The sequence below is a fragment of the Lactobacillus sp. B4015 genome, assembly GCF_026536055.1.
Classification (GTDB): Bacteria; Bacillota; Bacilli; order Lactobacillales; family Lactobacillaceae; genus Lactobacillus; species Lactobacillus panisapium.
Genome location: NZ_JAFNOY010000013.1, coordinates 1 through 57,372, shown reverse-complemented (window position 1 = coordinate 57,372; position 57,372 = coordinate 1). Strand labels below are relative to the sequence as shown.

Annotated in this window: 52 protein-coding genes, 27 tRNA genes, 2 pseudogenes and 1 riboswitch (1 of these 82 only partly in view); of the genes and pseudogenes, 11 read left to right on the top strand and 70 right to left on the bottom strand. The window is 36.7% G+C overall.

Annotation, left to right across the window (positions count from 1 at the left end):
- Positions 1-102, top strand: a pseudogene (locus tag J3U71_RS11225) (ISL3 family transposase); it begins 1,178 nt to the left of the window's first position.
- A gap of 628 nt (positions 103-730) precedes the next feature.
- Here the strand turns inward: J3U71_RS11225 and J3U71_RS11220 are convergent.
- From J3U71_RS11220 to J3U71_RS11200, 5 genes are all read right to left on the bottom strand, one after another.
- Complete coding sequence (locus J3U71_RS11220) at positions 731-1,267, bottom strand: ClbS/DfsB family four-helix bundle protein (RefSeq protein WP_267394351.1); 537 nt, start codon at positions 1,265-1,267, stop codon at positions 731-733.
- Positions 1,268-1,376: 109 nt separating this feature from the next.
- A complete protein-coding gene (locus J3U71_RS11215) occupies positions 1,377-2,030 on the bottom strand; it encodes an amino acid ABC transporter permease (RefSeq protein ID WP_220269281.1) in 654 nt (217 codons plus the stop codon).
- Positions 2,031-2,046: 16 nt separating this feature from the next.
- Positions 2,047-2,685, bottom strand: a complete 639-nt coding sequence (locus J3U71_RS11210; RefSeq protein ID WP_103751989.1) for an amino acid ABC transporter permease — start codon at positions 2,683-2,685, stop codon at positions 2,047-2,049.
- Positions 2,682-3,497 carry a transporter substrate-binding domain-containing protein gene (locus J3U71_RS11205; protein ID WP_220269280.1) on the bottom strand — a complete coding sequence of 272 codons (816 nt, stop codon included), beginning with the start codon at positions 3,495-3,497 and terminating at the stop codon, positions 2,682-2,684. The genes J3U71_RS11210 and J3U71_RS11205 overlap by 4 nt, the downstream gene beginning before the upstream one ends.
- A gap of 11 nt (positions 3,498-3,508) precedes the next feature.
- A complete protein-coding gene (locus J3U71_RS11200; protein WP_103751987.1) occupies positions 3,509-4,246 on the bottom strand; it encodes an amino acid ABC transporter ATP-binding protein in 738 nt (245 codons plus the stop codon).
- A 317-nt stretch (positions 4,247-4,563) separates the two neighbouring features.
- Between J3U71_RS11200 and J3U71_RS11195 the strand changes: the two genes are divergently transcribed.
- Positions 4,564-5,013, top strand: a complete 450-nt coding sequence (locus J3U71_RS11195; RefSeq protein WP_267394348.1) for a GAF domain-containing protein — start codon at positions 4,564-4,566, stop codon at positions 5,011-5,013.
- Between the two features lie 122 nt (positions 5,014-5,135).
- Here the strand turns inward: J3U71_RS11195 and J3U71_RS11190 are convergent, their stop codons facing one another.
- The 3 genes from J3U71_RS11190 to J3U71_RS11180 all read right to left on the bottom strand — a co-directional run bounded on the left by J3U71_RS11190 (position 5,136) and on the right by J3U71_RS11180 (position 10,926).
- Positions 5,136-7,805: a calcium-translocating P-type ATPase, PMCA-type gene (locus J3U71_RS11190; protein WP_267394346.1), complete on the bottom strand. Its 2,670-nt coding sequence runs from the start codon at positions 7,803-7,805 to the stop codon at positions 5,136-5,138.
- 245 nt (positions 7,806-8,050) lie between these two features.
- Complete coding sequence (locus J3U71_RS11185; protein WP_267394344.1) at positions 8,051-8,197, bottom strand: hypothetical protein; 147 nt, start codon at positions 8,195-8,197, stop codon at positions 8,051-8,053.
- 329 nt (positions 8,198-8,526) lie between these two features.
- On the bottom strand, positions 8,527-10,926 hold the full coding sequence (locus tag J3U71_RS11180; protein ID WP_267394342.1) for a phosphoketolase family protein: 2,400 nt from the start codon (positions 10,924-10,926) through the stop codon (positions 8,527-8,529).
- Between the two features lie 288 nt (positions 10,927-11,214).
- On the opposite strand from J3U71_RS11180, the gene J3U71_RS11175 reads away from it, so the two are divergent.
- Positions 11,215-11,979: a DeoR/GlpR family DNA-binding transcription regulator gene (locus tag J3U71_RS11175; RefSeq protein WP_267394340.1), complete on the top strand. Its 765-nt coding sequence runs from the start codon at positions 11,215-11,217 to the stop codon at positions 11,977-11,979.
- A 4-nt stretch (positions 11,980-11,983) separates the two neighbouring features.
- The gene (locus tag J3U71_RS11170; protein ID WP_267394338.1) at positions 11,984-12,355 is read left to right on the top strand and encodes a bacteriocin immunity protein; all 372 of its coding nucleotides are present in this window, start codon (positions 11,984-11,986) and stop codon (positions 12,353-12,355) included.
- 192 nt (positions 12,356-12,547) lie between these two features.
- On the opposite strand, the gene J3U71_RS11165 is transcribed toward J3U71_RS11170, so the two are convergent.
- The 7 genes from J3U71_RS11165 to J3U71_RS11135 form a co-directional block, all read right to left on the bottom strand.
- Positions 12,548-13,273, bottom strand: coding sequence for a GntR family transcriptional regulator (locus J3U71_RS11165; protein ID WP_220269276.1), 726 nt, complete (start codon positions 13,271-13,273; stop codon positions 12,548-12,550).
- A gap of 12 nt (positions 13,274-13,285) precedes the next feature.
- Positions 13,286-14,206, bottom strand: a complete 921-nt coding sequence (locus tag J3U71_RS11160) for a nucleoside hydrolase (protein ID WP_267394336.1) — start codon at positions 14,204-14,206, stop codon at positions 13,286-13,288.
- Positions 14,207-14,351: 145 nt separating this feature from the next.
- Positions 14,352-15,044 carry a ribose-5-phosphate isomerase RpiA gene (rpiA, locus tag J3U71_RS11155; RefSeq protein ID WP_267394334.1) on the bottom strand — a complete coding sequence of 231 codons (693 nt, stop codon included), beginning with the start codon at positions 15,042-15,044 and terminating at the stop codon, positions 14,352-14,354.
- Positions 15,045-15,170: 126 nt separating this feature from the next.
- Positions 15,171-15,641 (bottom strand): Dps family protein, encoded by a 471-nt coding sequence (locus J3U71_RS11150; RefSeq protein ID WP_103751975.1) that lies wholly within the window; start codon positions 15,639-15,641, stop codon positions 15,171-15,173.
- Between the two features lie 101 nt (positions 15,642-15,742).
- Positions 15,743-16,330, bottom strand: a complete 588-nt coding sequence (locus J3U71_RS11145) for a hypothetical protein (protein WP_267394332.1) — start codon at positions 16,328-16,330, stop codon at positions 15,743-15,745.
- Positions 16,331-16,483: 153 nt separating this feature from the next.
- Complete coding sequence (gene celB / locus J3U71_RS11140; RefSeq protein WP_267394330.1) at positions 16,484-17,839, bottom strand: PTS cellobiose transporter subunit IIC; 1,356 nt, start codon at positions 17,837-17,839, stop codon at positions 16,484-16,486.
- Positions 17,840-17,932: 93 nt separating this feature from the next.
- On the bottom strand, positions 17,933-18,430 hold the full coding sequence (locus J3U71_RS11135; RefSeq protein ID WP_267394328.1) for a PTS cellobiose transporter subunit IIA: 498 nt from the start codon (positions 18,428-18,430) through the stop codon (positions 17,933-17,935).
- A gap of 157 nt (positions 18,431-18,587) precedes the next feature.
- Between J3U71_RS11135 and J3U71_RS11130 the strand changes: the two genes are divergently transcribed.
- Positions 18,588-20,033 carry a 6-phospho-beta-glucosidase gene (locus tag J3U71_RS11130; protein WP_267394326.1) on the top strand — a complete coding sequence of 482 codons (1,446 nt, stop codon included), beginning with the start codon at positions 18,588-18,590 and terminating at the stop codon, positions 20,031-20,033.
- Positions 20,034-20,119: 86 nt separating this feature from the next.
- Here J3U71_RS11130 and J3U71_RS11125 read toward each other — a convergent pair whose 3' ends face one another.
- From J3U71_RS11125 to J3U71_RS11110, 4 genes are all read right to left on the bottom strand, one after another.
- Positions 20,120-20,479 carry a PTS lactose/cellobiose transporter subunit IIA gene (locus J3U71_RS11125; protein ID WP_103751970.1) on the bottom strand — a complete coding sequence of 120 codons (360 nt, stop codon included), beginning with the start codon at positions 20,477-20,479 and terminating at the stop codon, positions 20,120-20,122.
- A gap of 14 nt (positions 20,480-20,493) precedes the next feature.
- On the bottom strand, positions 20,494-20,829 hold the full coding sequence (locus tag J3U71_RS11120; protein ID WP_103751969.1) for a PTS sugar transporter subunit IIB: 336 nt from the start codon (positions 20,827-20,829) through the stop codon (positions 20,494-20,496).
- Positions 20,830-20,975: 146 nt separating this feature from the next.
- The gene (locus J3U71_RS11115; RefSeq protein WP_267394324.1) at positions 20,976-21,212 is read right to left on the bottom strand and encodes a hypothetical protein; all 237 of its coding nucleotides are present in this window, start codon (positions 21,210-21,212) and stop codon (positions 20,976-20,978) included.
- A gap of 119 nt (positions 21,213-21,331) precedes the next feature.
- On the bottom strand, positions 21,332-21,547 hold the full coding sequence (locus J3U71_RS11110) for a hypothetical protein (protein ID WP_103751967.1): 216 nt from the start codon (positions 21,545-21,547) through the stop codon (positions 21,332-21,334).
- 361 nt (positions 21,548-21,908) lie between these two features.
- Here J3U71_RS11110 and J3U71_RS11105 point away from each other — a divergent pair, with 361 nt between their 5' ends.
- The 3 genes from J3U71_RS11105 (at position 21,909) to J3U71_RS11095 (ending at position 24,776) form a co-directional block, all read left to right on the top strand.
- Positions 21,909-22,799, top strand: a complete 891-nt coding sequence (locus tag J3U71_RS11105; RefSeq protein WP_267394322.1) for a LysR family transcriptional regulator — start codon at positions 21,909-21,911, stop codon at positions 22,797-22,799.
- Positions 22,800-22,882: 83 nt separating this feature from the next.
- Entirely contained in the window at positions 22,883-23,824 is a 942-nt protein-coding gene (locus J3U71_RS11100; protein ID WP_267394320.1) for an NmrA family NAD(P)-binding protein, read from the top strand.
- 13 nt (positions 23,825-23,837) lie between these two features.
- Positions 23,838-24,776, top strand: a complete 939-nt coding sequence (locus J3U71_RS11095) for an NAD(P)H-binding protein (protein WP_220269266.1) — start codon at positions 23,838-23,840, stop codon at positions 24,774-24,776.
- Between the two features lie 371 nt (positions 24,777-25,147).
- Here J3U71_RS11095 and J3U71_RS11675 read toward each other — a convergent pair whose 3' ends face one another.
- Together J3U71_RS11675 and J3U71_RS11670 are read right to left on the bottom strand one after the other, a co-directional pair.
- Entirely contained in the window at positions 25,148-25,426 is a 279-nt protein-coding gene (locus J3U71_RS11675; protein ID WP_416381442.1) for a transposase, read from the bottom strand.
- 351 nt (positions 25,427-25,777) lie between these two features.
- A pseudogene (locus J3U71_RS11670) lies at positions 25,778-26,002 on the bottom strand (hypothetical protein); the annotation flags it as partial.
- Between the two features lie 736 nt (positions 26,003-26,738).
- On the opposite strand from J3U71_RS11670, the gene J3U71_RS11090 reads away from it, so the two are divergent.
- Positions 26,739-28,643, top strand: coding sequence for an alpha/beta hydrolase family protein (locus tag J3U71_RS11090; RefSeq protein WP_267394317.1), 1,905 nt, complete (start codon positions 26,739-26,741; stop codon positions 28,641-28,643).
- A gap of 277 nt (positions 28,644-28,920) precedes the next feature.
- Here the strand turns inward: J3U71_RS11090 and J3U71_RS11085 are convergent, their stop codons facing one another.
- The 8 genes from J3U71_RS11085 to J3U71_RS11050 form a co-directional block, all read right to left on the bottom strand.
- The gene (locus J3U71_RS11085) at positions 28,921-29,334 is read right to left on the bottom strand and encodes a PTS sugar transporter subunit IIA (RefSeq protein WP_220269263.1); all 414 of its coding nucleotides are present in this window, start codon (positions 29,332-29,334) and stop codon (positions 28,921-28,923) included.
- Positions 29,335-29,349: 15 nt separating this feature from the next.
- Entirely contained in the window at positions 29,350-30,345 is a 996-nt protein-coding gene (locus J3U71_RS11080; protein ID WP_267394313.1) for an SIS domain-containing protein, read from the bottom strand.
- Positions 30,338-31,000 (bottom strand): deoxyribose-phosphate aldolase, encoded by a 663-nt coding sequence (deoC, locus tag J3U71_RS11075; RefSeq protein WP_267394311.1) that lies wholly within the window; start codon positions 30,998-31,000, stop codon positions 30,338-30,340. The genes J3U71_RS11080 and deoC overlap by 8 nt, the downstream gene beginning before the upstream one ends.
- Positions 31,001-31,024: 24 nt before the next feature.
- Entirely contained in the window at positions 31,025-31,855 is an 831-nt protein-coding gene (locus J3U71_RS11070; protein ID WP_220269260.1) for a PTS system mannose/fructose/sorbose family transporter subunit IID, read from the bottom strand.
- Entirely contained in the window at positions 31,836-32,624 is a 789-nt protein-coding gene (locus tag J3U71_RS11065) for a PTS mannose/fructose/sorbose/N-acetylgalactosamine transporter subunit IIC (RefSeq protein WP_258562421.1), read from the bottom strand. The genes J3U71_RS11070 and J3U71_RS11065 overlap by 20 nt, the downstream gene beginning before the upstream one ends.
- Before the next feature lie 14 nt (positions 32,625-32,638).
- The gene (locus J3U71_RS11060; RefSeq protein WP_220269259.1) at positions 32,639-33,478 is read right to left on the bottom strand and encodes a sugar phosphate isomerase/epimerase family protein; all 840 of its coding nucleotides are present in this window, start codon (positions 33,476-33,478) and stop codon (positions 32,639-32,641) included.
- 8 nt (positions 33,479-33,486) lie between these two features.
- Positions 33,487-33,957 carry a PTS sugar transporter subunit IIB gene (locus J3U71_RS11055; protein WP_220269258.1) on the bottom strand — a complete coding sequence of 157 codons (471 nt, stop codon included), beginning with the start codon at positions 33,955-33,957 and terminating at the stop codon, positions 33,487-33,489.
- A gap of 156 nt (positions 33,958-34,113) precedes the next feature.
- The gene (locus tag J3U71_RS11050) at positions 34,114-36,843 is read right to left on the bottom strand and encodes a sigma 54-interacting transcriptional regulator (RefSeq protein ID WP_267394308.1); all 2,730 of its coding nucleotides are present in this window, start codon (positions 36,841-36,843) and stop codon (positions 34,114-34,116) included.
- Between the two features lie 937 nt (positions 36,844-37,780).
- Between J3U71_RS11050 and udk the strand changes: the two genes are divergently transcribed.
- Positions 37,781-38,422 (top strand): uridine kinase, encoded by a 642-nt coding sequence (gene udk / locus J3U71_RS11045; protein WP_103751957.1) that lies wholly within the window; start codon positions 37,781-37,783, stop codon positions 38,420-38,422.
- Between the two features lie 73 nt (positions 38,423-38,495).
- Here udk and J3U71_RS11040 read toward each other — a convergent pair whose 3' ends face one another.
- From J3U71_RS11040 to J3U71_RS11025, 4 genes are all read right to left on the bottom strand, one after another.
- Positions 38,496-38,984 carry a cupin domain-containing protein gene (locus tag J3U71_RS11040; protein ID WP_267394306.1) on the bottom strand — a complete coding sequence of 163 codons (489 nt, stop codon included), beginning with the start codon at positions 38,982-38,984 and terminating at the stop codon, positions 38,496-38,498.
- Positions 38,985-39,026: 42 nt separating this feature from the next.
- Positions 39,027-39,776, bottom strand: a complete 750-nt coding sequence (locus tag J3U71_RS11035) for a tyrosine-protein phosphatase (protein ID WP_267394305.1) — start codon at positions 39,774-39,776, stop codon at positions 39,027-39,029.
- Between the two features lie 163 nt (positions 39,777-39,939).
- A complete protein-coding gene (locus J3U71_RS11030) occupies positions 39,940-40,518 on the bottom strand; it encodes an ECF transporter S component (protein ID WP_103751954.1) in 579 nt (192 codons plus the stop codon).
- A 44-nt stretch (positions 40,519-40,562) separates the two neighbouring features.
- Positions 40,563-40,654: riboswitch (TPP riboswitch) on the bottom strand.
- A gap of 70 nt (positions 40,655-40,724) precedes the next feature.
- A complete protein-coding gene (locus tag J3U71_RS11025) occupies positions 40,725-41,807 on the bottom strand; it encodes a M42 family metallopeptidase (RefSeq protein WP_267394303.1) in 1,083 nt (360 codons plus the stop codon).
- A gap of 227 nt (positions 41,808-42,034) precedes the next feature.
- Between J3U71_RS11025 and hpt the strand changes: the two genes are divergently transcribed.
- Entirely contained in the window at positions 42,035-42,604 is a 570-nt protein-coding gene (gene hpt / locus J3U71_RS11020) for a hypoxanthine phosphoribosyltransferase (protein ID WP_267394301.1), read from the top strand.
- Positions 42,605-42,642: 38 nt separating this feature from the next.
- Here the strand turns inward: hpt and J3U71_RS11015 are convergent, their stop codons facing one another.
- The 37 genes from J3U71_RS11015 to J3U71_RS10835 form a co-directional block, all read right to left on the bottom strand.
- Positions 42,643-43,992, bottom strand: coding sequence for a hemolysin family protein (locus J3U71_RS11015; RefSeq protein WP_267394299.1), 1,350 nt, complete (start codon positions 43,990-43,992; stop codon positions 42,643-42,645).
- Between the two features lie 76 nt (positions 43,993-44,068).
- Complete coding sequence (locus J3U71_RS11010) at positions 44,069-44,725, bottom strand: nitroreductase (RefSeq protein WP_267394361.1); 657 nt, start codon at positions 44,723-44,725, stop codon at positions 44,069-44,071.
- A gap of 449 nt (positions 44,726-45,174) precedes the next feature.
- On the bottom strand, positions 45,175-45,633 hold the full coding sequence (smpB, locus tag J3U71_RS11005) for an SsrA-binding protein SmpB (protein ID WP_103751950.1): 459 nt from the start codon (positions 45,631-45,633) through the stop codon (positions 45,175-45,177).
- Positions 45,634-45,642: 9 nt separating this feature from the next.
- Complete coding sequence (rnr, locus tag J3U71_RS11000; protein WP_267394297.1) at positions 45,643-47,973, bottom strand: ribonuclease R; 2,331 nt, start codon at positions 47,971-47,973, stop codon at positions 45,643-45,645.
- A gap of 73 nt (positions 47,974-48,046) precedes the next feature.
- Positions 48,047-48,280, bottom strand: a complete 234-nt coding sequence (secG, locus tag J3U71_RS10995) for a preprotein translocase subunit SecG (RefSeq protein ID WP_103751948.1) — start codon at positions 48,278-48,280, stop codon at positions 48,047-48,049.
- 70 nt (positions 48,281-48,350) lie between these two features.
- Positions 48,351-50,414 carry an LTA synthase family protein gene (locus tag J3U71_RS10990; RefSeq protein ID WP_220269249.1) on the bottom strand — a complete coding sequence of 688 codons (2,064 nt, stop codon included), beginning with the start codon at positions 50,412-50,414 and terminating at the stop codon, positions 48,351-48,353.
- 69 nt (positions 50,415-50,483) lie between these two features.
- Positions 50,484-51,509 (bottom strand): lysylphosphatidylglycerol synthase transmembrane domain-containing protein, encoded by a 1,026-nt coding sequence (locus J3U71_RS10985; protein WP_220269248.1) that lies wholly within the window; start codon positions 51,507-51,509, stop codon positions 50,484-50,486.
- Entirely contained in the window at positions 51,509-52,552 is a 1,044-nt protein-coding gene (locus tag J3U71_RS10980; RefSeq protein ID WP_267394294.1) for a glycosyltransferase family 4 protein, read from the bottom strand. Before J3U71_RS10980 ends, J3U71_RS10985 begins: the two co-directional genes overlap by 1 nt.
- Positions 52,539-53,717, bottom strand: a complete 1,179-nt coding sequence (locus tag J3U71_RS10975; RefSeq protein ID WP_220232815.1) for a glycosyltransferase family 4 protein — start codon at positions 53,715-53,717, stop codon at positions 52,539-52,541. Before J3U71_RS10975 ends, J3U71_RS10980 begins: the two co-directional genes overlap by 14 nt.
- Before the next feature lie 121 nt (positions 53,718-53,838).
- A tRNA-Leu gene (locus J3U71_RS10970) sits at positions 53,839-53,923 on the bottom strand.
- Positions 53,924-53,956: 33 nt separating this feature from the next.
- A tRNA-Cys gene (locus J3U71_RS10965) sits at positions 53,957-54,027 on the bottom strand.
- A 21-nt stretch (positions 54,028-54,048) separates the two neighbouring features.
- Positions 54,049-54,120, bottom strand: a tRNA-Gln gene (locus J3U71_RS10960).
- A 7-nt stretch (positions 54,121-54,127) separates the two neighbouring features.
- Positions 54,128-54,200: transfer RNA gene (locus tag J3U71_RS10955), tRNA-His, on the bottom strand.
- Between the two features lie 11 nt (positions 54,201-54,211).
- Positions 54,212-54,282: transfer RNA gene (locus tag J3U71_RS10950), tRNA-Trp, on the bottom strand.
- 4 nt (positions 54,283-54,286) lie between these two features.
- A tRNA-Tyr gene (locus J3U71_RS10945) sits at positions 54,287-54,368 on the bottom strand.
- Between the two features lie 7 nt (positions 54,369-54,375).
- Positions 54,376-54,448 (bottom strand) — tRNA-Phe (locus J3U71_RS10940).
- Positions 54,449-54,454: 6 nt separating this feature from the next.
- A tRNA-Asp gene (locus tag J3U71_RS10935) sits at positions 54,455-54,528 on the bottom strand.
- 3 nt (positions 54,529-54,531) lie between these two features.
- Positions 54,532-54,605 (bottom strand) — tRNA-Met (locus J3U71_RS10930).
- A 9-nt stretch (positions 54,606-54,614) separates the two neighbouring features.
- Positions 54,615-54,701: transfer RNA gene (locus tag J3U71_RS10925), tRNA-Ser, on the bottom strand.
- A gap of 30 nt (positions 54,702-54,731) precedes the next feature.
- Positions 54,732-54,803 (bottom strand) — tRNA-Glu (locus tag J3U71_RS10920).
- A gap of 247 nt (positions 54,804-55,050) precedes the next feature.
- Complete coding sequence (locus tag J3U71_RS10915; protein WP_220269246.1) at positions 55,051-55,800, bottom strand: hypothetical protein; 750 nt, start codon at positions 55,798-55,800, stop codon at positions 55,051-55,053.
- Positions 55,801-55,873: 73 nt separating this feature from the next.
- Positions 55,874-55,963: transfer RNA gene (locus J3U71_RS10910), tRNA-Ser, on the bottom strand.
- 4 nt (positions 55,964-55,967) lie between these two features.
- Positions 55,968-56,041, bottom strand: a tRNA-Ile gene (locus J3U71_RS10905).
- Between the two features lie 3 nt (positions 56,042-56,044).
- Positions 56,045-56,115: transfer RNA gene (locus tag J3U71_RS10900), tRNA-Gly, on the bottom strand.
- 18 nt (positions 56,116-56,133) lie between these two features.
- Positions 56,134-56,206, bottom strand: a tRNA-Phe gene (locus J3U71_RS10895).
- A gap of 6 nt (positions 56,207-56,212) precedes the next feature.
- Positions 56,213-56,286, bottom strand: a tRNA-Asp gene (locus tag J3U71_RS10890).
- Between the two features lie 3 nt (positions 56,287-56,289).
- A tRNA-Met gene (locus tag J3U71_RS10885) sits at positions 56,290-56,363 on the bottom strand.
- A gap of 36 nt (positions 56,364-56,399) precedes the next feature.
- A tRNA-Ile gene (locus J3U71_RS10880) sits at positions 56,400-56,473 on the bottom strand.
- A 13-nt stretch (positions 56,474-56,486) separates the two neighbouring features.
- Positions 56,487-56,560, bottom strand: a tRNA-Met gene (locus J3U71_RS10875).
- A 32-nt stretch (positions 56,561-56,592) separates the two neighbouring features.
- Positions 56,593-56,666, bottom strand: a tRNA-Pro gene (locus tag J3U71_RS10870).
- A gap of 5 nt (positions 56,667-56,671) precedes the next feature.
- Positions 56,672-56,745 (bottom strand) — tRNA-Arg (locus tag J3U71_RS10865).
- Positions 56,746-56,753: 8 nt separating this feature from the next.
- Positions 56,754-56,839 (bottom strand) — tRNA-Leu (locus J3U71_RS10860).
- A 10-nt stretch (positions 56,840-56,849) separates the two neighbouring features.
- A tRNA-Gly gene (locus J3U71_RS10855) sits at positions 56,850-56,921 on the bottom strand.
- Between the two features lie 12 nt (positions 56,922-56,933).
- Positions 56,934-57,006, bottom strand: a tRNA-Thr gene (locus tag J3U71_RS10850).
- Between the two features lie 32 nt (positions 57,007-57,038).
- Positions 57,039-57,120, bottom strand: a tRNA-Leu gene (locus tag J3U71_RS10845).
- A 12-nt stretch (positions 57,121-57,132) separates the two neighbouring features.
- Positions 57,133-57,205, bottom strand: a tRNA-Lys gene (locus J3U71_RS10840).
- Between the two features lie 6 nt (positions 57,206-57,211).
- Positions 57,212-57,284, bottom strand: a tRNA-Val gene (locus J3U71_RS10835).
- Positions 57,285-57,372 lie beyond the last annotated feature (88 nt).

Sequence of the window (57,372 nt, the reverse complement as noted above, 5' to 3'; positions counted from 1 at the left end):
GCCTATGGCTATCGCAATTTTAATCATTTAGTTGCTCGGATTAAACTAGAAGAGCCCAAAGCTGTGGTTAAGAAAAGAGCACCAAGCTACTTAGTAGCCTGATACTCTTTCAAAATATTATAAAATTCTATCAACAGGATTTGACAAAGAGCCAATTTTCTTAACTTGCTTGTTATGTACAATAAATTTATTCCGTTCGTTCTGCTAATGTACTTCTAACGTGTTTATTAGACAACTTAAAATATTATTTTCAAATATTTATTAATTAAGTTCGACTTAGTCACCCTTGTACTCTAACAAATCAAGAAGCTAGTATAGCTTAATAAATTTTAACTAAAGACTAATTCTTAATACTACATATTAGCTAGCCTATATGTAGAAGTGGTAATTACCGCACAATAAATGTATTAAATCAAGATTGTCCATGATGACAGTAGAAATAAGATTAAAGTTTAACTTTAGTTCACTTTTAGCTGGACGTTTTACTATGCAATAAGCTTTAGCTTGCTATTTACAGTCCGTTACTAGACTTTGAAGATGAATTTTTAAAATTTTTTACCGACTGTTGTATTGATTTGTATTCTATAACTTAGGTACTTTTCTTTTTAATTCAGGAACTGATATTGGCTGTACACTTTTGTTCACAGATACTAATTTTGATTAACATTGCTATACTCACATATACAGTATCTACAAAGTTCATTAGTTAACATATTGCCAACGGTTTTTATTATTGTTTTAAAGACCTTTTGTACTTACGTAACTTCTTTAATGCCCATTCATAATGGCTAGAAGTATTCGAAATAAAATAGGTTCCCAAAGTATTATTCCCGGTCCAAGAAAAAACATTCTTGGTAAATAGTTGATCATTAGAAAAAGTCGCAAGTAATTTCATTACCTGCCGGTGACTTTTAGCCAGTAATTCTTCAGCTTCTTTTAAACTGGTTTTCTGGTGTTTCTGCCATATTTGTTGATTCATTTCACCATAATTACGCCAATTATAGCCATCTGGTAAAAAGTCCTGTGCTTTTCCTGCCTGATTATTTTCAATCCATTCCAATAGCAGTTTTTGCCACTCGTATAAGTGAATCAGCACATCGCGGATATTGCGATCCCGCTTCCAATGTTCACCCTTTAATTTATCAGTTTCAAAAGCAAAGTTGCCAGTCTGCGCCTTCTCGGGTAAAGAATCAATGAGGTCAACTATTTTCTCGTAAGCAGTATTGCTTGCCTCAATCAAATCAGCTTTACTAGTTGGTCTAGCCATTATTTTTCTCCTATTAAGACAATGCGCTACGTACCTCGAAAGTTGTCTAACTTTCGGGACTTATTACATATAATGAAATCTTTTTAAATTGATTAATTTTATCTTCAACTTAAGTCAAATGTTTCCCAATTACGTTACCAATGATTGACAGAGTAAAGCAAACAATAAAATAAAGTACTGCTAAAGCCGCAAACATCGGTAGAATATAATTGGCATTTTGACCATAAATAACTTGTGCGTGTTGCATCATTTCCGGCACCACAATGATTGTAGCCAATGATGTGTCTTTAATTAGTGAAACAAACTGACTAATAATAGTTGGTACCATGTTTTTATAAGCCTGTGGTAAAACAACATGCCAGAGAGCTTGAACAAAGGACATTCCAGTCGATCTAGCACCTTCCATTTGACCACTTGAGACTGATTGAATCCCTGACCTAACAATTTCTGCTAGCATACTCGATTCAAAAACTGTCATCGCAATAATGGCAGCAGGAATTGTTTCCGGTCTGAGACCAAAATTGGGCAAACCAAAGTAAGTAAAGAAGATGATTAAAAGCAAGGGTACATTGCGGATAATATCGATAATGAAACCAACAATCTTTGAAACATACTTGATTTTTGAATATCTAATAATGCCCAGAATTGAACCGAAGATGAAACTCAAAATAACCGAAATTACAGAAATATAAATCGTTACCCAGAGGCCCATCAATAAAAAGCGTACGTTTAGCCACGAAAAGGCGTTAATCCAATTTTGCATTTCACTGTCCCTCCCCTTAGGCTAATTTCTTCTCTAAATGCTGCATGTAGTAACTAAGCGGCAACGTGATAATTAAATATAAAACACCAACTACTAGATAGCTGTTGATAGTATCAAAAGTTGTTGAAGCAATCGAGTTTGCTTGGTACATCAAATCAAATCCAGCCACAAATGCCAGAACCGATGAATTTTTAACCAAGTTAACAAACTGATTTCCTAATGGTGGAATTACAATTTTAAATGCTTGCGGCAAAATAATATAACGCATTGCCTGCCAGTAAGTCATACCGGTAGAACGTGCCCCCTCCATCTGTCCGCCAGAGACAGATTGAATTCCTGAACGAATGGTTTCAGCAATAAATGCTGAAGTATAAAGCGTTAAGCCAATTGTTCCCGCCGTAAAGCCATTAATCTTAACCACATACATTGGAATAACTAAATAAAAGAACATGGTAATGACTAATAGCGGAATATTACGCAAAATTTCAACATACGCACGTCCAATAACGCGTGCTACTTTACTCGGAACTACTTCCATAATTGCGAAAATTGTTCCAATTATTAAACTGAAAAACAACGCAATTACACTGGAAAATACGGTCCAGCCTAACCCAACGAGCAGTTGGCCACTAAATTTTGTAAAAATGTTAATCATCGGCGATACAGCTCCTTATAATTAAATCCTGGAACGTCGCCAAACCACTTTTTAATCAAGCGATTGTATTCACCACTATGCTGCATTTCAAGAACTGCCTTATCAACAGCCTTAGTGAATCCGGTTTGTCCCTTATCAACTGCAACACCATAAGGTTCAATAGTAAACGTACCACCTCGAACTTCATATCCTGGGTTTTGAACTGCCAAACCAAACAAAATACCATTATCAGTTGTCAAAGCGTCACCTTGACCTGATTTCAATGCGTTCATTGCCTGCGCATAATCTTGCAGTTCGATTACTTTCGCTTTCGGCGCAGCCTTTTTAATGTTATCAACTGAATTAGAACCGACTACCCCGATAACGGTCTTACCATTTAAATCCTTAGTGCTTCTTATTTTTGAACTCTTGGGAACAAGTAGTGATTGCCCAGCATCAAAGTAAGACTTCGAAAAAGAAATTACTTTTTTCCGCTCAGGCGTAATGGACATCGTCGCAATCACCGCATCAATATTGCCATTTTTTAATAGTGGAATTCTCGATTGTGAAGTGGTGGTAACAAACTCAGCGCGCCCTTTAGGGCCGAGAATATGCTTAGTAATAGCCTTAGCCATATCAACGTCAAAGCCTTTTTGTTGACCATCACGAACGTCGATTAAACCAAATAGTCTAACATCACCTTTTACGCCCCAGGTAATTGTATTTGACTGTTTGACATTATCTAAAACTGATTGATTGCTCAAACTTTTGCCACAACCGGTCAGCATTAAGATACATGCTAATAAAGGAAATAGCCAAAACTTTTTTTTCATGATTGGCCTCCTTAGTGAGAGATAATTTTACTCAAAAATTGTTGTGCTCGAACCGTCTTAGGTTGCTTGAAAAAGCTTGTAGTATCATCGTCTTCAACAATTTGACCTTTATCCATAAAGATAACCCGATTGGCAACTTCTTTAGCAAAACCCATCTCATGAGTAACAATCAGGGAAGTCATTCCGCTCTCATTAGTTACCTTTTTAATAACTTGTAGAACGTCATCGATCATTTCAGGATCAAGTGCACTTGTTGGTTCATCATATAAAATAAGTTTAGGCTTCATTGCTAATGTTCGCGCAATTGCAACACGTTGCTTTTGACCACCAGAAATTTGTGATGGCATATTGTGTGCCCACTTTTCCAGACCGACCATTTCAAGCAATTCCATTGCTTGTTTTTTGTTCTCTTCTTCTGGAATGTGACTGACAATCCGTGGAGCTAACATAATATTTTCAAGAACATCTTTATTTTTGTATAAGTTAAAATGCTGGAAAACCATGCCAACATCTCTACGTAAAATATTTAAGTTAGTCTTGGGATCAGATAAATCGTGTCCGTTTACGATCAATTTACCTTCTTGAATTGATTCTAGGCCGTTTACGGTTCGAACTAAAGTACTCTTACCTGAGCCAGAAGGCCCAATTAGAACCACCGTTTCCCCTTCATCAATCTCTAAATTAATGTCGTGCAGTGCATGAAAATGGCCATAATATTTTTGCACGTCATGGAACTCTATCATCGACATTGTCATCGCCCCTTTCATAGTCATTGCAATAAAAATATATAAGTCATTGACTCTATTTTACTATAGCCGTTAAGATTTTTAAAAGTTAAGCACTATTTTTAATGAAAATTTATACAAAATTGTAATATAAATCTTACTAAACTTAAAGAGAAGATAAAGTTTACATAGACAATAATTGCTTGCTTTTATGCTTAATTCTTTTTGCCAATCAAATACGACTTGCTCAATATTATACACTTCCGGTAAAAATGTAAAAACTCTGTTAGCACTTTCAAAACTAAAAGCGTTAGTTTAAACTAGCATGAAAGGAGAAAAAGATGGATAAAGCAAATAATTATCAGATGCTACTTAAGCAGGCTCAGAGTCTGCTTAAAGACGAACACGACGTAATTGCCAATATGAGCAATCTTAGTGCCCTGCTCTACAATAATTTACCTGATGTCAGTTATGCCGGTTTTTACCGTTACCAAAACGACGAATTATTGTTAGGACCATTTCAGGGGCCAATTGCCTGTATGCATATTGCGCTGGGTAAAGGCGTTTGCGGAACAGCGGCTGCTAGCCATAAAATTCAAATAGTTCCTGATGTGCATCAATTTTCAGGACATATTGCCTGTGATTCAGCCACCAATTCAGAAATTGTCTTGCCAATTATGCAGGACCAGAAGCTAATTGCGGTTTTAGACCTTGATAGTAAAAAGTTCAATCGTTTCGACCAAACCGATGCCACTTATTTAGCCCAAATTGGCGCTTGTATCATCAATTAATCACTATTAAAAGCAATAAAAAAGCTGATCATCTACTTGAAGTGACCGCCATTTTTTCAATAAAATTGCGGAAACACAAATCAAAACAGATTGATCAGCTTTTTTATTTTAAACGTTGAAAATTACTTTTGCCCTGCTTGGCGCTGGCAGAATTTAACAATTTCAACAATGATAATCATGCAAATACCAGCTGCAAGAACAATGAGCCATTGTAAACCATTTAATTCCGTAACATCAAAGAATTTCGTCATAAATGGCAATTCAACAGCAGCCATTACCACCGCCGAAATAACGATTGCCCAGTTAAACCACTTATTACTAAAAGTATGTCTAGAAAAGATTGACTGGTGAATATATTTCGAATTAAAGGCATGGAACAGTTGAATTAATCCCAGGGTCAAAAACGCCATTGTTAGCGCATCTGCATGCTGCAAATTGGCATTATCCAAATGCGGACCAAAGTTTAACCCTAACTGGTAAGTTGTCAAAACTAGCAGTCCTTCCAGAATTCCCTGGTAAACAATCGAACTAGAAACGCCGCCACTAAAGAAGTTGGACTTTCGTCCACGCGGTGCCCGTTTCATTATGCCTTGTTCGACTGGCTCAAGGCCAAGAGCAATCGCTGGTAATGTATCGGTAACTAAGTTAATCCAAAGTAGCTGTACCGGTGCCAGAATATCCCAACCAAGCATTGTCATCATGAAGACGGTCAAAACCTCACCAACATTACAGCTCATTAGATATAGAATTGCTTTTTGAATATTGCTGAAAACTTTACGACCTTGCTTAACGGCTTCGACGATTGTGGCAAAATTATCGTCAGCCAAAATCATGTCACTAGCACCTTTTGAAACTTCAGTTCCAGTGATTCCCATGCCAATACCAATATCAGCCTGTTTTAAACTCGGCGCATCATTAACACCATCGCCAGTCATAGCTACGATTTTGCCACGAGCTTGCCAAGCTTTAACAATGCGAACCTTATGCTCAGGTGATACACGGGCATAAACACTGTAGTCTGGAACATGTTCTTGCAAGTAGTCATCACTGATTTCATCAAGTTGTGCACCTGTTACAACTCGTTCATCTTGGCCTGGCTTCAAGATTCCTAAACGCTCAGCAATTGCTTGCGCAGTAACTTGGAAGTCACCGGTAATCATTACCGTTCTGATTCCAGCTTCGTGAGCTTCAACGATTGCCTTCTTTGCTTCCGGACGTTCAGGGTCAATCATTCCAACTAAGCCAGCAAAAACTAGATCCTGTTCAACATTATCCGTTGTTGGCTTATCATATAACTGGTCAATATTTTTATAGGCTAATCCTAAGACACGCAAAGCATTTTTGGCCATTTTCTGGTTAGCTTCTAAAATTGCTTCTTTCAGCTGCGCTGAAATTGCAGTGATCTGACCGTTCCGCTCAATTTTGGTTACCCGTTTGAGCAATTGATCAGGAGCACCCTTTACAGCAACAAAATATTGCGCACCGTCTCGATTAACCGTACTCATTAATTTCCGCTCTGAATCAAACGGAACTTCCTGCAGTCGTTGATAATCGGTTAACATTTGGTGAACCGGAATCTTTTGATCTAGCGCATATTGAATAAGGGCTGTTTCAGTTGGATCACCAAGCAAACGGTCATTATCATCTAATTTGGAATCATTTGCTAAGACCATTGCCATCAATGCTGGAGTATTAGCAGCAATTGGCTGGGCAGCTTTATGATCCTGATTATCATAGTAAACTTGTTCAACTGTCATTTTATTTTGAGTTAAAGTTCCCGTTTTATCAGAACAAATAATATCAGTAGCGCCCAGTGTTTCAACTGCTGGCAATTTACGCACAATTGAATTGTGTTTAGCCATTACTTGAGTTCCTAGAGCCAAAATAATGGTTACAATTGCGGGCAAGCCTTCAGGAATGGCCGCAACCGCAAGTGAAACAGCAACTAAGAACATATCGATTGCTAATTTTTGTGTTGGTTCGGTTCCTTGCTTGGTGAAAAAGCCGACCACAAAGACAACTGCGCAAATGATTAAAATCATGATTGTCAGTGTCTTACCCAATTGATTAAGGTTACGCTTCAATGGCGTATCTGTTTCATCGGTATTGTTAAGCATTGTGGCAATCTTACCGACTTCGGTGTTCATCCCAATTTGGGTGACAATTCCTTCTCCACGACCATAAGTAACATTGGTGTTGGCAAAAGCCATGTTGTCTTGATCAGCAAGAGCCACCTTATCTTCAGCAATTAGCCCATTTTCTTTATCAACTGGAACAGATTCACCGGTTAAAGCCGACTCTTCAATCTTTAAGCTTTTAGTGACCGTTAAGCGTAAATCTGCTGGAACAACATCACCAGCTTCAAGCAAGACAATATCACCTTGCACTAGCTGTGTACTTGGAATTTCAACTACTTGCCCATTACGCCGCACATGCGCATTAGGTGTAGCCATTTTCTTTAAGGCATTAATGGCCTCTTCCGAACGAGCTTCTTGGAACACGCCCAAGACTGCATTCAAAATCACAACAATCATAATAATTGCTGCGTCTGTCCATTCTTGTGCAACAAAACCAGATAGTAATGCTGCTACAATCAAAACGATAATCATAAAGTCCTTAAACTGGGCGATGAATCGTTGAAACAGGCTCGTTTTCTTCTTACTTGCCAAACTATTTGGACCGTCTTTTTCTTGCAATTGCTTTACTTGTTCTGGGCTCAAACCCAGTTTGCAAGTTGTTGACAGTTCTTTTTCAACACTTTCTACTGACTGATTATAAAAACTCTGGGGCATTTTGACCTCCTAAATAATAAAAAAGAGACTTATATGCTTCTCCACACACAAGTCTCACTAATTAAGATAAGTCCAGAAGTATCTCTTCGGTTGTTGGGCTTATCGCAGGTATTGCTGTTACTCCCTTATGATGATTTTATTATAAATAAAATTGGCATTTTTAACAAGGTCAATGCAATTTAAAATGAATAAAACAGTCCGGCTAGCGCACCATTAATGATGCTGACCGCTGTTGCAACGAGGAATCAGCGCAATGCATGGCTAGCAATTGCTTCACCGTGTTCTTCATCAACCATCGTATGCATAATTCCCAAAGTTGTTCCCAAGTTAGGTAAATTGGCAAAGGAAATTAAAAAGACACTCACAATTGCCAATTTAAGACCCAGATTCATACTGCCAATCAAACGGTTAATTCATGTTTCGTCATAAATACTTTTTGATTCTTATCTCATAATTATCGCAATTACAGCTAATATTAATGCTTCATTGCATGTGATGGTTAAGTCCTTCCTTATTGATAATATCTTTTCCATTATTATGATGATGTATAAACCAATTGGCTTTATGATTCTGGGTTCAGGAATTGCTTTAATTACTGCGGCAGTCCTAACTTATTTCTGGGGATTCGAATCACAAAAACAAAAATAAAAATCAATTTACCAAAAAAAGACTAACGCGATGTTAGTCTTTTTTAACGATTTATTTTAGTTAATTTAACAATTTACTTTAACCCAGTCCATTGCCATTCAGTAACTTCTGGCATATCTTTACCATTATCACGAATGTATTGGTGATGCTTATTAAGCAAGCGATCCATCTCATCAACAAAAGCTGAACTCTTTTCAGCATACTGAGGAATGCTCAAAATGGCATCTTTTGCTAGGTGGAAACGATCAAGCTCGTTAACAACACGCATGTCAAATGGTGTAGTAATATCACCATTTTCTTCATAGCAGTGAATATGAACATTATTACGTCCACGACCAAACCAAATTGATTGCATCATTGCTTTGTAACCGTGCCATGCAAAGATTACTGGCACATCACTTGGGAATAATTGATCGAATTCTTCAGTTGAAATTGCATTTGGATTGTCTGCTGGATTCATCAACTTCATCACATCAACTACATTAATGTAGCGAATCTTCAAATCTGGGAAATTCTTATGCAATAAATCAATTGCGGCCAAGGATTCAATTGTTGGTTCAGTTTCAGTTGAAGCAAAAACAACATCAGGTTTGTCGTGACCATCTGTTGATGCCCAATCAATATATGATAAGCCATGATCAGCTAACCGTGCTGCCTCTTCTACTGAGAACCATTGTGGCCGAACTTGTTTAGAAGTTACCAGAATATTGATACATTCACGGTCACTAAATGCTTTGGCAGAAACGGCTAATAATGAGTTAGTATCTGCTGGCAGATATTCGTGAACTAAATCTGGCCGATTCTTCTCATACATATGAGTCAAAATACCTGGATCTTGGTGGGTGTAACCATTGTGATCTTGTTGGAATACAGTTGATGTAGCAACAAAGTTAAGTGAAGGGTAATCCTTACGCCAATATTGTTCCTTTGCCTTTCTCAACCACTTCATGTGTTGCGTTAGCATTGAGTCAACGACACGACCAAATGATTCGTAAGTAGCGAAGAACCCATGACGTCCAGATAAAACATAGCCTTCAAGCCAACCTTCATCTTGGTGCTCAGACAACTGCGAATCAATTAACCGACCACTTGGAGCCAAGTTTTCATCATTTGGTGTATGAACAGAACTTTCCCATTGCCGCTTTTGTTCATCAATAAACTTAAATAGCCGGTTAGACTTAGTTTCGTCAGGTCCAAAGCCGCGGAAGTTGTCTGGATTAAGTTCTGCAATTGCATTTAAGTATTTAGCCCATTCCGTCATATCTTCTGCTTCAACTGAACCAGGTTGGTCAAACTTAAGGGCAAACTTCCGGTAGTCAGGAAGACTTAAGCGCTTGGCATCCTTACCACCATTAGTAATAGGATTCATTGCCATTCGACTGTCGCCGTCAACATTGTCAGCCAAGACTAAATCAGTAGGTGCACCATTTTCATCAAATAAGTCTTCAGGATGATAGCTCTTCAGCCAATCAATTAACATATCCTTGTGTTCCATTGAGTCTTGAGCTACAGGAATTGGAATCTGGTGTGCTCTGAATGAGTTTTCAACCGGATTGCCATCAACATCAAATTTAGGACCAGTCCAACCCTTAGGTACTCGGAAAATAATCATTGGCCAATGAGGCAAAGTAGTATCATTATTTTCACGTGCATTCTTTTGAATAGCCTTGATTTCCTCAATAACTATGTCCATCAATTTGGCCATTTCTTCGTGAACTTGCATATGATCTTTGTAACCATCAAATTCGCCACCATTATAGGCGGAAATAATATATGGGTGCCAGCCCATACCTTCGAAATACTTGGTTAACTCTTCATCGCTCATTCGTGAAACAATTGTTGGGTTAGAAATCTTGAAACCATTAATTTGTAAAATAGGTAAAACAGCACCATCTTTAATTGGATTAATGAACTTATCGCTAAACCAACTAGCTGCAAGTGGACCAGTTTCAGCTTCACCATCACCAACTTCAACTGCTGCGATGACATCAGGATTATCTAAAATTGCACCAGTACCGTGAGAAATTGAATAGCCTAATTCTCCACCTTCATGCATTGATCCTGGCGTTTCAGGAGCAGCGTGAGAAGCAGAACCACCAGGAAAACTAAACCGTTTAAATAGCTTAGTCATTCCTTCTTCATTTTGCTGAATCTCCGGGTAAAGTTCACTATATGAACCATCAAGATATGAGTTTGAAACCATAACTTGACCACCATGACCTGAACCTTCAATGTAAAACATATCCAAGTTATACTTTTTAATTACCCGGTTTAGGTGCGCATAAATAAAGTTTTGCGGTGAAATAGTACCCCAGTGACCGATTGGTTTAGGTTTTACTTCTTTTGCCTCTAAGTCATGCTTTAATAATGGATTGCTCATTAAGAAAAGTTGACCTACCGATAAATAATTGGCTGCACGCCAGTGTGCATCAACACTCTTTAAAAATTCTTTTGAATCGTAATCTACTGCCATATTGTGTCTCCTATAGCTGTTATTAACTTCAATTAACTTTATACGAATATTATACCAATTTTCTCAAAAAGTTCAACCATTCTAAAAATTGGTTCGTCCCAATTATAGAATTTGCATTTACTTAAATCCTAAATTGCCAAAAGATAATTTTAATCGGCTTTAGAATAAGCAGATTTTAAGTATTTAGTTGCTCAAATACTGATAAGTACTTAAAATAAGAACAATATACTGAATATTTCATTAATTACCATTTAAAAGAATGCTAGATTAATTTTAGGAGAAATGGCAATGACACAAGAAGAACGAATTCATGAAATTAGGCAGTTATTGAATCAGAAACACCATTTAGTTACTAGAGATTTAGCTAATTATTTTAATGTTTCATTTGATACCGCTCGTCGTGATGTGTTGCGCTTAACCTCAACGGGACAAGCTATCCGTGTTCATGGTGGCCTGCTGGCAAATAATCAGGATAACGTGCCCAACTTTTTAACAAGAAACCAAATTGATTCACCCATTAAAACTAAAATGGCTCAGATGGCCCAACGTTTTGTTCACCCTAATCAATGCGACTTTATTGGTCCTTCCACTACCCTAAAAAAACTATGCGAACTCATTAATGGTATCGATATCCAGATTGTCACCAATTCAATTGATAACTCCCTAGAGTTGATGCAATCAAGAATGCCTGCTGTACGGTTATTAGGTGGAAAAATTGATAAAGAACATCGCTTTAGTTATTCTGTGACTTCATTAAAAACGCTGGAACGAATGAGTTTTAACACCGCTTTTATTGGAACTTCTAATGTTAAAAAAGATGGCATATATTCGAATAGAATGAGTGATTCTGAATTGACCAGACTCGCTGCCTCTAGAGCAAAGCAAGTCGTTGTGGTTGCGGAGCAATACAAGTTTAACAGTCAAAACACTTCTCCTTTTATGTCTATTCCCCTTGAACAAATTGACGTGTTGATCACAGACACACCTTTGGCACAAGAAATGCAAAGTTGTTTTGCACCGAGTACGCAAATTATTCCGGTGCTAAGGAAGTGAGGTCATGCAAAACTTTTTTACTAACCATTATGCTATTCAGAATAAACAGTTAGATAAAGAGGTTTATCAAGAATTAGAACAGTTTTATAATAGTTTTTTCAACAATATCTATAATGAGCTAAATATTGGTAAATACCGCAAAATACGTGATGCAATTGGCCTGGTAATGCGCAAATTCGACTGTCATGACCACCCGTTGGCGTATACAGGAAAATTAGTAATGTACATTCAAGCAACGATTGCTTTAGAGCATTTGCATTTAACTTGTGAGCAACAAAATTTATTGCAGCTTTTGGGTACAAATACAAAGAAGATCAATTTGAACTTTGTCTATTCTGGGCCCATTACGGATTTACGCCAATTTAAAAATAGTTAGTTTCTTTTTTAGATAAAATGTATCCAATTTTTTTGAGAAATTATTTTTAAACCAAAAAGGACGCTGAACAATGAATTCAGCGTCCTTTTTAGTATCGTTTCATAGTCTATGATATTATTTCACTCGTTATTCAAACACAAACAATTATTACCAACTAATCGACTTGTTTCATGTTATTTTGATACTCGTTTTTTATTTATTCAAATTTACAAATGTATTGAATCTCATGTATTGATAATGAATTCGCATTGTTGAAACTTCAAATGGCGTGCCGTCATCAAGAAAGAAAATACCTTCTATAACACCCACCGGCTCGGTTGTCTTTAATGTCATTCGTTCCTGGTCTTCCTTACTCGAAGATTCAACCGTAATATTGAGAAATGCTTTGGTTACCACCTTATTTTGAGTATCTTCCAAATAGTTAAACAAAGATTTCTGTAAATTTTCCGGCTTTAATTCCGGCACAATTTTGATAGGAACATAGCCGGTTTCAATCAAAAACGGCTGCGCATCAAGGTAGCGGAGGCGCCGAAATTCATAAACAAAATCATCTTCATTTAAAAATAAATCCTGCCTAATCGATTCCGATGCTTTAACTACATTGAAGTCTAACAATTTAATTCCTTGTTTTTTACCTGGAACTTTTAAGCTATCTGTTAAACCTAAATTTGACCCTTCATAGCGAAATAGTGACTGGTTTTTCAGATAAAGAGGGTTAATAAATGTCCCGCTACCACGCTTTTTAAAAACTATCCCTTGCTGAGATAAAAGTTCCATTGCCCGCTTCATTGAAGAGCGGCTCACTTGGTAGTGTTCTGCAAGACTTCGCTCATCAGGAAGGCGCATCCCATCATACTTATTATCTAAAATATTCTGTTTTATATCGTGCATCACAGTCCGATAAACGAAATCTGCCATTTTTCTCCTCAATTATTCTGCTTTTTTGATTGCTTCAATAAACCAATGGGCAAATGTAGCCTGATTTATCTCTACCCCTACTTCTGCATTAACTGGCTTGTCAAAGAAATTATCAAAATCGATCAGCGAAGCGCCATAGGCATATGGGCTCTTGGTATCAACAACAACATGGGCCGGCTTGAAGGTATACATATCTGGGTTAATTAACATTCCCGCAGCTAAAGCATCGTAAATTTCACGACTATCATTTGAAGTCTTATCATGTAAATTAGTTAGAATATGATAAAGCATATCACCAGTTTTGCCCAATTTTTTGACTTCTTGAAGGGTATTTTGGGTCACATAAGCTTCATGCCCCAATTCAAGCGGAGCAAGCAAGATCTTAATACCGCTAGAAAAAACAATCTGGGCTGCTTCGGGATCACCAGCTACGTTGTATTCACTGTATGGGCCCCAATTACCGCGACCAATCGCACCGCCCATAATTACTAACTGCTCAATCTTAGCCATATCTTCCGGGTACTGTCTAAAATAAAGAGCAAAATCAGTCGCTGGACCAATTTGCATTAAAGTTACTTTTTCTGGGCTGCTAGTTACAACTTCATGGATTGCATCTGCAGCAATTCCTGGTTTAAGTAATGACTTATCTGGCTCCGGGAAGTCATAGCCAGCCAAACCACTTTTACCGTGGACATCAGAAGCATCAATTGCTTCACGCAATAACGGACGACTAGCTCCAGAAACAACTGGCACTTTTGTCCCCAAGAAAGTTTCCAATTTTAAAGCATTGAGTAATGTTTTAGCCAAAGGAACATTGCCCCAAGTTGCAGCAATCAATTTAACATCAAGATCGTTTGCAAATAATGAAATAGTAATTGCTACTACGTCATCAATGCCGGGATCAGTACTGATAATCAAAGGTTTTTTAGTCATCGAAATTCCTCTTCCTTGAAAGATATAAGACCATCATACCAAATCTATTTAACGATTGTCTTTTTACCTTGAAAAAATAATATGAATCAGTCAAAACAGATTACGTTTGACGGATTCATACTAATTAATTTACCATGTTACTCTTTTATTTTTCGCGATCTTCGATTTCGCCATCTGAACGAGCAATAATTACTTCATCGCACATATCAAGGAATAGGCCAGTTTCAACAACACCAACCACTTTGTCTAGGTAATCATCTAATCCACGCGGAATCGGAATTGGATCAACGTTTAAATCAACAATATAATTGCCATAATGCGTGACAAACCGTTTATTGCCATCCATTCGCCAAGACGGGTTCAAGCCATCATTTCTAAAACGCCGAAAATTTTGTTCACAGGAAATCGGTAAAATTTCTACCGGTAACGGAAAGCCGCTTAAACGATCAACTAACTTCGACTCATCAACAATCCACAGCACTTTTTCCGAATTTGCGGCGACATTTTTTTCCATTGTTAAGGCGCCACCGCCACCTTTAATACCGTCAAAATTAACGTCAACTCGATCAGCCCCATCAATTGTCAAGTCTAACTGATCCACTTCTGCTAATTCATTAACCGTGAAGCCCCACTTTTCAAGCTGTTTTTTACTTCTGCTTGAAGTAGTAACAATAGCTTCTAAGTCAAGTCCCTCTTCTTTTTTCCGTTTTCCTAGTGCATCAATAAAAAAGGCAATTGTTGAGCCAGTGCCAACACCTAATTTCATCCCTGGCTCTACTAACTCTGCTGCCTTAATTGCTGCTTTATTTTTTAGTTCATCCTGCTTTTTCTTATCCATTGCTCTTGCTTTCTACACAATCGTTACTAACACTACAACTTAATCTCATTATAGCAAAGATCAACCTAAAAGAAGACACAAAAAAAGGCAATTTAATTAAACTGCCTTTTTTAGTATTTTCATAGCTTATTCAGGATCGATTTCTGGTGCTTTATTAATTTCACCAGACATCATCCAAATCCGTTTCTCTACTTCAGCTAAAAAGCCGGTAAGCAAATCATTAGTGGCATAATCGCCCTCTTCATCGCTGGCCTTAATGCCTTCGCGATATAAGTCATCAAGATAGTGGTAACCTGCAATAATCTTGGCATAGCGCTCATCAATTGTCTCGTCCCAATTACCTTTTTCATCTTTAATATTGGTCTTCTCGGCAATTTCACTCAGAGTAGAAACTGGTGAGCCATCCAGTGTAATCAGCCGCTCTGAAACTTCATCCAGCTGATTAGCTAATTCATCCATTACTTTATCTAAATATGGGTGCAGCTTTATAAACCGATTGCCCCGCATATACCAGTGGTGTTGGTGAACTACCATATGTAATTGCGTTAAGTCAGCAACAAGTTGGTTTAATATTTCTTTTGTCTTAGGATATTTCATCTAAAAATGCCTCCCAAATATATAATATTGTTACACTTTTATTATATCCAGTAAGCGCATTAATTACTAAAATATTGATTAGCAAATTAAAAACGGACAGTTTATGATTTGCTCAAAGTATAACCTTGATTAATTAACTCAAGAGCCTTTTCTGACTGGTTAATGGTTTTTTCCGGTTCATAAATCTTATCACGTGATAGAGACAAGGTGATTTCTTGCCCGTCTGCAAGATTCAATTGAAAACCACATAAGTTATTTACACTTGAAATAATTCCAACAAAATAAATCAAAATCATTGGATAAAAGATTGTTGGTGCCATCTTAACCAAGCTTTTTTTGCCTAAAAATTTCGCATCAACAACTTCACTAGTAGCAATCTCTTTCAGTGGACTTGCCTTGCCAAGAAAGATCATCTTAATGCGATTCCAGTAACTGCCATGATCATAATAGCGAATTTTTTTAGCTGAAATCTCGCAATAATTAAACTCAACAGGTAAAACATTTGGATAGTAGCCAAAGGCTACCAAGGCGAAGAAAATAAGACCAATTACCCAAGCCCAATTTTCATTTTGAGAATTAACTATTGCTAAAACATCCCAAGCAATCAAACTAGCCAATAAAAAATAAGCTAACGATATCACTAAAGGGCGAAAATTCATTTTCTTGCCAAAAGTAATCATTTCATTCACACTTTCTTGCTAAAATTAAAGTTATTTTAGCACCTTTTAGCTTATAGTAAAGCGTTACCAAAAATAAAACAAAAAATTGCCTGAGAGTTTAAGCTAAACCATCATTTGCTAGTTTAATTTCTCTTCAGACAGAATTTTTATCTAAGTTAAAGTTTATTCGGCAGCTGCTGTTTCTTGTTCTTGTTTTAATAAGGTGTTGTCAAAGTGTTTGATAAAAGGGTACCAAACAAGAAAAGCAACAATTGCACAGACGATTGAAAGAACGCCGCCTTGCCAACTGGTCGTAGCAATGAAGCCACTCAAGCCAACTGGTGTCGGCCAAGGTTGTTGAAATCTGATTACTGGCACCAATTTTGAAACAATGCCTAAATATGCAACAATCCCCGAAGCAAGCGGTGCACAAACAAACGGAATAAACAAATCTACGTTGTAAACAATTGGTAAGCCAAAAATTAACGGTTCGTTAATATTAAAGATTGCCGGAATAATTTCCACTTTCCCCAATTCTTTTAATTGTGCCGAGCGAGCCCGAAAGGCTAACCAAATGGCCACACCAAGCATCGCGCCTGAACCACCCACCGTAATAAATGCATTAGTCGGATCGCCGGCAAAAAAGTGATGGCCTCCTCTTTGAGCATTATCTGCCATATTGGCAAGAATAATTGGCATATAGAAAGAACTGATAATCGTTGCTCCATGAATCCCAAACCACCATAAAAAGTGAATCAGGAAGATAATAATCAAGAAGCCCCACCAGGTGTCAGCAATATCACTGATAAACGAGAACGGAATGAACAGTAAGTTGAACATATCCGTGCCTGCAATAACTAATGCCCCGTTTAAAGCAGAAACCACGACTGCAACACAAAAAGCTGGAATCAAGGCACTAAAGGAATTAGATACACCAGATGGCACTGAAGCCGGCATCTTTATTTGCCAGTTATGCTTAATGGTGTAGCGATAGATTTGAACGGTCAACCAGGCAATAACTAACCCAATGAAAATACCGACAGCACCAATCCGGTAAATACCACTAGCCGAGGCCTCATATCCACTAGCAACCATTTTAGTTTTGGTAAAGACCTGAACAAATTGCATTTGGCCATTCTTCCAAACCAATTCAGCTACGGTAATGAAAAAGCCCATTAAGAACATCATTAATCCGTTCATTGGAATTAAGTTAATGTGTTCCTCATCATGATAAATTTTAGTGTACGAATAGGCGAAGGTGCCTGAAAATACCAGGGCGATAATTCCCATCGTGGCATTATAAACAGAACTAAACAGTACTGAAAAGCGCCCAATTGTATTTGCATAAAAACTAACAAAAGCAGGTATTTTAATAACCTGTGGCAAAACAGTCAGGATTAAGAAAAATGCTCCGACAATTGAAAATGAAATAACGCTGTAGCCCGCATCCATGATTGCCCTAACAAAGCGTGTTGCGGCAAACTTCCCAGCTATTTCACCAATCTTATCTTTTAACGGCTTTTTTGTAGTATCAGCCATAATATTTAAAAAACTCCCTTCTATAATTAATTTATATTGTTGAATTAGTTATATATTTATTGTAAGAATTATCATTATAAAAGCAATCTTTTTTCAATTAATTTTTTTGAAAGTAGCTATTAGTTTTTGATATTTATCCTTGCCTAACCTAATATTCCGAATTCGTCGCTCGCAAAGATAGCATAAAAGAATACCAATTAAAAAAATTGCACAAATTAAATACACAGAACTCATATTAGTTAAAAACGGGAATAACTGGTCTTTTAGCGGTAAAAATACACAGCAGACTAAAGCGACGTTGACTCCGATTTGAAGCCAAAGATAATACCTGGTAGCAGGAATATCCCGCTTCCGATTGTGCATTTTAGTTAGCTGCTCGATGGCAGCAATTGCTGCTAAAATCGTCATTATTCCTGAAATAATAATTCCTAGCCACCTCTGGTATTGAGTTAAAATTAGTAACCAGAAAAGGTTAGTAAATAAAAAAATTATTACGATATAACGGAGCATTAAATAGCGACTAAAATACAAGTATTTAATACTGTCTGCTTTTTTCTTTTCGGCAACGCTTTTTGATTGAAATTTATTCAATATTCTTTATTCCCCTAACACTTATGCATATATTATTTCATTATATCCCTAATATCTTAATTAAAGCTAGCCGAGATTAACTTGCTTGACTAAACTTATTTGATATAAAATAGATCTGTTAGTGCTATCAGCATAATACAATAAAAAGGAGATAACAATGTACTCAGCAAAAATGCCAGACGGCTTTTTATGGGGTGGTGCAGTTGCTGCCCACCAGTTAGAAGGAGCTTGGAATGTTGACGGAAAAGGCATATCAGTTGCCGATGTCATGACTGTCGGTTCAGCCACTAAGCCACGTGAAATTACTGACGGTGTCATTGAAGGGAAAAACTATCCTAACCACAGTGCAATTGATTTTTATCATCACTACAAAGAAGATATTAAATTAATGGCTGAAATGGGCTTTAAGGCATTTAGAACCTCAATTGCCTGGACGAGAATTTTTCCTAACGGCGATGACGAGCAGCCAAATGAAGCGGGCTTGAAATTCTACGATGATTTATTTGCTACCTGTCATCATTATGGCATCGAACCAGTAATTACTTTGTCGCACTTTGAAATCCCATTTAATTTAGTCAAAAAATATCATGGGTTTACTAACCGTAAACTGATCGACTTCTTTGTCCGGTTTGCGACTGTTTGTTTTAAGCGCTATAAGGACAGTGTCAAATACTGGATGACTTTTAACGAAATCGACAATCAAGCAGCATACACTGAAGACTTCTTAATGGCCACTAACTCCGGCATTATTCTCAACGGGTTAACAGATAAAGAAAAAGAAGCTGCCATGTACCAAGCTGCACACTACGAACTAGTTGCTTCAGCCTTGGCAGTAAAAATTGGTCATAAAATTAATCCTGACTTCCAAATTGGTTGTATGATCAATTACTCACCAGTTCGTCCGCTTACCCCGTCTTCAGATGATGTTCTGCTGGCCGACAAATTTGAGCAAAGACGTGACTGGTTCTCAGATGTTCACGTTTTTGGTGAATATCCAAAAGAAGTTGAGGCATACATTGAGCGTAATGGCTACAGACCTGATATTACTGATGAAGATCGTGTAGTCCTAAAAGAAGGAACGGTTGATTACGTTGGTTTTAGTTATTACCAATCAACTACTGTTTCTGCCGAAAAAGTTAAGCCTGATGAATTAAATGACTTATCCAAGGCTATTGCTAAAAACCCAACGCTAGAACGCAGTGATTGGGGTTGGGAAATTGATCCTGAAGGTTTACGAATTTCTTTGAATCATTTGACTGACCGCTATCATGTACCACTATTTATTGTTGAAAATGGTTTGGGTGCTTATGATAAGGTCGAAAAAGATGGCTCAATTCATGATGATTATCGTGTCGACTACATGAGAAAGCACATTTCAGAAATGGAAAAAGCAGTTGAACTTGATGGCGTAGATTTAATGGGCTACCTTCCTTGGGGACCAATTGATCTTGTATCCGCTGGAACAGGCCAAATGGATAAACGGTATGGTTTTATCTATGTTGATAAAAATGATGCTGGTAAAGGAACATTGAAACGTTCACGCAAGGACTCATTTGACTGGTACAAGAAAGTTATCAATTCAAATGGTGCAGATTTAGCTTAAATTAGAGCTAATTAAAACTAACAAAAAAAACGAAGTTACTAACAACTTCGTTTTTTTGTTTCGATCATTATCGCGTAACTGATTGCTTATTTCTTTAAAGTACCAGTTTCGTATAATTTTTCATATAAATCGACCATCTCGCCTGCTAAATCTCTAAAAGTAATTGCATTCATTAAATGATCTTGTGAGTGAACTACTAACAAAGTAACTTTAGTATGTTCACCTTGAGCTTCTTTAGTAAGCATTCCGGTTTGCGAATTATGTGCTTCAGTTAATGAGTCGTCAGATTCTTTCAACTTAGCCCGGGCACCGTCGATGTCACCCTTTTTAGCTAACCGAATTGCTTCAAAAGCTAAACTCTTAGCATTACCTCCATTGGCAATTAAGCCCATAGCTGATTCTAAAGTTGCTTGTTCTTCTTGTTCAGTAGTTTTGTTTTCTGCCATTATTATCCCCTATGCTAACCGTTAATTAAGTCTTCAGCTTGTTTCAAAACCTGAACACCGTCCATCATGCCATATGCACGCATATCGATTACAGCAAGTGGAATATCCTTGCCGTCTTTACCTTGGCCCTTGACCTTATTCTTAAAGTCACTTTCCATATAACGAACTTGTGGTCCAAGCAAAACGCAATCTGGATGATCCTGTTCAATATGTTGTTGTGCCTCAGAAGCTGGACAAGCAAAGATATTAGCATCAATGCCCTGGTCCTTCGCTGCTTGCTGCATTTTCGTTACTAACAATGAAGTACTCATTCCAGCGCTACAATTTAACATAATTGTTTGTTCTGCCATAATAGTATGTTCCTCCTAAATGTATCCATAAGATTTATTCTATTATAGCACTTTTAAGTTAGCGCTTTCGATTTAAAAGTAAAGATTATTTAAAATAATTTCGACTTTTTTAAAATAAATTATGCTTCAAGTTGGCCGGATTAAACTTATAAACTGGCAACTAAAAACATAAGTCCAACAAGAACTAAGGAAGCGCCGATGAATAAAGCAGCTACCATCGAAATTGGTGCAAACCCAACTTGCCCCTTCGTTTTCTTAAGATTTCTCATATTTTTAATACTTAACAATAGTTCAACGACACCTAAAACCAAAAGAATAATTCCTGCTATCATCACAAGGTAATTTCCTTTAAGTAGCGTGAATAAATTTTCAGTCAATAACATCTTTATACCTCACAATCGTAAAAAATTATACTCTTTCTAACGTTTATGATAGCACTTTCTTTTAGCTTTAACATAAATTACAATGAAAAATAAATGAATTTTTAGTAGCTATGGTTATTTTAGAAAAATAGTTGAAAAAAGCCTGACACTCCTGTTCCCAAAAGGGCAAAGCCAAAGAAAAAGGCAAATACAACTGCAATCAATGAAAATGCATTGTTAGTTCCCTTAGTAAAGATTGTTTTGGCGTATTTAACACTGTAAATTAATTCGATTACACCCAAAACAATGACAGCAATACAAACAACACGATCAATTACTGGATTAATTAGACTCATTTTTTTGCCTCAAACAAATTAATAATCAAATATTCATATGCGAATATAATAGCAGATTCAAAAAACAAGGTAAACATTAAAATATTATGACAAAAACTGGCTTTTTCTTCTTTCTATTAATAAAAATGGACTATTTGGTTCGTTTCTTTACAAATATTTTTTCGAACTCATGGTAATAAGCCTCAAATATAGAACATTTTTAACTTTTCTTCCGTCTCTTAGGCGCGCTCAGTGCATGCCAAATACATTCTTCAAATGATTAAATCTTTTTTATAACTTGTACTTCTTGATGCCCTCTTTACTTATCTCTATTTTATAATATTAGATACATGTAGAAAAAAGATAAATCAATGAGGTAAAAATGCTATCAATTATCAAACTAAAATACTTTAAAGATGTAGTTGATTTGTGCAGCTTCACTAAAGCCGCAAGTAAAAATCATGTAGCTCAAACTTCAATCAGTCAACAAATTAAAGAATTAGAAGCAACATATGATGTAAAATTAATCGACCGCAATACAATACCTATTTCTGTTACTGAAGCAGGACGACTGCTATATCTATGGTCTGAAATCATTCTCAAAGATATTGATCGTCTGAATGAAGAAATGGAACAGCAAAAAGAGCAAAGGCTTAAAATTGCTTACACATCCCTGCAAGATTTATCTTACCTAAATACGCTTTTCAGCTACATGCCGTTGTATCAAAAAAAGGTTTCAGTAGCTAAAGAGTTAATGATTAACCTTACTCCCTACCTTCGAAACGAAAAGATTGATTTTGCAATTACCTTTGACTCTGAATTTGTCGATGAGCCAGATATTGAAACTATTCCGCTTTCAAATGGTCATTATAAGATAGGAATAAGGAAGGACCATCCACTAGCTATAAAAAGCGAAGTGACAATGGATGAAATTTATCAATATCCTTCTGTCATGATTACTCCTACAAGTATTGGAAAATCTTATGATTTAATGATCAAAAGATCACAAAAAGCAGGCGAAAAGCCGAATATTGGAGAGATTGTCGATAATGTTGAAAGTGAACTTTTTATGATTCAACAAAAGAATTTGATTGGCTTTTTCCCTGAAGATTTCCCAATGAAACTTGAAAATCCCAACTTAAAGTTAATTAAAATCAAGAATTCTCCCCATTCATATCAGCGTGTCATAGCCTACAAAAAGAATGCATCATCTAAAATTATTTCTTTAACAAATGAAATCAAAAATATAGTTGCATATAGGTTCAACCTATAACAATAGTGTTTTTATATATTGGTCAAGGAAGCCGCTTTCATTTATAGTTTAATTGTAGATAAATTATATTAAGGAGATTAATTATGACCAAATATATTTTGACAGGCGTTGACGGCAACTTAGGTGGTCAAGCAGCTGAATACTTATTGAAACTAACGGATAAAAGCAATTTAGTTTTTTGTGGCTATTCCGAAGATAGCTTAAAGAAGTATCGAAACATGGGTATTGCCACCAAACAAACTGACTTTAATCATACGGATGGACTAATTGATAGTTTTAAAGGAGGCAATGTTCTCGCTTTAATCTCCATGCCATTTGTTGGTGAAAAGAGACGTCAAGCTCAAAAGAACGCAATTGATGCAGCGAAAAGAGCTGGTGTAAATAAGATTATTTATACTTCATTAGTAAATGCTGGTGATCCGATGAATCCAAGTAAAGAAAAAATTGATCATGCTTATACTGAAAACTATATTGAAAATACTGGTTTAGATTATATTCTTTTAAGGAATTCACAATACGCTGAAGCCATGATTACTAACTATTTCACTTATGTAAATAACGGTGGGGTAATTTGTAATAATCAAGGTGATGGTAAGATGGCCTATATTTCCAGAAAAGATTGTGCCAAAGCTGTTGCCTATGCCCTCCTGGCTGATAATTTACATTACCGTATTCTTAACATCAATGGTGCTGAACTCATGACCATTAGTAGATTTATCGAAATTGGAAACAAAGTTACTGGCAATCGTGTAAGCTATGAAGAAATTTCTGATGAAGAAAACTATGCAGTTTTTGATAAAATGGGAGTTCCTAGGACTACAGATGGTAAATTTCAAAAGCATTCCGCTGCTCCATTCAGTTCAGAAGGTATGGTCACCTTTGGCCAAGCAATTCATGAAGGAAAAATGGACATGTTCACTGATGACTTCAAGAAGTTAACTGGTGATGATCCAATTACTGTTAAATACATGTTTGAGCATAAAAACATCTTCCAAATCGGTGATCGCCATTCTAAAGATAATTAAAGAGGCGCGCAAAATGAAAAAGATTGTAGTTAATGGTGTGGATGGCAATTTTGGTAAATTGGTAGCTGAAGATGTTTTAAAATTAATTCCTAAAGAAGATTTGCTCTTCACTGCTCCACGTGCAGATAAATTAGAAAATTACAAGAAAATGGGTATTAAAACAGCGGTTGCTGACTTCAATAGCCCAGATAATTTAATTAAAATTTATGCAAATGCGGATAAAGTATTATTAGTTTCCATGCCATTCGTTGGTGCTAAGAGAAGAAAAGCACACAAAAATTGTGTAGATGCTTGTGTTAAGGCTCATGTTGGTCAAATTATCTACACTTCAGTACTATCATCTGGAAATCCTTTCAATCCTAGTGTTGAAAATGCAGATCATGGTTATACTGAATCTATTATTCAAAACACTGATTTGGATTATATTATCTTACGTAATTCACTTTTTGCGGAAGCATTCATTACCGATTACTTCAGAGCAGTTAATAATCATGAAGACAGCATTGAAAAAAACATGGGTGAGGGTCGAGTATGGTTTATCTCTAGAAGAGATGCGGCATTAAGTGCTTCTTGTGCTTTAAACAATGACCTACTCCACCGTGCTATTTTAAACATTAATGGCTGTGAGCCATTCACCTATGATGCTTTCCTAAAAATAGCAAATGAAGTGACAGGCAACAACATTAGTTACATTAAGAAAACGGATCAGGAACTTTATGACTACTTTCATAGTATCGGTGTTCCCAGAAATACCGACGGTGATTTCTCCAAAAGTCCCATTCAAGCAACTTCTGACGGAATGGTTACCTTTGGTACTACTGTTAGAGATGGTTATTTAGATGTGCCGGTTAGCGATTTTACTAAATTATGTGGTAAGAAACAAATCACAGTTAGATATATGTTTGAACATGAAGAGGACTTCCAGTTAGGCGATCGTCATCCTACCGAATAAAACCAAATACTACCAAATAGCTCAAAAGGGTAAATCGTAATAAAAAGATTTACCTTTTTTACTTTCTCAAGCATAATAGATTAGCCATAACTACGGTTCCGACAAAAGTAAAAATAGTGCTAATTATGCCATAACATCAATGAAATATTTTTATGGAGAAGTAAAAATGGGATAAAAGTCTCAATAATTATGTGTAAATGGAAACCTAATCCACTGACTTGCTTTCATCAAAGGATGACTCATACGTATATGTCATTGAAGCAGCGTGCTACTTTCTCAGCTACAACGAAACTGTTTAAAACTAGCACCTGTTATTCAAGGAGGATGCCTAATGAGTCTTCAGTGGGAAATTGTTACGTAATTTTAGTCTTTCACTTCATTCGTTTGTGAAAACTTTTGATCTGATTAGTAGAATAAATTGAAACTCTGATTGGCGATGGGTAATAATCCATGAAACCCAATATTTCGGCCACAATCACTTTTAGTTGCCTAATAATACTAAGATATTTTGCTTTGCTTTTGTGAAAATGGTTAAGGGTTTTATGCGTTTGGTTTAGATTATGAGTACGATGTAAAGACATAAGATCAGTCAAAACGAATATATGGTCATGCTTTCTGAATTTATTACGCAACTTATTTATGATATGCACATGGGAGTGGCGAATGAAACTTTATAATAAAAGCTCTTAATTACTGTTGCAAGGGCCGCACCTGCTTTAAGCCGTATTCTTAGAGATCATGCTTTCATTCAGCAAAATGCAATAGTTAATTGCTCACTTGTGTCTATCAAGTTTGATTTCTAAAGCAAACAAAAATACTTCAAGACTTACGTGTTCTCGTTTCAAATCGATGAAAGAGGTTTCTAAGAATATACGGAAATATTTGTCTTGTAGCTTGTATTAATGAAACTACCCTACTTCAGATAAAGTGGTCTTGGTAATATTAGAGACTGTTGCATAAACGTAATACATTATACATAAATTGGATTAACTGAAAGATTTCTACAATAGTTGTGCAAAGTGTTTAAAATTGGGTCGTGGTTTGTTTTTTAATCGATCATTGTTTGGCATAGTCTGTTGCTTGAAGTCACCAATACGATCACGCGGAATTTTCAAATTAAGAGTTTTAAACTGAGTATCAAACCTAATAATATAGATGCCACTGGGAAAGCCACCAGTATTAACACTAAACCAATTATATTGATTATAGCCCAAGAAACTAGCCCATTCAGCTTTGAGAAATTAATTCAAAAACATATCCTAATTGCTAGCTAAAGACTTTTAAGTCATAACTACCAGATTTAATTAATGTAATTATGATTTGTTTAGTTATGTTGTTCATATAGGAATCTCTCTTTTCTACGATATTGCTTGATACTTTAATCATACGAGGAAGAGATACTTTTTTAATATTTTTAATTAAGATAACTTTATTTAGTCAACTTATTTGTCTGACATTCTCTATCTATTTAGACATGAACGTATGATCTTGCTTGCCAAGTGCCATGTCTGATAACATAGCTGAGCTTTCAGCATCATAGCGATGCTATTTACCGTAATACAAAGAAATTTGGTCTAGATTAAACTCGTATTTTGCTGTAAAGCATGAGAAATTGTGATTGGCGATAATTTAGCGCAAGGATTGGCTTTGTCCCTGCAAAACTTGGATAATTATTACCTAATCTATAAAAGAAAGATGCTTGCCTTTTTAGGTGGTAGACATATTAAAACGTAAAGAGTTTATAAATATGTTTCTCTTGAGCTAGTTAGCAACAAACGACATTTTATCTAAGAGGCTTAATGGATTTTTTATCAAAACCAGTATTCAATTTCATTTTACAATTGTTCACTGTGAATTACTTTTTAAATCATAGATTTAAAAATAAAATTGACAAATCAAACTGCCAAAATTAGAATTTAATAAATTATTAATCTTGGTTTTTAACTAAAATGGAGGTATAACATGCAAGGATTAACAGCAAAAGACTTATTAAACTTAACAAATGCAGGAGGTTTGAAGACACAAGGCAATAATAGTATTTTCCAAACTGCTGATCCTAATTTTGATAATTTGGATAAATATCAGTGGTCACTTGTTAAGCAAAATAGTAAGACCGGTTTGTCTACTATTTTAGCTACTGACACTTATCCGGCTTTTGTCTTTGATCAAGAACCGAACGTATATTTTACAACGGTAAATGATGAGCAAAAGACGCAATTATTTAAATTAAATACTGATACCCAAGATTTGACTGTGGTTCATGAATTTAAAAAGCAAAGTTTGGCGGTTCAAGAAGTATTACAAAACAAGCAATTACTTTTATCAGGTACGACTTCTTTAACAGAAATTGATGGTGATTTACCTTGGCACGAAGTAACTGAAGTACCTTATTGGACCAACGCTGAGGGAAATGTAAATGGTAAACGACATCAACTTTTTATTTTTGATTTAAAAAGCAAAGAGTTGCACTCATTAGTACCAAAAGATTTTGAAGTCAGCAATTTTTGGTACCAAGATGGCCATCTGTTCTTGAGCGGTGCGCAATATCAAAATCATCAACCATTCCAAAAAGGTCTCTATGAATATGATCTTACTGAAAAAAAGCTGCACGAATTGCTTAAGCATGAAACTTGGTCTGTAAGTGCAGTGGCGTTATTAAATGATGAATTATATCTAGCAGCAACCGATAATAAAAAATATGGCATTGAAGAGAACCCTAATTTTTATCATTTGCTTAAAGATACTCATGAAATGCAGCTCGTGCAAGAATGGGATCATAACTTATCCAATATTGTCATCCATGACATGGAAGTAGTACCAGGCAAAACCACTTTTGTCCACGATAACAAACTTTATTTTGTTGCTACAATTGCGACACATAATGAAATTTATACGTTTGACGGTGAAAAAACAGAACTAGTTGGCAAGTGGAATGGTTCAATTGCTTCTCTAGCCTTTCAAGGCGATCATTTACAATTTATCGCTAACAGTCCACAAAGTCCGCAGCAACTCTATCAATTTGAAAAAGATGGACAAATTAAACAACTTAGTCATTTCAACGAATTTTTGAAAGACAGATATGTTGCGAAGCCAAAGCAAGTAGATTATAAGGATCATAATGGTGATCAACGCTATGGTTGGGTACTCTATCCGCTGAATTATCAAGAAGGTAATAAATATCCAGCCATTTTAGAAATTCATGGCGGTCCACGCACTACTTATGGCGCTGGCTTTTTCCATGAGATGCAAGTGCTTGCTAGTGCTGGTTATTTTGTTTTCTTTACCAATATAATCGGTTCTGAAGGCTGGGGAGATGAATATGGTGACCTACGCGGTAAATATGGCACTGTGGACTATGATGATTTAATGTTATTTACCGATGAAGTCTTAAGACAAGTTCCAGAGGTAGACAAAGAAAAGCTTGGATTAGCAGGCGGAAGTTATGGTGGTTTTATGACTAATTGGGTTATTGGTCATACTCACCGCTTTAGTGCTGCCGTCAGCATGCGCAGCATTGCTTCTTGGACAGCAATGTACATTTCAGATATTGGTCCTGAATTCGTAAATGATCAAATGGCTACAGATGATTTACATTCTGATGATATTGATAAGCTTTGGTTCCACTCACCTCTTCGCTATGTCAACAATATAACTACTCCTACACTATTCTTACATTCAGATCATGATTTTCGTTGTCCAATCCCTGATGCTTATCAAATGTTCCAAGCGTTGAAATTACGTAATATACCAACCAAATTGGTAGTCTTTCAAGGGTCTAATCATGACTTATCAAGGAAAGGTGCTCCTAACAGACGAATTAAGAGATTAAAAGAAACGTTGAACTGGTTTGATAAATATCTAAAGTAAAAATTTTATAGATTTAATGTTATAAAAAATGCATCTCTAAGGATAAAAATAATCCTTAAGGGATGCATTTTCTTTGCTATTATTTGCTGCCAATTAAATGAACTTGATGATAGAATCGCTTTTTCAGCATTTGCCTGTAATTGCTAAAATTTGGTTAAACTTAATATCCTGTAGCAATTTCTAAAACCTTATCTTGCTTAGATAATTTAGCAATCGAAATACGACTTCTAAATTTACCTTAACTTCGGAGATCGTATCAATCTGCCTTATTCTTTAGTTAAAATTCCTCATCTTCATCCTTAGCCGGTGTAGGCTGAAAATGATAAATACCGCTTTTACCGGCTTCTAGAATCATTTTTATCAGGTCATCAAGCGGCAGCTGATCACGTTTAAGCAGCAATTCTAACAGCATTGGAATATTAACTCCGGTAACAATTTCAATTGCCGGATTTTTTTCCAGTATTCGAACTAACGTATTAAATGGTGTTCCACCTTTTAAGTCAGTTAAGCAAATAACTTTGCCAGAAAGAGCAGTGATTTTTTGCTTCAATTCTTGCTCTAGTTGATTAAGCGACTCACCGTCTGTAAACTTGACTGTTTGGCAATTTTCTTGCTGGCCACAAATCATTTCTGCCGATTTCAGCAATTCCTGTCCGGCACTGCCATGTGTACAAATTAAAACTCCAACCATTAGTATTTTCCACTCCTAATAGTCTAACGCACGATAATAACGTCTAATGTCCATTGGGTGCCGGTTAATGTGTTCAATGTGAACATCAATTCGATTATTAATTGCATGGAAAACAAATGGTGACAGGGTCCCACGATATTTCTCTGAAAAGCCAGGGAGGTCATAATCTTTAGCATCGATAATAGTGTAATTACCACAAATCTTTGGTAAAAACTTAGCAACACGTTCACTGAGTGGTCTTTGAGAATCTTCTCCAACATAAACAGTAACTGGTGTGTCACGATCAACTATTTCAAACATGCCATGGAAAAATTCTGCTGCTTCAACGGCACGTGTTCTTAACCAATGTTGCTCTTCCCAATAGCACATTGCGTATGAGTATGTTGCACCCCATTGATTACCCGCACCAACAAAGTAATGAATCTCATCATCGTGATGCTTTAAAGCAAAGTCCTTAGCAAAGTCGTCTGCTTTAACTCCAATTTCGGCAATATCCTCAGCAAAATGTTTATCCACTACTTCATAAAATTCATCATAGTCCGGAAATTCACCGTTCAAGTACATTAGACGATCCCCAACCATAAAGAACTTCAATTGCTCGTTTTCTGGATAAGAAATGCAATAAGTTAGATCTGCTGCCAATTTAGCCTTAGGATCATCCATAAAGCCTAAAATTGTGGCGCCTACCTCGTTTAATTTCTTAACTGCATCAACCATTTCCTTAGTATTACCCGTTACTGAAGAAATGACAACTAGCGTTTTATCGGTAATGCGCTTATTGCCAGTCACGATATATTCAGCGGCATTTTGGTAGAAAGTTTCAAGGGCACTTTTTTCTTTCATATGAATGTTAGCTTGCATCCCTGAAGCATAGGTACCACCAATACCTAACCAGCAGATGTTTGTAATTCCTTTTTTAAATAATGGATCAATGATTTCATTAATCTTGCCTCTTAATTCGAGTGCTCCATTCATACTAGTAATTAATTTTTTCTTATCGAACTTACGCATTTTTCTCCTCTTTTTCTTGTTCTACTATCTTAATACCCGCACTTGCTCCTAAAATTGATGCACCTGCATTAAGGAATTTTTTTGCTTCTAAATATGTGTGAATCCCACCAGCTGCCTTTATTTTGATTGATGAATCTAAAATACGTTTCATAAGTTTCACATCTTCAATCTTAGCACCAGAAAAGCTTCTACCGGTTGAGGTTTTCAGAAATGCCGGCTTAATGCGATTTGCTATTTCACATATTTTTTCTTTTGCAGCATTGTCGCCATCTAGTTTACACATTTCAACAATTACTTTGTCTTTAATTCCGTTCTTCTTACAGAAGCTAGAAATTGCCGCCATTTCTTTTTCAATAGCATGAAAGTCCCGATTTTCAACATTTTTTTGGTTTAACGGATAATCGATTTCTTCAAAATTCTTAGCCGCATAATCAGCAAACCTTTTCATTTTGCTATCAAGATCCATCTTACCTTCAGGAAAGTCAACAGCACCAGCAATGATAATGTCTGTATCTCTTAAATAGTCTTTAGCAAAATCATATTCTTTTTCAGGCTTAGCAAAAACAGCTCGAAAATTATACTTTTTTGCTTTTTCCAAATATTGTTCAAAAGTATCATTTGGATCATCAATATAATCAATTTTCTTGTTTATCATTCTTTTTTCGACCTTATAAATCTTTTAAACACCTAAAATTCCCCAAGCAGTCAGCAAAACACCAATGATAGTTGCACCTAAAAGCTGCCAAAGCACGTTGACTTTCTTTTTATTTAGTACGTAAAAAATATACAAAACTAATAATGACAAAAGTCCAGGTAAAATGCTATCTAATATGCTTTGCAGTGATGTAGCAGTTTTTCCTGTGCCAAACTTAGCAACAACCTTAACTACAACCATATTCTGTGTCATAGCACCGATGACCATTACACCCAAAATTCCGGCTGCATCCTTAAACTTATCCATCAGTCCGGATTTTTGAATTCTTTCAAGGTAACTAGTACCAATGTTATATCCGACTTTTACTCCAAAATATCTAACAAGATATGCCGGTATGTTATAAGTTAACAAAAAAATCATTGGTCCTAATATATTTCCTTTCAATGACAAGGAAGCGGCAATTCCAACAGCTAGAACTCTGAGAGTGCCCAAAAATAATGAATCGCCTATACCAGATAATGGTCCCATTAAAGCAGTCTTAATTGCACTGATTGAGCTAACGTCGAAATCCTTATCTTCTGCGTTCTTTTCCTCCATTGACGCCACTACACCACCGATAAATGGTACAAGTTGTGGTGTACAGTTGAAGAACTCCATTTGACGTTCAAGAGATTCTGTATATTCTTTTTGATCGCCATGATAAAGTTTTTTCATAAGTGGTGCCATCATATAGGCAAAAGCCAAATGCATCTGTCTTTCGTAATTCCAGCCAAATTCCATAGGCAATGAACGCCACATAATTTGCATTAAGTCTTTATTGGTAACTTTTTTTTCATTAGAAATCGTCGTCATCATTTACATCCTCCTGACTTGAACCATTGGTACTTACTACTGCACGATTTTGATCGGAATGAAACCTTACAAAAACAATGATTAATCCGAAAAGCGCAACGCCAAGTACAGGAACTTTTAGATAAGCTGATAGTAAGAAACCTAAGAAAAAGTACGGCAAAACTGTTTTATTCATTATCATTTCTAGTAAAATGGCAAACCCAATTGCTGGCAACATGTTTGCTGCAACTTGTAAACCATTAATAATATTTTGTGGTATTACACTTAGTAAAGCTTTCATTCCTGCACTACCTGCATAATAGCCTAAAAAGCAGAGAATACCACGGCGTGTACATTCAATTAATCCAATTCCCCACATTGATGCAGTTATACCACCTGGTTTCCCTTCTTTTGCATACCTATCTCCAATATGTGCAATAGCTGGAAAAATGACACTAGTAAGATTCCCAATTGCAAGTGAAAGCATTGCTATAGGCATTGCTATAGCAATAGCTGCACCGACTCCTTTCCCTAAAGAAATAGCAAATGCGGTTCCTAGAACACCACCGACAATCACATCAGGTGGTAAATATGCCCCAACTGAAATTGCGCCCATAAACACTAATTCAAGTGATGCACCAATAATTATTCCTTGAGACAAGTTGCCTAGAACTAACCCAACTAAAGGCCCTAAGATAATTGGTCTATTCAACATATTAGAGCCGATAGCAAAGTCCAACGGACCTACAAAGCCAACCAGCCCTATTAGTAGTGCTGTACCCAAATTGCTCATTATTATTCTCCAATCTATTCTAAAAATGGTTTTAAAAAATTCAGTGCTTTTAGTTCTGTTTGTGCCGGATTTAAGAAATACTGAGGTTGCCCAAATTCAAAAGTAAAATCACCATGATATTGAAATGTATTAAAAGTTTTTAAGTCATTAGCTGGATTGCGAGTACCCTCACCCCAGCACTTATGACCAACTGGATTCCCGTCAACAAAGTGACAGTGAATAATTTTGTATCCAAAGGCTTCAAAATATTGTGAAATTGTCTCCTTATTTCTCGCCATTGCACCTAAATCAATGTTGATTCCAACATTTTCTTCGTCTACACATTCAAGATAAAGTTTCAAATCAACAATGGAATTCACTAAATGCGATTCTTCTGGCTGCAGAGCTTCAATCGCAACCTTAACTTCGTTAGAAGAAGCATATTCAGCAACGTTCTTCATCATTTCAACCGATCTATCCCAAGCAGCCTTTGGATCCTCATCGTAATAGTCCCAGCCAGAATTAAGTGCCACCATGTGAACACCGAGTTCGGCACTAGCATCAATTAAATTTTTAAAATAATTCAGTGAACCTTCACGAAGATTTCTACCCTTTGCTGCCAAATTATATGGATTGGGATTGCTTTGCTGAGGAGTTAAACATATTACCTTAAGATGATGATCAGCCAAACGTTTTTTAATACTATCGACATTTTGATAACCTGTTTTTTCTATCCAAAAGTGTTGTGGACTTGTCCAAAGTTCAATATTAGATAGACCATTTTTACACACAGAATCTAAGAAATAATCGAATGTATAATTTCTATAGTAATAATTCATGGCTGCTAAACGACTGCGCTTAATTTTATTATTCATGTAAAATCCTATCTAACATCTTGATAAAGTTCTTTTTTATCATTTGGAACTTGACGAATCTCAACCTCACAGCCATTTTTTACTAACTCATCAAGCTTTTTCTCATCGTCAGTTGTGACGTTAATAGCTTTGCTGATTTGTATAGTATTTTCAACTGGTTTTGTCCCTCCCAAGTTAATATGATTGATTGCAGGATAAGCACTAGCCAAAGCGTAGGCGTCTGCAACTGATTCTACGACAATAAATAACCTATATTTATCGGTCACACCACTTTGCAATGCTTTAATCGAATTATTAATATTTTTAATTACCAACTTCACACCTTGAGGTTTAGCAAGTTTTATTGCTGTTTTCCTAATCTCATTATTTGGCACATCGTCATTAGCAATTAGTATGCAATCCACGCCTAATTCTTGTGTCCATGAAAAGGCAACTTGACCATGCAATAAGCGATGATCCACTCTCATTAACTTAATCAAAGAAATTCCTCCTTTTAAAAACTAATTTTTTAATTCCATCTAGTTTTTAGCAATTATCATGCCAAGTAAGTGTCAAAAAAAAAGCGGCCAATACTGACCACATTTTGTGATAATTTTAATTAAATTTTGACACTATTAAAGCTGTATTTTATTTTGTCAAAAATCTTCAATTTCTTCTGTTTCTAAGCTATTATTTTCTGTATTAAAAATAAGTTCATTAATATACTTAATTTCAGTTAGTGGAATTTTAATGTTATAGATTTTTTCTAACGACCTTAACGAATTTTTGATGTTATTCAAATTTTTCTGATTTTGTGGTGTTGGCTTATATTTGCTTGGATTAGTTTCCAAAGTTTGATTTCTAATTATCCTTTCGATCATACAGCTAAGATGTACGTACAAAGCCATTACAGTCTGATTGGACAGGCTTATTTGCAAATACTTATTTAACTCTTTAATACACAAATCAATATTTTTAATAACCTCCTTAGTATCCAGTATCGTCAAGGAATTAATTACCCGCTCAATCGTGAAATTGCGTAAAATAGAACTATTAAATTCATAAAGATCTTTATCCGTTAAAATATCTTTGAGAGCTTCCTTTAAAGCTGAGAGCTTAGAACCATTTATAAGCTGATCTAAAGAAATAAAAGGAACATTGTCATAATGTGGATTAGCTGTACCAATAACTGCTAAAACATTATATTTTCTTTTAATTGCTCTTTCTTGATCTTCCAGTTTGAGCCAGCTATACGAACAAGCCATAATAACAATTTTACTTTTTGGCGGAAGACTTTCTTCAATCATGTCTTTAATTTTATTGGCCGTTCCAACTCCAGTTGTACAGCATACCAAAATCACATTCTGTTTAACCATTTTAGGATAAATAATACGGTAATCATTGCAAATGATTTCATTCATCTTATCAACTATTGCCTCAATCGGCTTTCGCTCTTTAATGTAATTAGCTACAAACAAGGCTAACTGAGTTGAAACATTATTAAAAATGACTACTGGAAAATTTAGATCAATTTTCAGCAATTCAGGGATCTTCTCTAAAGAACCCATGTCGGCCATTAAGATTAAACCATTGGATACATGTCTTACATGAACATAATTAGAAACCTTTTTCACAATATCTTCGGTCAGAATATCAATTGGCATATCAAATGAGTCAAGAAGCGGTTCCCCAGCGATTTTATTCACAGTATCCGCAATACTGCTAGCAGTCGAGTAACCGTGGGCTAACAAGATACAATGTATTAACTTGGAATTTTTTTCTTTTTGAGCGCCGCTTAAATAAATAGTTAGAAACAAATTATCAATTTCATCAGTATAAAGGTTAAGCATTCCGTTAACAACACTGATAATTGCTTGAACTACTTGGTTAGTATAGATACTTTCATCAATTTTAGTAATAATTTCATCTGCTAATTTTTTCTCTCCAGGCGTAACTTTCCAATGTTTTTCCTGTCTAAAATAAAAGTAATGAGAAATTGCTACAATAATATTCCCATTAAAATCGTTTCTAAGATCATCTTGAAGATAACCCACTTCCTGATTGAGTGTTTTTTTGATAAGATCCAAAGGTAATTCACCAATATCCAAAGCTTCTTTTTTAAAAACCAAGTAATCACATAAAATATTAATTTTGTCAAAAGCCTTAACTTTAAAAGACGAAAAGGACTCACTTTTATATAAAGTAAAAATACTTTGAATTGTTTTTTTAATATAATTAGCACTTTGCTGGTTTCCCACAAAGTCCGTAACTTCACTGGTTGGAGTAATGACGATATCTTTTTTAGTTTTGGATAGAACTTGTTTTGTTGAAGTAATACTCGACTTCAAAATATCTTGCGGTAAATCCGCTAGCTTAACGTAAATACCGTTTTGAGAAGATTTTTTACTTTCACCCAAGGCATTGGCTACAGAAAGTAAAACATCGTTTTTGAGTTGACCTATATTACTTTCAAACTTTGTATTAGTCAAAGTAGCAAATACTTGGTTGTTAATATTAATATTATTTTTGATTTTTTTAGCGTGTTGAATGTAAAAATAGATGATTAACGACCGGATTTCGTTTGAACTACGTTCAATAAGTGGTGGCATAGTTATCTGAACGGGAATTCTGCGAATAAATGTTGCCAAGAAACTACTTTTGATATCTTCAGTTGTTGCACATATTAGTCTAACATTCATACGTTTTTTTTCGGCCGCCTCACCTAAAGGTGAAATAGTTCCGGTATCCAAATATGAAAACAGTTTTTCCTGACCTTTAGAATCAAGTCGATGAACTTCGTCAAGAAAAAGCATACCGTTATTTGCTTCATCAAATAGTCCTGTGTGGTCCGAATCAGCCCCTGTAAATGCCCCCTTTACATGACCAAAAAGTGTGCTTGATAACAACTCCGGATTATCAGCATATTCTGCACAATTAAAGCTAATAAACTTTCCATTTGACGGAATATAGCCCTCTTCTACACAGTAATCAAAAAACTTTTTGGCAATATAACTTTTGCCTGTACCTGTTTGCCCATTAATCAATACGGGGAGTCGACCAGGATATGATGCAGCAGCCTTCAACTTTCTTATTTGACTATAAAGCGATTGATCATGACCAATTACACTTGAAAAAACATCATGATGACTAATCAGATTCTCTAAACTTTTAAGAGTAGTATATTCTTGCTGTAATTGCTGATTAGCATTTTTTTCTGCCCATTCACGATCCACAAAAATGACTGGCCTGGTATTAACTTTAATAATCTTTTTTTCTCTGACCAACTGATTTAAGTAATGACTGACTGTATTTCTTTTAACTCCTAGTTTTTTAGCTAAATCTGAAGTTAAAAGATAATGACCCTTTTTCTGCTTTGTTTGTCTCATTATAGACAATAATTTTTCTTTCACATTCATATTGTTTAAGTTTCTTCAATCATTCGATTATATAATGCTTTTATGATAATGGTAGCGATTTTATAAATGTTGTTCAAGCTAAAATAGAACAATTTATCAATGAGAAATACGTTATCAATTACTTGCGAACTGACATCCAGATTTTCCCAATTCATAAATAAGTACAATGCTATTATTAAGTAATTACCAAAAAATCCAGTCAAAAAGGCTAGACAATACAGTTAATAATATGTTTGATTAAAAATATTTTCCCTATTCCGAAGTTTTAGTTTTAAGTGGTTATTAAGCTACTAGAACAATAAGATTTAAGCATAAAAACTATATTCAATAATTGTTGATTCAAAGTTCCTTGCCACATAGTTTTTCTTTAATATCCATCAACTAGGCCTAACCTTACTATATTTTCTTTCACGTTCGAACCTGAAAATACCACACAGCCATTCAAACTTTCAGATAAATTAACCATATTCAACTTCATAGAATGAATCATTTTCAACTGAGATCTATTATTTTTGACCTTGTCAAAATCAGTATTTTTTCCTAAATATTAACCTTTTCTAATGACCGATTAATTGCAGCTTGCTAATCAGTCAATATAGTTTTCATAATATCTCTTCCGCAGTATCTCTTTACTCAAGTACTTTACATTATTAGCTAAATCACGGTAAAGTTTCTCAGTTAAACTAACAAATTGCCCAGATTCTTTGTATAAAGCCATATTTGTAAAATGATGTAGAGTTTCGTAAATAAAATTGAAAAAGTTTGCGACCGATTTAAGTTTACGCTGCAAAATCAAACAAATATTTTTATCAATTAAATTTCTAAATATAAGATATTTTTTACCTTAACCGTTGGTAATCCAAGGAAAAGTAAAGTAAAATGTTATTTGATAAAAAGGAGTGTCTCAATGTCTAAACTTGAAAAACCCGTTGTGATAGGAATTACCGGTGGTTCAGGCAGCGGTAAAACTACCATCGCTCACAAAATTGTTGACCAAATGCAGGAAAATGAACACGTCTTAATTATGACGCAAGATTCATATTACAAAGATAATACTGGTATTCCGATGAACATCAGACAGAATATCAATTATGACCACCCTGATGCTTTTGATATTCCCCTTTTAGAGGAGCAATTAAATCGGTTATTACAATACGAGCCAATTGAAATGCCCGTTTACGACTTCAAAGAACACACAAGAAGCAAAGAAACTATCCATATCGAGCCTGCCGATATTATTATTCTTGAAGGAATATTAGTACTGGCAAGTGAAGAGATTCGTAATTTAATGGATATTAAAGTTTACGTTGATACGGATGATGATATTCGTTTTATCAGACGATTAGAGCGTGACATTAAGGAACGAGGCAGATCGATTGATTCGGTCATTGAACAATATTTAGATACAGTTAAGCCAATGTATCACCAATTTATTGAACCAACCAAACGCTATGCAGACATTATCATCCCTGAAGGCGGCGAAAATAATGTCGCAATCGATATGCTCACCACTAAGGTACACTCTGTTTTAAGCGAAAATATTAGATAAAAAACTGATAAACCAAATTAGCATCAAAAAACGCCAAATTCTAGCTTTAGAAATTGGCGTTTTCTTATTCATTTTAATCATTTGCCAGCCGCTTAATTACTTCAGCATAATCTGGATATTGTTTTAACAAATCTTGTTTGTGGGGCATTTCAAAATCATGATAGTCAAAGCCGGGAGAAACCATGCAGCTAACTAGACAGAAACTATCTGGTTCCGTGATTTCCGAGGCAAAGATGGTGTTTTTTGGAACCTTAAATTGCAAGACTTCTCCGTGATCAATTCTTTTACCTAATTTTATAGCATAATAATGACCATCTGGAGCAATGCAGTGGATTGTAATCGCCGTGCCGTCATGATAATACCATAGTTCATCATGGTTTAAGCGGTGAAAATGGGAACAGCTCTGATCATCAAGTAAGAAATAAATTGAAGTGTAGTAAAATCTATCTGCTTGGCTATCCTGAGCAAAGAACTGCTCATCACTAGTATATATTTGACGGAACCAGCCTCCTTCTTGGTGAGGCTCAAGGCTCAAACTTTTAATATAATCTTCTCGGTTCATAATTTTTGCTCTCTTCACGCTCAATCAGTCAACTTCATTAAGTTAAACCAAGTAATTCTTTTGCATTTGCTCTTTAAAATTTTGTGGCAGTTTCAAGCCGTCAGTAAAGTAGTGATCAAAATCACCGTAGTGCTTTTTAACGGTTGAAAAGTATCTTTCCAGGTATTGGCGTTCAACAGTTAACGCAATTGCTACATCGTTGAGGTTATTAGGATCCATCTTATCTTTTAAGTATTCTAATATTTCTTTGTTAGCTTTTTTACGAGCAGAAATTGTTTTTAAGTAGTCGGTGAAAATCTGCTCCTCACTAACATCCAGGCTCTTTAAAATCAAGGCTGCAGCTACCCCTGTTCGATCCTTACCAGCAAAGCAATGAAAGGCAACTGGAACTGGATCGGTCATTAACGTTAGCAAAAAGTCGTGATAGCCTTGCTTAGCAGATTCTGCCATTGCCAATTCTTCATAGGTTTTCAGCATATCTTGTTCAACACTGCTATTGGCCGAAACAATTTCATCAACACTAGCCTGATTTGTTGTGCCAACATCTTTTAGCACATCAATAATTTCATAGTCTAATTCTGACCAAAGATAGTCTGGGTATTCTTGTCTTTCCTCATCACCGCGAAAATCAACCAGTCGCTTTATTTTGTAGTAGTTCTGAACACGATCTTTTTGTTCTTCGGTTAAATCAAATAGTTGACCACAACGAAAAAGCAGCCCTTCTTTAACCTTTCTTCCATCTGAACTAACATAGCCACCTAATGAACGCCAATTTGTTATCTCTGTAGTCATAATTCTCCTTAAACTTATTATTTATTAAAACTGTTTGGTTTTCATAAAGGAATATTATAATTTTTATTGAATTCTACGTCCATGATTTTCGCAAACTAATTTGTGTTTCTTAGTCTTTTTTATAAAAAAACCGCAAAAAATATTTTGCGGTGCTAATTTTAATTTAAGCAATTTTGGGCTTTAATGCCTGATCAAATAAGTTAGTAATCAATTTTACCAAAACGCCGTCAAATACAAGCGCAGAGAGTATACAAGTAATAAACATGATAACTTGCAGTTGGATGCTATATTTACTCCAGCCGTACAAAAAATACGTTGGAATAAAACTACCAAGGCCGGCAAAAAAGGCCCCTGTTAGTACGCTTTGCCAAGAAAATGCTTGATAACGACTTTTTTGCGGGAAAAAGCCAATTTCATTAGTTGCTCCTTGAATCACACCAGACAAAATTGTTACTGCACCCCATTGGCCGCCAATAGCCATTTCGACAACTGCTGCCAATGTTTCACCAATTGTTCCTGAACCAACCGTTGGCACGAAATACATCGCTAAGGGAGCTGCCATTAGCCATAATCCAGAAAAAACAGTATCTGTTACCGGAGCAAAGCCGGTCGGAAGCAGTAATAACTTAATTAAATTGTAAGCCCAATTAAACCCATAAGTGTAGATTACTCCCATAATAATTCCAATTAAAGCAATCAGGATAATTGCTTTAACGTTCCATTTTGATGATCTTGTAAACATAAAAATACTCCTAACTAACATTCTAAGTCAGTAGGAGTACTCTAATATACTTAATAACACTTCCCTAGCGCAGGTATTGTCCTGTTCAGGTTCGGAGGGTATTTCTCAGCTAAATGTGGCACCCCTAGTGACTTTCTTATCTTTTTGCCTATTATAACACAATATCAAGCAGACATTTTAAGTTATTCAATTAACTAGCAATTTAATTAAAATTGACTAAAACTAGCCAACTTTTCTTTAGTCAAATCACGGATAATTGCACAAGTTAAGTCAACTGAGGCCTTAAAGTCTTGATATGCGCTAAAGCAGTATGCTGAATGCTCGTAACGCACTGGAATTCCGATAACAATTGTTGGCGCACCATTTTCATAGTAAATTGCTGCACCATCTTGTCCGCCACCGGTCCGAACCGAACGAGTATATGGAATATTGTTTTTATCCGCTAATTCACATGCGTATTGTTGGAATTTTGGATTAGGTAAAAATGAAGTATCCATATCACGCAGCATTGGTCCACGCTTTAAGCCTGTTTGAGAAAGCCATTTTGGAGTAAATGTATCATCTGCTGGACATGATTCAAGCACAATCCCTAGGTCTGGCTTAATACTTCTAGCTGTTACGTACGCTCCCCGTAAGCCGACTTCTTCTTGACTTGAAAGTGCGGCTACAACGTTAAAGTCAGTCTTTTCACCGTTGAGATTATCCAAAACATCAGCCATTGCAGCTGCACCAAACCGGTCATCAAAATCCTTACCGAAGAAAAGACCGGTTTTTTCATTGTATTCGCACTTGACGTCAACAAAAATGGGACAACCAGTATCAATTTTATAATCATTAATTGTATCTTCACGAGAACTAGAACCAACATCAACTGACATATCTTCTACTTCCGGTACATTGTCACGTTCTTCTTTAGTCATGAAGTGCGGTGGCTTAGTTGCTACTACGCCAGGAACATATTTACCGTCACGGTTTCTAATTTTTACCCGTAAAGCTGGAATATTATATTTAACCCAGCCGCCAAGCGGAACAAACTTAATCATTCCGTTTGGTCTAACTGCCTGAGTTATAAAACCAACAGCATCAGAATGGGCATCAAGCTGGATAATTGGCTGACCAGTTTGATTTTCTTTTTTAGCAGCATAAACGTTGAGCATACCATCAATTTTTATATCGGCAATATCTTTTACTGTGTCAGTGAATAATTTGATAAACTCTCCTTCAAAGCCGGAAGTTGAATTAGCATCCGAAAAAGCTTTGAGCATTTTTATTTCTTGTTCTTTTTCCATCGTTGTAATTGACCTTTCGCTTATTAAACTTTAAATTTCATTGTAGCAAAAAACAATTATTTAAGCTATTTCTGAAAAAATCCTACTGCTTTTAGCAAATTTGATAATTTTGTCCGTAATTTCGGTACAAAATGGCTAAAAAAGTTCAAAACAAGCTCCTTTTTTCCGATAAAAATGATATAATCAATTTTATTAGGAATTTTGAGTTTTAAGTGAAAGGTAAATAAATGCCGAAAAACGACAATATTGATAATATTATTGATCATAAATTGTTTACCGAAGATGATATTCACCTGATGTGTGTCAAATTGGGTAAGCAATTAACTGAAGACTATACTGGTAAAAGACCATTAGTTATAGGTGCATTAAAGGGTGCAATTTTCTTTTTAACTGACCTGGTACGTGAAATGAACGTCAAAGAAGAAATTGATTTTATGGACGTTTCTAGTTATGGTGATGGTTTTGAATCTTCAGGCGAAGTGAAAATCATTTCCGATTTGGCTACAGATGTCAAAGATCGTGATGTTTTAATCGTTGAAGATATCATTGATACCGGATTAACCTTGAAATATATGAAGGATTTGCTCCAAAAACGCGGCGCTAAAAACGTTAAATGCTGCGTGTTACTGAATAAGGAAGCTAATCGAAAAGTTAACGTTAAGGTTGATTATTTTGGTTCAAAAGTCGGAAACGAGTTTGTTGTAGGCTATGGTCTGGATTTTATGAACTTTTACCGTAACTTACGCTACATTGGCGTTCTTAAGCCTGAAGTCATCAAGCTAGCTAACAATAAATAATAAAAGGAGCTATTCAAATAGCTCCTTTTATTTATCAGTTAGTCTTCTTTACTTGTTTTATTTGCTTTTGGTGCTAGTGGCTTAACAATAAACCACCGCATAAAGCCTTGCTCAATGTTTTCAAGCTTAAATTCAAAATTTTCGAGCTCAACCGTTTGATTTTTCTTTAATTCTGGATAATGTTCCATCATATAACCACCAATAGTGATAATATCACTATTTTGGAAACTTTTAAGATCTTTGCGGAAATATCTGGCAAAATCATATAAGGTCGTTTTACCCGAAACATGAATATTGCCCTTTTTATCTTTGATAATATAGTCATCTGAAACATCATCTATTTCATCTTTAACCGTACCAAAGAGCTCTTCGTAAATATCCTTATCCGTCACAATTCCGCTAGTTCCGCCGTATTCATCTACGACTAAAACAATCGGCGTGTGCTTTTTTATCATTAAATGCAAAATATCCTGAATCGGCATTGATTCTGGTACGGTAATCATTGTTCTAATAATCCGTGTCACAGGTACCTGATCATCTATTTCATTTTGCTGAACCACATCGAAGGCATAAATATAGCCTACGATATCATCTTTATTATTATCACGAACAACAGGAATACGACTTGATCCTTCATCAAGATACATTTTTAGTGCTTGCTTGATCGTATCAGTTGAATTGATTACCACTAGCCTGGTTCTGTCCGTCATAATATCCTTAGCGACTTTATCATTGAGTTCAAAAGCACGCTGCATGTATGTCAGGTCGTTTTTATCAAGAGACCCACCATGAACAGCCTTCCGTGATAATTTAATAATCTCAGACTGCGAATAAACCTGATTTTCTTCATCCGCCGGCTCAAAGCCCATGATTTTAAGCAAACCATTGGAACTGGTATTTAAAAGCCAGACAAAAGGATAAACCAAAGTATGAAATAGCTGCAATGGCGTGACAATTCCCAATAATATTTTGACTGGCATGTCAATTGCAATATTTTTCGGAACAATCTCCGTCACAACTACTTCTAGATAAGTTAATAAAATCACCCCTAAAAGGGCACTAACGGACCGCACTACAGAATGATTAAGTTGAGTTACTTTAAACAAATTTGCAAAAATCGCTGCAAACGTATCGGCAGAAAACCAACCTAAAACGACGCCAACTAAAGTTGTGCCGACTTGCGTTGTCGATAAATACTCATTCAGGTTATGCGTCATATGTAAAGCACGCTTAACCTTCCTGCTATTACCAGTATTATCTGCCAGCATATCTTCTAACTGACTTGATCTTGTTTGGACCAATGCAAATTCAGCAGCAACAAAGAAGGCTGCAAAAACAAAAATCACTAAAGTTGCTATTAAATTAGTAATTATTTGAGCTGTATTCAAAATTTATATCACCTTTTATAACAATTATTTGATATATTTTAGCATTAATAGCGCTTTATCTTGATAAAAATGTTTTTTATTTGATTATTTTATAAATTTTCTTAAACGGTAATCTTGCAGGAATATATTTCGGATCATTAACCTCAGCAGACTTATCTTGATAACCTAAGCCAATTGCCATTCCGACCAACTCATCATTAGGAATTTTTGCATACTTTCTCACTAATTCTGGATATGACACCATAGAATGAGCTGGCATGATTGCAATACCTTCATTAATGGCCAATAACATTATACTCTGTGAAAAAATCCCTAAATCATAAACCGACCAGGCTGGTGATGCTTTGGGTATCGTTAGAAATGCAATATCCTGCGCATTGAACATTGTATTGTTTGAATTTTCAAAAAGCTCTATCTTATTATGGAAGAAATACGGTTGCGATGCACCGACAGCAGCCAAATTTTGACTTGGAAATGATTCCCAGTTAAGCGATAGCATTTTAGCAAAATCTTCATGCGGATCGACACCTGCATCAATTTGTTTTTTTACTTCTTTTTTTAGTTCATTAAGCGCCTCCCCGGCTAATAAGTAAACCTTCCAAGGTTGTGAATTCAGTAATGATGGTGATTGCTGAGCCCTCTCAATTATTTTAGCCAATAATTTTTCATTAACTTTTCGGTTGGTAAACTTACGTGTTACCCGTTCTTGATTATAAACATCATTAAATTCCATTACCATTTCAAATCCTTACAAACTAAACTTGGCATACCAAACTATATTTTAATTATTTATATTCTGCTTTTAAACAATTCATATTTTAGAAACCTATTTTAATCATAAGAAAAATTAAACTAATGTATAACGTTTAACAATTTTTCTATTAAAATTAAATCTGAATATACTACTTGCAAAAGCCAGTTATATATATACTAATAATCTTAATAAATAATTGTAAATATTGCAATGCCATTAGGAAAAGAGAACAAATAATTGTTAATATTTTGATCACTTTATTCATTAATTTTTATTAGTTAGGTAAAAATGCTATTCATATATCCTTATTATTATATTACTAAAAAGATTCAACTCCTTTAATTCAACTTAGATATAACGCGCCTCAATTACCTTTGTTTCCTTGCATGTTCAAGGTGAATAATAAGATAAATTAATTAAACTTAACTTTAAACTTTATATTGGCGGCGTAATTCACGCTCCTGATCTCTTTTCTTAATCGTTTCGCGCTTATCATATTTTTTCTTACCTTGACCCACGCCAATCAATACTTTGGCAAAGCCGTGCTTAAGGTAAACTTTGAGGGGAATAATGGCGATCCCCCTTTGCTCCTGCTCCTTAGCTAAACGAGCAATTTCTTTTTTATGTAATAACAGCTGGCGTTGGCGCAGGGGCTCATGGTTATAGCGGTTGCCCTGCTTGTATTCACTAATGTGAACATTTTCGAGATAAGCGGAACCATTAATAATTTGAACATAGCCATCGCGCAGATTAATTCTTCTTGCACGTACTGATTTAATTTCGGTTCCTGTAAGTGCAATTCCTGCTTCATAAGTGTCCTTAATAAAATAATCATGATGTGCCTTTTTATTCTGAGCAATTAAGTTCTCATTATTTTGTTTCTTCAATTTCCCGTCCTAATGCTTATACTTGCTAAAATGTGGGTGATTGCCATTTTTATGAAAATGATTGCGGCCATTCGTAGCTCCGCGGTGACCGTGATCATTGCGAAATCCCCGATTTCCACGCCGACGGTTATTATTGCCACGGTTATTATGCTCCTTTTTAGGAGCATTGGGGTCATAAATTTCAAAATCTAGTTGATGCTGCTCAACATTTGCATTAGTCAACGTCACCTTTATCGGCATCCCCACATGATATTGCTTATGGGTACCACGACCAGTAAGCGTCATGCTCTTTTCATTAAAGCTGTAGAAATCATCTGTTAAATTGGAAATATGGATTAATCCTTCAACTGTATTAGGTAACTGGATAAACATCCCAAAACTAGTTACTGAAGATACCACAGCATCAAAATGCTCACCAACTTGGTCTGCCATGTATTCAGTCATCTTCAAATCGTTAGTCTCACGCTCAGCGTCAATTGAAACACGTTCTTGCGTTGAAGTCTGATCTGCCACCTCGGGTAAGGAATTAGCAAAATGATCCCGCACTTTTTTATCAGTTCCTTCCTCGCTATATGCATGGATCATGCGGTGGACCATTAAATCGGAATACCGGCGAATTGGCGAGGTAAAGTGGGTGTAAAACTTGGCAGCTAGGCCGAAGTGTCCGAGGGGTTCTTCTGAATAATGTGCCTGCTTTAAGCTTCGCAGCATCATCATTTGAACAACGGCTTCCTCAGGTGTTCCGGTTGTCTTGGCTACCACTTTTTGCAAGTCAATCGGCTTAACATGATTAGGATCAGCCGTAATGTTCAAGCCAAATGCACTGCAAAATTCAAAGAAGCTCTTAATTCTTTCGCCATCTGGCGTTTCATGTACACGGTACAAGAATGGTACATGCTTTTTGTAAAAGTCTTCAGCAACGGTTTCATTAGCCATCAACATAAACGATTCAATCATCTTTTCAGCTGTACCCCGATTAAGCAAGACGATATCAGTTGGCTTACCCTGATCGTTAACAATAATTTTAGCTTCTGGCTCTTCAAAGTCAATTGCTCCGCGTTGGTGGCGCTTTTGATACAAAGCATTGTGCAACTCGGCCATTTCTTTTAGCATTGGTGCTAATTTAACATATTTTTCTTCCAGTGGCTCTTCATTATTTGGATCTAGGACCTTATTGACATTGTTGTACGTCATTCGGCCGTGTGAACGCATTACAGAGGGGTGAATCCGGTAATTTACCCGCTCACCTTCTGGCGTAATTTCCATGTCACATGAAAGAACTAAGCGGTCTACGCCCTCATTTAAAGAACAGATACCGTTTGATAATCTAAATGGCAGCATCGGAATTACCCGGTCAACCAAATAAGTACTGTTGCCACGAGTAAACGCCTCTTTGTCAAGGGGCGAATTTTCTTTAACATAATGAGCAACATCAGCAATGTGAACACCTAGATGATAATTGCCATTTGGTAATCGCCACAATACTACAGCATCATCAAAGTCCTTTGAATCATCGCCATCAATTGTGACTGCTGGCTGCTCCCTAATGTCCTCACGATCGGCCATTTCTTCGGGCAGCACATGATCCGGAATAGCATTGGATTGATCAAGTGCATCCTGAGCCCATTCTGTCCGGACATCATGAGCAGAAACAATTGCCATAATATCAACGCCCGGGAGATTTTTATTACCAATAATTTTGGTGACAACACCAACCATTGAGTCAGGATTATCCTTATCAGGATAATTGCTAATTGAAACCTTGACCATATCACCTTTTTGCGGACGCAAGCCATTTTCACCAACATAAACCCGATAATTAGCTAACTTTTTATTAGTACTCAACACATAGCCGACAAAATGACTAACTTTAGTTTGCTCATCAGTCAGTGGATGAAATTCTCCCACTAAGGAGCTAACTCCACGAGAGATAATCTCCTGAACCTGGCCTTCTGGTCCCTTACCGTTCCACGGATTACCACCAGCAGTTATTTTAACGCGAACTTCATCACCATCAACTGCATATGCAGTATAATCCTTGGCGATAAAAATATCGTCGGTTTCTTCATCTTCAACTTTAACAAAACCAAAGCCCTTGCTATTGGCTTTAAACATTCCCTCGACAACGATATTTTCTTGAGCCAGTTGATAGTGACCTTTGCCGTCAGTGATTATCTTTTTCTCTTGTTCTAAAAAAGATAATGCTTTTACGAGATCAGAAAAATTACCAAGTCGGTCGCGTCTGAGCATGCGCTCAATTTGATCAACCTGATATTGCTTTTTGGGATTGTGGCGAAAGATCTCTAAAACATTAGCTAAGATTTTCTCGTTTTGTGCCATGCACTTAATCTCCGTTTCCTACTTAAAAAGATAAAAAAAGTCCTCCCATCGTTTTGATCGGGAGGAACCAATACTATTTTGAAGACAAATAAGCTAATACAATAGCAAAAACGAAAAAGAGAACCAGTAAAACTGACGTCACTTTTTCCATAAATGCTTCAAAACCACGTTTCTTCGTTTGACCACTAAATACTGCACCACCAGATAAGGCATTCAAAGCATCTTGTTGCTTTTGTGGCTGCATCATTGTTGCAACAACGATTAAAATTGAAACAATAATTAGTAGCGTCATAAATAAATTATACAATACGCTGCCTCCAATATACACATACGATTACTGATAAATTTTAGCACAAAATGTGCTTTTTTTCGAGTTTTTATTTTTCAAGTTCAGGCGCATCCGTCTTAAATTTATTTTGCGTTGATTTTTTATGATTATGATACCAAAGCGAAGTTTTGTCCTGTGAAGAATACAGATTTTTTAACGCCTTTTCCTCGTTATAGTTATAATCATGCGGATTGACCTTTTTAAACCATTTCGGATGGTAAAAGCGTAACAAGTTGCCGGCAATTACCCGATCCGATAAAGACAATTGGGTAGTGACCTTATTCGAAATCGCCACAAGTTTTGCTTTTAGCTTCTCATCAGGATCTTCAATTTCTTCTCCGGTCTTAGTGTCGTAATAAGTACTTCCGACCTTGGCATATTTAGGAGTAATAAAATCACCGTTACGCTGGGCGACAATTTGTGGTGCTTTACTACTTAATAAATCATGACCGAATTGAATTGTTTTACGATCATTAATTCCTAAAAGATTTAATAGCGTCGGTAAAACATCGATTTCTCCCCCATAAGTCTTTTTGATTCCACCCTTTAATCCGGGCATATGGAACATCAGGGGTACTCGCTGAAACTTCAGATTATCAAAATTGGTAAATTCATCTTGGTTAAGTAGTTCTGCACTAGCCTTATGGTGATTACCGGATATCCCATAATGGTCGCCATAGAGCACTAGCATGGTTTTTTTATCCAATCCAGTTTTCTTCATCCAGCGCATTAATTCCCCAATTGCCTGATCTAAATAGTGTGCTGTCTGAACATAGCCATCAACCGTTTCATCCCCGGTATCGGTTGGATCAATCGACTGATTTTTCTTATCTAAATCATAAGGATAGTGGTTGGTAACAGTTATCAATTTTAAGTAAAATGGCTGCGGCAAGCGCTCAATATACTTAATTGATTGGTCAAAAAAGATCTTATCCTTTAAACCATAGCCGATATAATATTTAGGCTTATTTTCATAATAAGACAACGGCATAAAATAGTGATAACCAAATTGCTTATAAGCATTATTACGATTCCAAAATGAACCGGCTCCACCGTGCATTACGGCAGTAGTATAGCCACCTTGTTGATTTAAAATCGCTGGGGCACTCTCAAAAGTATTGGAAGTCCCATAACTAGACATTGCCGAGCCAGATTGTAAACCATATAAGGAATTTTCCAGCATCATTTCCGCATCAGAAGTCTTACCTTGACCAACTTGGTTATAAAAATTAGCAAAACTTAATGTATTTTTCGACCGGTAAAGTTTATTTAAGTTGGGGGTAACTTCTTTGCCCTTCCACTTATAACCAATTAAAAACTGTTGGAAACTCTCAAGGTGAATAACCATGACGTTTTTCCCCTTAGCAACGCCGGTATATTCGGGATTAGGCTTAACATAATTGGCCTTCAAGTACTTTTTGACAGAACTTAAATCAGAGACATTGGCCTTGGCCATTTGCTCGCTAGTTTGGGCGGTTTTAAAGCTATCGTAAACTGCATATTGGTTCATTCCCAAATACTTAACGATATAGCTGTTATCGAAAGTTCTGGTTAAAAGTCCTGAACGATCTTTTTGCGCCATCATCAGGTTAACGCCAATTAGCACAACTGCCAACCCTTCAAGTAAAAGATTGAACTTTAATTTTAATGGGCGCAAATCGTACTTAATCACTTTGCCAATCATTAAAGCAATAATTGCCAAAACATCAATGAAAGTTAAAAAATCAGTTACCCGCGTTATCCCGACAATACTTTTTCCTAAATTATCAGCCGTTGAACCAGATGTTTTAATGATTGATAAGGATAAAAAATTGGAAAATTCGCGGTAATACAAAATATTAGCAAAAAGCCATGTGCTAAGAACTAAATCAATAACAATGATAATCCAATAGGATTTACGTCCCTTAAAAAATAGGCCTATTCCCAGTAGCAACAGAGCCGTTGGCAACGGATTGATGAACAAAAGAAAATTTTGCATCGCACCGACAGCACCTAAATTAAACTTGGTCAAATAAATTACGTACGTTTTTAGCCAAAAAGTTATTAACACAATGGAAAAAAAACCTAATTTGGTTGATGTTAACCATTGCAAGAAAGACTTGGTCCGTGTCATTCTATTCTCCTCTCACTATGCTAATATCTTACCCTTAAGCTCAATTAAACATAGTGATTTTAGTAAAAATTAATCTTTTGCGGAGCTAGTAACTTTTTTCGGTTTGAAAATCCAGCCAAAAATACCTAAAATCATCCCGAAAAAGTAGGTTACAAAGCGCCACAAAAACATCCCAAAAACAAGCGCACCTTTAGATGAAATAAAACTGGCAAAGAGCGTTTGAAAACTGTATTCTGCCCCACCTGAAGCTCCTGGAACGGGAATAATTGCCATAAACATGATAATCATAATGTTCATTTGCGTGACACTGACCCAATCAGCTGGAACTCGTAAAGTTACCAGAACCATAAATGGAATTGAATAAAAACAAAGCAGCTGCAGCACTGTTAACACGGCGCTAAGCACTAATTTCTTTTTTTCATGCTTTAGCTTCTGACTTTCGGTATAAAAAGTGTCAATTTTTGCCATCGTTGCGGTCCGCCAGCCCTCTACACGCTGGGGATTAATTATTTTGGCTAGCCAATTCATTAACCAATTAGCTGCTTTTTTAGTCCAGTTGTAAGCAAACAAAATTGCTAATAAAAAAATGATTGAGCTAACGTGAATTAAAAAACCAATTGCAATAAAAAAGGCAAGACCTGCAAATTTAGTTGCAACCATATGAAAACCAGTAATAATGGTAACAACATATACCAAGAAAACAACAATCTGATAAATGATAAATTTCATCAACAAAAGTGAAGTAGCACGGCCGCCTTCAATTCCCATCTGTACCATTGCAGCCAGCTGAGACGGCTGACCACCAGTTGACATAGGGGTAATTGCATTAAAGAGTGCCTGAATAATTGGAATTCGTAAAAATGACCACTTTGATCGTTTAGGCTCACCAGGACGTTGTGCAAGAACGGCTAAAATGCTAGCTTCAAAAACGTATGATAGCAGCATTAACAAGAAAACTAATAGCAACGCACCAACATTGACATTATTCATTGCCTGCCGCAGCTGCGATACTGGTGTATCTTTTAAATCAACATACAAAACGCCAAGGCTGATGAGTAAAACAACCGCAATTCCCCAAAAGTGCTTTTTATTCATTAGCGGATCTGTCCTAACTCCCTGCCAAGTTCATATTGCTCGTGATAAAAATCACACCAAATTTTGGCTAAATTATCTTCTGAATATTTTTCACTAGCCATATTAGATAGATTACTGTATTTATGCAAAAGTGCCTGATCATTCGCCACTAGGCGCAACTGCGCATTCAGTTCATCAAAGTTTTTCCCTTTTAGATAGTAACCTTTGATAATGGCGTCATATAAAGCAAGATCGCGCAATAAAACCGGTGTCCCACAACTAAATGCTTCCAAAACAGACATTGGAAAAAGCTCATCAAATGATGGCAAAACAAATAGATCTGCGATGTTTAAATAATCAACTAATTGTTTCCGATCAATGATACCGGTGAATTTTAAGTTCTTTGGCGGATTGGCCACTAATTCTTTAAAGTGATCGTAGCCGTCAGTAATTTTGCCAAAAGAAAAACCACCTGCCCAAATAAACTGCATCTCTGGGTTGGCCTGTGCTAGTTTTGCAAAATCATCGACTCCTTTACGAGCCTGAACTTGCCCATCACCAAAGACTACAAATTTATCAAGAGGAATACCTAATTGATGCCGAAAGGCATTCTTTTTTTCCTGCCGTTCAGGATAAAATTCATCTTTTGCCACAAAGTTAGGAATGTACTTAACCTTTTCCCGTTTGATACCGTAATTAACTAACTTATCAATAAAAATAGGGTTAACCACAACAATTTGATCCATTCTTTGATAAAAGTCGATGACATATTTATAAAAGACTTTTTTGGCATAATTCGGAAGCTTGACTGATCCTTCTAAAGTCTCCGGTAAAAAATGGACATAACCAATTTTACGTCCACGCGCTGGGGAAAAACTGTTAACAAAATAAGTAGGATTTATGGTGTGATAGTGGGTTAAATCGCTGGCACCATATTTATTATTCGTTACATAAAATTCATTAACTAAGTGGGTTCTTAATAAGGTGATCAGTTCGTTATAGGCAGAGCCAACACCCTGGCCCTTAACTGAATCAGCTTGTGAGAACATATTAATTCTTATCATTGCTATCCTCTTCGCGCTCTTCCTGGTAATTTTCGATTACTTCTTCATAAAACTGATGTACTTCGCTAGCAAAACGCTCAGCCGAAATTTGCTTCATTTTAGCTTTCAACTTATCTGGCGGAATTTCAGTTTGATTTTCTCTTAAATAAGATAAAATTGCGTCACGCATTTCGCTAGGCCGAGTGAAGACTTTGCCAAAGCAAGGGTTATCGAAGACATTTTCCGTATATTCGGTATCATAAACAACGCACTTTGTACCCGCAGCGAGTGCCTCAATATAAGTAAGGCCTTGCGTTTCAGTATCACTTGCTGAAACAAACAAATTGGCCATCTTGTAAAATGCCCCAACATCATCGTGAGGAACATCGCCAACAAACTGAACGTTATCCTCTAAAGTCAGTCGCTCAACTTGCTCTTGCAAGATCTCGACGTCTGGGCCATCTCCCGCTATCACAAGCTGTACGTTAGGAAATTCATCGACAATTTCTGGCATAACATTTAAAATCCGATTAATTTTCTTCTCTCCAGCTATTCGGCTCAAGGTTAACAAAACGGGGACATCGGGAGCAATTCCTAGTTCATGACGCACATCATGGGTTGCGGGCTTATTCAAGCTCTTAACATCCACACCAGTCGGAATTACACGTAAAGGTATAGATACACCATAGCGCTTCAAAAGAGCCTCAACGCGCTTACTAGGGGCAATAACACCATCCATGTTCTTAAGGTAAACATTGGTAAATTGCTTAACGTGATATGGTCGCAACAAATGCCCGTTTAACACGTAGTGTAAATAGTCTTCATACATCGTATGGTAAGTATGAATTGCCGGTATTTTTAATTGGTGAGCGACATATTTACCAATCATTCCCAAAGCAAACTCTGTTTGCGTATGAACAACATCCAGTTTTACTTCACGTGCTACTTTAGTTGCTTCAAAAAATCCTCTAAATGCTACTCGGCGATCTGTAAATGAAATAAATGGCACACTACTGAAGCGAAAAACGTTAGCCTCAATAGTACCTTTTTTCACGTGCGGATCCGTCGTCGTAAAAATAAATACATTATGTCCCTGCTCTTCAAGGGCGTCTTTTAAAGTCTTAATTGACGTTGCTACACCACTGATTTGTGGAAAATATGTATCGGTAAAAATACCAATATTCATTTGAATACCTCCGTATAAAGGTATTATAAAGATTCCGCTTTGCTTGTGCAATTTTTATAATAGAAAAAGCGCATAATTTTATAAACAAAAAACAGCTTCTATACATGAAGCTGTTACCTAATAGCGGTGATCGGGGTCGAACCGATACGTCCTAAACGGACACCAGATTTTGAGTCTGGCGCGTCTGCCAATTCCGCCACACCGCCATAATTTTATGAAGTTCAATGAGTGAACCATTAAGGCGGGGATCGGATTTGAACCGACGATTAAGGTTTTGCAGACCTCTGCCTTACCACTTGGCTACACCGCCATTGAATATTTATTTAATAGATTGGGATAGCTGGATTCGAACCAGCGCATAATAGAGTCAAAGTCTAGTGCCTTACCGCTTGGCTATATCCCAATGCTAGGGCGGAATATGGGATTCGAACCCATGTATGCCGGATCCACAAACCGGTGTGTTAACCCCTTCACCAATTCCGCCATGAGGTAAACAGGGATAGTAGGAATTGAACCCACACTAGCGGTTTTGGAGACCGATGTACTACCTTTATACGATATCCCTATTATGGAGGAGGGTGGATTCGAACCGCCGAACTCAGAGAGAGCGGTTTTACAGACCGCCGCGTTTAGCCACTTCGCTACTCCTCCAGGCTGATGGCGCGGGACGGAATCGAACCGCCGACACAAGGAGCTTCAATCCTTTGCTCTACCGACTGAGCTACCGAGCCATCCTACGGTCCATATCAGATTTGAACTGATGATCTTCTCCGTGACAGGGAGACGAGATAAACCACTGCTCCAATGGACCATATTGCGGGAGGTGGATTTGAACCACCGACCTTCGGGTTATGAGCCCGACGAGCTACCATACTGCTCCATCCCGCGATGTTATAAAGGAGGATGTGGGATTTGAACCCACGCACGGCAAGACCGTCTAACGGTTTTCAAAACCGTCCCCTTAAGCCACTTGGGTAATCCTCCAAATGTAAAAATACCAATAAACGTTGGTAATGACCCGTACGGGATTTGAACCCATGTTACCGCCGTGAAAGGGCGATGTCTTAACCACTTGACCAACGGGTCATATTCTCTTCTTACGTCACAAGACGCTTAATTATAATACCGAATTTAATTTAAAATGTCAACTACTTTTTATTTCTATTAATTCGTGTATCAGTGGCAATTCCTTAATCGCAACGTTATCTATAATACAGGATTCCTAGTCATCTTGCAAGAGTTTTATGCAAAAAGATGAATTTTTTGTAATAATTGCATTACTTTTACTTTCGCTAAGGTACAAAAATCCAGCTAAAAAGCTTTAATATCAGTATTATTTGTTTATTATTGCTGGGCAGCCGCTTCTTCCCCAAAACCAAATTGGCGTTTGAAAATCAACTGGTCGATACCCAGTACCTTTCAGTAAATCAAACCAGGCAGAAATGACAATCTCCTGCTTTTTTGAACTATTCTCTTCTTCAGCTGTAATCAATCCTAATTTTCTACTAGCCTTTATCACATGACGATCAGCTGCAATAGAAATTTTAGACACGTTTTTTAATTGAAGACTTGTATAATGATCCAAAACAAATAGCCAGTAATTGCAGAGCTTTTTGCCAGAAAGATACGGAAACCCGGCTTTATTATCAATTTGCAGATACTTTCTTATTTGAACCACGTCATCATGATTTTCATGACATAAGGTTAATACACTGCCAGCGAAATTATCATTCAGTGTTTGACATATTTGGCACCAAATAGCCGTCTGCTTGTTTTGCTGTAAAGCTAAGCGGTATTTAGTTAAAGCTGCCTGAACAGTGCCAAAATCGCTCTCAGTAACTTTTTTAGGGTTAAAGAGGAAGTTAGTCGATTCATCTAAATACGTCTTCTTTGCACTCACCCATAAAGAATACGAATTTCGCTGATAGTTAAGTGCTGTTGGCAAAGTAAAATACAATGCATTTTCTTCAGAATCTTGAGCAAGATGTGGATTGGTATCTTCAGGCAATTCTTTTGATCCAAAAACGCCATTCTCATACATCTGCGCAATGTTTTCGATTGACTTTAAAACATTTACTTTCATCTTTTTTACCCGGTAAATACACATAACAACAAAAAAAGTTTGTAAGCTTTAATACCTACAAACTTCTTAATTACGGAGACTGAGAGATTTGAACTCTCGCACCGGAATAACCCGATCTACACCCTTAGCAGGGGCGCCTCTTCAGCCACTTGAGTAAGTCTCCATAATGGGCCTAAATGGACTTGAACCATCGACCTCACGCTTATCAGGCGTGCGCTCTAACCAGCTGAGCTATAGGCCCAAAAGCGGGTAACGAGAATCGGACTCGCGACTAAAGCTTGGAAGGCTTTCGTTTTACCACTAAACCATACCCGCAAAATTAAACTAATAAAATGGCGCGGGACGGAATCGAACCGCCGACACAAGGAGCTTCAATCCTTTGCTCTACCGACTGAGCTACCGAGCCATCCTACGGTCCATATCAGATTTGAACTGATGATCTTCTCCGTGACAGGGAGACGAGATAAACCACTGCTCCAATGGACCATATTGCGGGAGGTGGATTTGAACCACCGACCTTCGGGTTATGAGCCCGACGAGCTACCATACTGCTCCATCCCGCGATGTTAAAATATAAAAGTACAAAACCCATATTTTAATGGACCTTGTAGGACTCGAACCTACGACAGGACGGTTATGAGCCGTCTGCTCTAACCAACTGAGCTAAAGGTCCAAGCTCTGGCAAATAGCGGCGGGGGGGATCGAACCCTCGACCTCCCGGGTATGAACCGGACGCTCTAGCCAGCTGAGCTACACCGCCAAAAAATGTAACCGTTAGTTAACAAATTACAATCGGGAAGACAGGATTCGAACCTGCGACCCCCTGGTCCCAAACCAGGTGCTCTACCAAACTGAGCCACTTCCCGAGATATGCGCCCTGAAGGATTTGAACCTTCAACCTTCTGATTCGTAGTCAGACACTCTATCCAGTTGCGCTAAGGGCGCATCATTAATGCCGAGGACCGGAGTCGAACCGGTACGGTTGAAACCAACCGCGGGATTTTAAGTCCCGTGCGTCTGCCAATTCCGCCACCCCGGCATGTAATGAAAGCGGAAGACGGGATTCGAACCCGCGACCCCCACCATGGCAAGGTGATGTTCTACCACTGAACTACTTCCGCAATATTATGGAATGCCGATTATACGATTTGAACGTACGACCCCCTGTTTACAAGACAGATGCTCTACCAACTGAGCTAAATCGGCAAAATGTAAATATGGTATATTATTATGGCGAATACGGGTGGTGGGACTTGAACCCACACGTCCGAAAACACTAGAACCTAAATCTAGCGCGTCTGCCAATTCCGCCACACCCGCAAAATGGGGCCATGAGTCGTGACGGGCTTGAACCGTCGACCCTCTGATTAAAAGTCAGATGCTCTACCGACTGAGCTAACGACTCGGAAAATGGAGGATACAGGGCTCGAACCTGTGACCTCCTGCTTGTAAGGCAGATGCTCTCCCAGCTGAGCTAATCCTCCATCAAAGCACGGCAGCTTCCTACCCTCGCAGGCAGTCTCCCACCAACTACTCTCGGCGTGAAGAAGCTTAACTGCTGTGTTCGGCATG

What these genes read in the sequence shown, in the direction of transcription:
- J3U71_RS11220 (WP_267394351.1), bottom strand. Translation starts at nt 1,267, where the DNA reads ATGGCTAGACCAACTAGTAAAGCTGATTTGATTGAGGCAAGCAATACT.
- J3U71_RS11215 (WP_220269281.1), bottom strand. Translation starts at nt 2,030, where the DNA reads ATGCAAAATTGGATTAACGCCTTTTCGTGGCTAAACGTACGCTTTTTA.
- J3U71_RS11210 (WP_103751989.1), bottom strand. Translation starts at nt 2,685, where the DNA reads ATGATTAACATTTTTACAAAATTTAGTGGCCAACTGCTCGTTGGGTTA.
- J3U71_RS11205 (WP_220269280.1), bottom strand. Translation starts at nt 3,497, where the DNA reads ATGAAAAAAAAGTTTTGGCTATTTCCTTTATTAGCATGTATCTTAATG.
- J3U71_RS11200 (WP_103751987.1), bottom strand. Translation starts at nt 4,246, where the DNA reads ATGTCGATGATAGAGTTCCATGACGTGCAAAAATATTATGGCCATTTT.
- J3U71_RS11195 (WP_267394348.1), top strand. Translation starts at nt 4,564, where the DNA reads ATGGATAAAGCAAATAATTATCAGATGCTACTTAAGCAGGCTCAGAGT.
- J3U71_RS11190 (WP_267394346.1), bottom strand. Translation starts at nt 7,805, where the DNA reads ATGCCCCAGAGTTTTTATAATCAGTCAGTAGAAAGTGTTGAAAAAGAA.
- J3U71_RS11185 (WP_267394344.1), bottom strand. Translation starts at nt 8,197, where the DNA reads ATGAATCTGGGTCTTAAATTGGCAATTGTGAGTGTCTTTTTAATTTCC.
- J3U71_RS11180 (WP_267394342.1), bottom strand. Translation starts at nt 10,926, where the DNA reads ATGGCAGTAGATTACGATTCAAAAGAATTTTTAAAGAGTGTTGATGCA.
- J3U71_RS11175 (WP_267394340.1), top strand. Translation starts at nt 11,215, where the DNA reads ATGACACAAGAAGAACGAATTCATGAAATTAGGCAGTTATTGAATCAG.
- J3U71_RS11170 (WP_267394338.1), top strand. Translation starts at nt 11,984, where the DNA reads ATGCAAAACTTTTTTACTAACCATTATGCTATTCAGAATAAACAGTTA.
- J3U71_RS11165 (WP_220269276.1), bottom strand. Translation starts at nt 13,273, where the DNA reads ATGGCAGATTTCGTTTATCGGACTGTGATGCACGATATAAAACAGAAT.
- J3U71_RS11160 (WP_267394336.1), bottom strand. Translation starts at nt 14,206, where the DNA reads ATGACTAAAAAACCTTTGATTATCAGTACTGATCCCGGCATTGATGAC.
- rpiA (WP_267394334.1), bottom strand. Translation starts at nt 15,044, where the DNA reads ATGGATAAGAAAAAGCAGGATGAACTAAAAAATAAAGCAGCAATTAAG.
- J3U71_RS11150 (WP_103751975.1), bottom strand. Translation starts at nt 15,641, where the DNA reads ATGAAATATCCTAAGACAAAAGAAATATTAAACCAACTTGTTGCTGAC.
- celB (WP_267394330.1), bottom strand. Translation starts at nt 17,839, where the DNA reads ATGGCTGATACTACAAAAAAGCCGTTAAAAGATAAGATTGGTGAAATA.
- J3U71_RS11130 (WP_267394326.1), top strand. Translation starts at nt 18,588, where the DNA reads ATGTACTCAGCAAAAATGCCAGACGGCTTTTTATGGGGTGGTGCAGTT.
- J3U71_RS11125 (WP_103751970.1), bottom strand. Translation starts at nt 20,479, where the DNA reads ATGGCAGAAAACAAAACTACTGAACAAGAAGAACAAGCAACTTTAGAA.
- J3U71_RS11120 (WP_103751969.1), bottom strand. Translation starts at nt 20,829, where the DNA reads ATGGCAGAACAAACAATTATGTTAAATTGTAGCGCTGGAATGAGTACT.
- J3U71_RS11115 (WP_267394324.1), bottom strand. Translation starts at nt 21,212, where the DNA reads ATGTTATTGACTGAAAATTTATTCACGCTACTTAAAGGAAATTACCTT.
- J3U71_RS11110 (WP_103751967.1), bottom strand. Translation starts at nt 21,547, where the DNA reads ATGAGTCTAATTAATCCAGTAATTGATCGTGTTGTTTGTATTGCTGTC.
- J3U71_RS11105 (WP_267394322.1), top strand. Translation starts at nt 21,909, where the DNA reads ATGCTATCAATTATCAAACTAAAATACTTTAAAGATGTAGTTGATTTG.
- J3U71_RS11100 (WP_267394320.1), top strand. Translation starts at nt 22,883, where the DNA reads ATGACCAAATATATTTTGACAGGCGTTGACGGCAACTTAGGTGGTCAA.
- J3U71_RS11095 (WP_220269266.1), top strand. Translation starts at nt 23,838, where the DNA reads ATGAAAAAGATTGTAGTTAATGGTGTGGATGGCAATTTTGGTAAATTG.
- J3U71_RS11090 (WP_267394317.1), top strand. Translation starts at nt 26,739, where the DNA reads ATGCAAGGATTAACAGCAAAAGACTTATTAAACTTAACAAATGCAGGA.
- J3U71_RS11085 (WP_220269263.1), bottom strand. Translation starts at nt 29,334, where the DNA reads ATGGTTGGAGTTTTAATTTGTACACATGGCAGTGCCGGACAGGAATTG.
- J3U71_RS11080 (WP_267394313.1), bottom strand. Translation starts at nt 30,345, where the DNA reads ATGCGTAAGTTCGATAAGAAAAAATTAATTACTAGTATGAATGGAGCA.
- deoC (WP_267394311.1), bottom strand. Translation starts at nt 31,000, where the DNA reads ATGATAAACAAGAAAATTGATTATATTGATGATCCAAATGATACTTTT.
- J3U71_RS11070 (WP_220269260.1), bottom strand. Translation starts at nt 31,855, where the DNA reads ATGATGACGACGATTTCTAATGAAAAAAAAGTTACCAATAAAGACTTA.
- J3U71_RS11065 (WP_258562421.1), bottom strand. Translation starts at nt 32,624, where the DNA reads ATGAGCAATTTGGGTACAGCACTACTAATAGGGCTGGTTGGCTTTGTA.
- J3U71_RS11060 (WP_220269259.1), bottom strand. Translation starts at nt 33,478, where the DNA reads ATGAATAATAAAATTAAGCGCAGTCGTTTAGCAGCCATGAATTATTAC.
- J3U71_RS11050 (WP_267394308.1), bottom strand. Translation starts at nt 36,843, where the DNA reads ATGAGACAAACAAAGCAGAAAAAGGGTCATTATCTTTTAACTTCAGAT.
- udk (WP_103751957.1), top strand. Translation starts at nt 37,781, where the DNA reads ATGTCTAAACTTGAAAAACCCGTTGTGATAGGAATTACCGGTGGTTCA.
- J3U71_RS11040 (WP_267394306.1), bottom strand. Translation starts at nt 38,984, where the DNA reads ATGAACCGAGAAGATTATATTAAAAGTTTGAGCCTTGAGCCTCACCAA.
- J3U71_RS11035 (WP_267394305.1), bottom strand. Translation starts at nt 39,776, where the DNA reads ATGACTACAGAGATAACAAATTGGCGTTCATTAGGTGGCTATGTTAGT.
- J3U71_RS11030 (WP_103751954.1), bottom strand. Translation starts at nt 40,518, where the DNA reads ATGTTTACAAGATCATCAAAATGGAACGTTAAAGCAATTATCCTGATT.
- J3U71_RS11025 (WP_267394303.1), bottom strand. Translation starts at nt 41,807, where the DNA reads ATGGAAAAAGAACAAGAAATAAAAATGCTCAAAGCTTTTTCGGATGCT.
- hpt (WP_267394301.1), top strand. Translation starts at nt 42,035, where the DNA reads ATGCCGAAAAACGACAATATTGATAATATTATTGATCATAAATTGTTT.
- J3U71_RS11010 (WP_267394361.1), bottom strand. Translation starts at nt 44,725, where the DNA reads ATGGAATTTAATGATGTTTATAATCAAGAACGGGTAACACGTAAGTTT.
- rnr (WP_267394297.1), bottom strand. Translation starts at nt 47,973, where the DNA reads ATGGCACAAAACGAGAAAATCTTAGCTAATGTTTTAGAGATCTTTCGC.
- J3U71_RS10990 (WP_220269249.1), bottom strand. Translation starts at nt 50,414, where the DNA reads ATGACACGGACCAAGTCTTTCTTGCAATGGTTAACATCAACCAAATTA.
- J3U71_RS10985 (WP_220269248.1), bottom strand. Translation starts at nt 51,509, where the DNA reads ATGAATAAAAAGCACTTTTGGGGAATTGCGGTTGTTTTACTCATCAGC.
- J3U71_RS10980 (WP_267394294.1), bottom strand. Translation starts at nt 52,552, where the DNA reads ATGATAAGAATTAATATGTTCTCACAAGCTGATTCAGTTAAGGGCCAG.
- J3U71_RS10975 (WP_220232815.1), bottom strand. Translation starts at nt 53,717, where the DNA reads ATGAATATTGGTATTTTTACCGATACATATTTTCCACAAATCAGTGGT.
- J3U71_RS10915 (WP_220269246.1), bottom strand. Translation starts at nt 55,800, where the DNA reads ATGAAAGTAAATGTTTTAAAGTCAATCGAAAACATTGCGCAGATGTAT.